Origin of the sequence: Alkalicoccus urumqiensis (assembly GCF_002993335.1) — a bacterium.
In the GTDB taxonomy this organism is placed as follows: domain Bacteria; phylum Bacillota; class Bacilli; order Bacillales; family Salisediminibacteriaceae; genus Alkalicoccus; species Alkalicoccus urumqiensis.
In genome coordinates, this window is record NZ_PVNS01000012.1 from 55,507 (window position 1) to 105,277 (window position 49,771).

The 49,771-nt window shown below is 47.8% G+C and carries 59 protein-coding genes and 1 pseudogene (1 of these 60 cut by a window edge); 12 read left to right on the forward strand and 48 right to left on the reverse strand.

Annotated features, from left to right (window positions below; translation table 11 throughout):
* The 8 genes from C6I21_RS12840 to C6I21_RS12870 all read right to left on the reverse strand — a co-directional run.
* Positions 1–989: the 5' portion of a DEAD/DEAH box helicase gene (locus C6I21_RS12840; protein ID WP_105959892.1), read on the reverse strand. 139 nt of this gene lie to the left of the window's left edge; only the first 989 of its 1,128 coding nucleotides appear in the window; its start codon is at positions 987–989; the stop codon falls past the left edge of the window.
* 153 nt (positions 990–1,142) lie between these two features.
* Positions 1,143–2,591, reverse strand: a complete 1,449-nt coding sequence (gene aldA / locus C6I21_RS12845; protein WP_105959893.1) for an aldehyde dehydrogenase — start codon at positions 2,589–2,591, stop codon at positions 1,143–1,145.
* Positions 2,592–2,777: 186 nt separating this feature from the next.
* Positions 2,778–2,909 carry a hypothetical protein gene (locus C6I21_RS16785; protein ID WP_280953454.1) on the reverse strand — a complete coding sequence of 44 codons (132 nt, stop codon included), beginning with the start codon at positions 2,907–2,909 and terminating at the stop codon, positions 2,778–2,780.
* 22 nt (positions 2,910–2,931) lie between these two features.
* Complete coding sequence (gene galE / locus C6I21_RS12850; RefSeq protein ID WP_105959894.1) at positions 2,932–3,945, reverse strand: UDP-glucose 4-epimerase GalE; 1,014 nt, start codon at positions 3,943–3,945, stop codon at positions 2,932–2,934.
* Positions 3,946–4,067: 122 nt separating this feature from the next.
* On the reverse strand, positions 4,068–4,268 hold the full coding sequence (locus tag C6I21_RS12855; protein WP_105959895.1) for a cold-shock protein: 201 nt from the start codon (positions 4,266–4,268) through the stop codon (positions 4,068–4,070).
* Between the two features lie 161 nt (positions 4,269–4,429).
* Positions 4,430–4,630 (reverse strand): cold-shock protein, encoded by a 201-nt coding sequence (locus tag C6I21_RS12860; protein WP_105959895.1) that lies wholly within the window; start codon positions 4,628–4,630, stop codon positions 4,430–4,432.
* Positions 4,631–4,805: 175 nt separating this feature from the next.
* A complete protein-coding gene (locus tag C6I21_RS12865) occupies positions 4,806–5,696 on the reverse strand; it encodes a DMT family transporter (RefSeq protein ID WP_105959896.1) in 891 nt (296 codons plus the stop codon).
* Positions 5,697–6,614, reverse strand: coding sequence for an aldo/keto reductase (locus C6I21_RS12870; protein WP_105959897.1), 918 nt, complete (start codon positions 6,612–6,614; stop codon positions 5,697–5,699).
* A 286-nt stretch (positions 6,615–6,900) separates the two neighbouring features.
* Here C6I21_RS12870 and C6I21_RS12875 point away from each other — a divergent pair, with 286 nt between their 5' ends.
* Together C6I21_RS12875 and C6I21_RS12880 are read left to right on the forward strand one after the other, a co-directional pair.
* Positions 6,901–7,206: a hypothetical protein gene (locus C6I21_RS12875; RefSeq protein WP_105959898.1), complete on the forward strand. Its 306-nt coding sequence runs from the start codon at positions 6,901–6,903 to the stop codon at positions 7,204–7,206.
* A gap of 237 nt (positions 7,207–7,443) precedes the next feature.
* The gene (locus C6I21_RS12880) at positions 7,444–8,676 is read left to right on the forward strand and encodes a DNA polymerase IV (RefSeq protein WP_105959899.1); all 1,233 of its coding nucleotides are present in this window, start codon (positions 7,444–7,446) and stop codon (positions 8,674–8,676) included.
* A 96-nt stretch (positions 8,677–8,772) separates the two neighbouring features.
* Here C6I21_RS12880 and C6I21_RS12885 read toward each other — a convergent pair whose 3' ends face one another.
* Complete coding sequence (locus C6I21_RS12885) at positions 8,773–9,426, reverse strand: P-loop NTPase family protein (protein WP_105959900.1); 654 nt, start codon at positions 9,424–9,426, stop codon at positions 8,773–8,775.
* 199 nt (positions 9,427–9,625) lie between these two features.
* Positions 9,626–10,630 carry a zinc-binding dehydrogenase gene (locus C6I21_RS12890; RefSeq protein WP_105959901.1) on the reverse strand — a complete coding sequence of 335 codons (1,005 nt, stop codon included), beginning with the start codon at positions 10,628–10,630 and terminating at the stop codon, positions 9,626–9,628.
* A gap of 201 nt (positions 10,631–10,831) precedes the next feature.
* Here C6I21_RS12890 and C6I21_RS12895 point away from each other — a divergent pair, with 201 nt between their 5' ends.
* From C6I21_RS12895 to C6I21_RS12905, 3 genes are read left to right on the forward strand one after another with little or no spacing between them, the layout of a single operon-like run.
* Positions 10,832–11,116, forward strand: a complete 285-nt coding sequence (locus C6I21_RS12895) for a hypothetical protein (protein WP_105959902.1) — start codon at positions 10,832–10,834, stop codon at positions 11,114–11,116.
* Positions 11,117–11,137: 21 nt separating this feature from the next.
* Positions 11,138–11,623, forward strand: coding sequence for a DUF456 domain-containing protein (locus tag C6I21_RS12900; protein ID WP_105959903.1), 486 nt, complete (start codon positions 11,138–11,140; stop codon positions 11,621–11,623).
* Positions 11,624–11,645: 22 nt separating this feature from the next.
* Positions 11,646–12,353, forward strand: coding sequence for an MmcB family DNA repair protein (locus C6I21_RS12905; protein WP_105959904.1), 708 nt, complete (start codon positions 11,646–11,648; stop codon positions 12,351–12,353).
* A 59-nt stretch (positions 12,354–12,412) separates the two neighbouring features.
* Here C6I21_RS12905 and C6I21_RS12910 read toward each other — a convergent pair whose 3' ends face one another.
* The 20 genes and pseudogenes from C6I21_RS12910 to C6I21_RS12995 all read right to left on the reverse strand — a co-directional run bounded on the left by C6I21_RS12910 (position 12,413) and on the right by C6I21_RS12995 (position 28,258).
* Positions 12,413–14,647, reverse strand: coding sequence for an alpha/beta hydrolase family protein (locus C6I21_RS12910; RefSeq protein WP_181186245.1), 2,235 nt, complete (start codon positions 14,645–14,647; stop codon positions 12,413–12,415).
* A gap of 33 nt (positions 14,648–14,680) precedes the next feature.
* Positions 14,681–15,226: pseudogene (locus C6I21_RS12915) on the reverse strand (peptide-methionine (S)-S-oxide reductase); the annotation flags it as partial.
* 184 nt (positions 15,227–15,410) lie between these two features.
* Complete coding sequence (locus C6I21_RS12920) at positions 15,411–15,968, reverse strand: DUF2179 domain-containing protein (RefSeq protein ID WP_105959907.1); 558 nt, start codon at positions 15,966–15,968, stop codon at positions 15,411–15,413.
* A gap of 381 nt (positions 15,969–16,349) precedes the next feature.
* On the reverse strand, positions 16,350–17,324 hold the full coding sequence (gene trhO / locus C6I21_RS12925; RefSeq protein WP_105959908.1) for an oxygen-dependent tRNA uridine(34) hydroxylase TrhO: 975 nt from the start codon (positions 17,322–17,324) through the stop codon (positions 16,350–16,352).
* 123 nt (positions 17,325–17,447) lie between these two features.
* Positions 17,448–18,185 carry a 7-carboxy-7-deazaguanine synthase QueE gene (gene queE / locus C6I21_RS12930; protein WP_105959909.1) on the reverse strand — a complete coding sequence of 246 codons (738 nt, stop codon included), beginning with the start codon at positions 18,183–18,185 and terminating at the stop codon, positions 17,448–17,450.
* Positions 18,178–18,648 carry a 6-carboxytetrahydropterin synthase QueD gene (queD, locus tag C6I21_RS12935; RefSeq protein WP_105959910.1) on the reverse strand — a complete coding sequence of 157 codons (471 nt, stop codon included), beginning with the start codon at positions 18,646–18,648 and terminating at the stop codon, positions 18,178–18,180. Before queD ends, queE begins: the two co-directional genes overlap by 8 nt.
* Positions 18,648–19,310: a 7-cyano-7-deazaguanine synthase QueC gene (gene queC, locus C6I21_RS12940; RefSeq protein ID WP_105959911.1), complete on the reverse strand. Its 663-nt coding sequence runs from the start codon at positions 19,308–19,310 to the stop codon at positions 18,648–18,650. The genes queD and queC overlap by 1 nt, the downstream gene beginning before the upstream one ends.
* Before the next feature lie 259 nt (positions 19,311–19,569).
* The gene (locus C6I21_RS12945) at positions 19,570–20,076 is read right to left on the reverse strand and encodes a metallophosphoesterase family protein (protein ID WP_105959912.1); all 507 of its coding nucleotides are present in this window, start codon (positions 20,074–20,076) and stop codon (positions 19,570–19,572) included.
* On the reverse strand, positions 20,073–20,243 hold the full coding sequence (locus C6I21_RS16590) for a hypothetical protein (RefSeq protein WP_181186246.1): 171 nt from the start codon (positions 20,241–20,243) through the stop codon (positions 20,073–20,075). Before C6I21_RS16590 ends, C6I21_RS12945 begins: the two co-directional genes overlap by 4 nt.
* 91 nt (positions 20,244–20,334) lie before the next feature.
* The gene (locus tag C6I21_RS12950) at positions 20,335–20,874 is read right to left on the reverse strand and encodes a hypothetical protein (RefSeq protein ID WP_105959913.1); all 540 of its coding nucleotides are present in this window, start codon (positions 20,872–20,874) and stop codon (positions 20,335–20,337) included.
* 395 nt (positions 20,875–21,269) lie between these two features.
* The gene (locus C6I21_RS16220; protein WP_181186247.1) at positions 21,270–21,497 is read right to left on the reverse strand and encodes a hypothetical protein; all 228 of its coding nucleotides are present in this window, start codon (positions 21,495–21,497) and stop codon (positions 21,270–21,272) included.
* Positions 21,498–21,684: 187 nt separating this feature from the next.
* A complete protein-coding gene (locus C6I21_RS12955; RefSeq protein ID WP_105959914.1) occupies positions 21,685–21,912 on the reverse strand; it encodes a sulfurtransferase TusA family protein in 228 nt (75 codons plus the stop codon).
* A gap of 69 nt (positions 21,913–21,981) precedes the next feature.
* Entirely contained in the window at positions 21,982–23,109 is a 1,128-nt protein-coding gene (locus tag C6I21_RS12960) for an MBL fold metallo-hydrolase (protein WP_105959915.1), read from the reverse strand.
* Positions 23,110–23,124: 15 nt separating this feature from the next.
* Positions 23,125–23,691 carry a sulfurtransferase TusA family protein gene (locus tag C6I21_RS12965; RefSeq protein ID WP_105959916.1) on the reverse strand — a complete coding sequence of 189 codons (567 nt, stop codon included), beginning with the start codon at positions 23,689–23,691 and terminating at the stop codon, positions 23,125–23,127.
* 24 nt (positions 23,692–23,715) lie between these two features.
* Positions 23,716–24,003, reverse strand: coding sequence for a rhodanese-like domain-containing protein (locus tag C6I21_RS12970; RefSeq protein ID WP_105959917.1), 288 nt, complete (start codon positions 24,001–24,003; stop codon positions 23,716–23,718).
* A gap of 18 nt (positions 24,004–24,021) precedes the next feature.
* A complete protein-coding gene (locus C6I21_RS12975) occupies positions 24,022–24,501 on the reverse strand; it encodes a DsrE/DsrF/DrsH-like family protein (RefSeq protein WP_105959918.1) in 480 nt (159 codons plus the stop codon).
* Positions 24,502–24,652: 151 nt separating this feature from the next.
* Complete coding sequence (locus C6I21_RS12980) at positions 24,653–24,913, reverse strand: metal-sensitive transcriptional regulator (RefSeq protein ID WP_105959919.1); 261 nt, start codon at positions 24,911–24,913, stop codon at positions 24,653–24,655.
* A 13-nt stretch (positions 24,914–24,926) separates the two neighbouring features.
* Positions 24,927–25,319 carry a DUF302 domain-containing protein gene (locus C6I21_RS12985; RefSeq protein ID WP_105959920.1) on the reverse strand — a complete coding sequence of 131 codons (393 nt, stop codon included), beginning with the start codon at positions 25,317–25,319 and terminating at the stop codon, positions 24,927–24,929.
* A 36-nt stretch (positions 25,320–25,355) separates the two neighbouring features.
* Positions 25,356–27,014 (reverse strand): SulP family inorganic anion transporter, encoded by a 1,659-nt coding sequence (locus C6I21_RS12990; RefSeq protein ID WP_105959921.1) that lies wholly within the window; start codon positions 27,012–27,014, stop codon positions 25,356–25,358.
* A 266-nt stretch (positions 27,015–27,280) separates the two neighbouring features.
* Positions 27,281–28,258, reverse strand: coding sequence for a zinc-binding dehydrogenase (locus C6I21_RS12995; RefSeq protein WP_105959922.1), 978 nt, complete (start codon positions 28,256–28,258; stop codon positions 27,281–27,283).
* 215 nt (positions 28,259–28,473) lie between these two features.
* Here C6I21_RS12995 and rarD point away from each other — a divergent pair, with 215 nt between their 5' ends.
* Positions 28,474–29,370 carry an EamA family transporter RarD gene (rarD, locus tag C6I21_RS13000; protein ID WP_105959923.1) on the forward strand — a complete coding sequence of 299 codons (897 nt, stop codon included), beginning with the start codon at positions 28,474–28,476 and terminating at the stop codon, positions 29,368–29,370.
* Between the two features lie 33 nt (positions 29,371–29,403).
* Here rarD and C6I21_RS13005 read toward each other — a convergent pair whose 3' ends face one another.
* Genes C6I21_RS13005 through C6I21_RS13040 form a run of 8 tightly spaced genes read right to left on the reverse strand, consistent with a single transcriptional unit; the run spans position 29,404 to position 35,160 of the window.
* Entirely contained in the window at positions 29,404–29,892 is a 489-nt protein-coding gene (locus C6I21_RS13005) for a GNAT family N-acetyltransferase (protein ID WP_181186248.1), read from the reverse strand.
* A gap of 16 nt (positions 29,893–29,908) precedes the next feature.
* Complete coding sequence (locus C6I21_RS13010; protein WP_105959925.1) at positions 29,909–31,522, reverse strand: HD domain-containing phosphohydrolase; 1,614 nt, start codon at positions 31,520–31,522, stop codon at positions 29,909–29,911.
* 29 nt (positions 31,523–31,551) lie between these two features.
* Positions 31,552–32,304, reverse strand: coding sequence for a phosphonate ABC transporter ATP-binding protein (gene phnC, locus C6I21_RS13015; protein ID WP_105959926.1), 753 nt, complete (start codon positions 32,302–32,304; stop codon positions 31,552–31,554).
* Positions 32,304–33,065, reverse strand: coding sequence for a phosphonate ABC transporter, permease protein PhnE (phnE, locus tag C6I21_RS13020; RefSeq protein WP_105959927.1), 762 nt, complete (start codon positions 33,063–33,065; stop codon positions 32,304–32,306). Before phnE ends, phnC begins: the two co-directional genes overlap by 1 nt.
* 29 nt (positions 33,066–33,094) lie before the next feature.
* The gene (gene phnD / locus C6I21_RS13025) at positions 33,095–34,042 is read right to left on the reverse strand and encodes a phosphate/phosphite/phosphonate ABC transporter substrate-binding protein (RefSeq protein WP_105959928.1); all 948 of its coding nucleotides are present in this window, start codon (positions 34,040–34,042) and stop codon (positions 33,095–33,097) included.
* Entirely contained in the window at positions 34,039–34,356 is a 318-nt protein-coding gene (locus tag C6I21_RS13030) for a hypothetical protein (protein ID WP_105959929.1), read from the reverse strand. Before C6I21_RS13030 ends, phnD begins: the two co-directional genes overlap by 4 nt.
* Complete coding sequence (locus tag C6I21_RS13035; RefSeq protein ID WP_181186249.1) at positions 34,349–34,615, reverse strand: hypothetical protein; 267 nt, start codon at positions 34,613–34,615, stop codon at positions 34,349–34,351. Before C6I21_RS13035 ends, C6I21_RS13030 begins: the two co-directional genes overlap by 8 nt.
* 11 nt (positions 34,616–34,626) lie before the next feature.
* Entirely contained in the window at positions 34,627–35,160 is a 534-nt protein-coding gene (locus C6I21_RS13040) for an NADPH-dependent FMN reductase (RefSeq protein WP_105959930.1), read from the reverse strand.
* A 182-nt stretch (positions 35,161–35,342) separates the two neighbouring features.
* Between C6I21_RS13040 and C6I21_RS13045 the strand changes: the two genes are divergently transcribed.
* A complete protein-coding gene (locus C6I21_RS13045; RefSeq protein ID WP_105959931.1) occupies positions 35,343–36,752 on the forward strand; it encodes an MFS transporter in 1,410 nt (469 codons plus the stop codon).
* Positions 36,753–36,836: 84 nt separating this feature from the next.
* Here C6I21_RS13045 and C6I21_RS13050 read toward each other — a convergent pair whose 3' ends face one another.
* Both C6I21_RS13050 and fabI read right to left on the reverse strand, forming a co-directional pair.
* Entirely contained in the window at positions 36,837–37,166 is a 330-nt protein-coding gene (locus tag C6I21_RS13050) for a hypothetical protein (RefSeq protein ID WP_105959932.1), read from the reverse strand.
* Between the two features lie 55 nt (positions 37,167–37,221).
* Entirely contained in the window at positions 37,222–37,998 is a 777-nt protein-coding gene (fabI, locus tag C6I21_RS13055) for an enoyl-ACP reductase FabI (protein WP_105959933.1), read from the reverse strand.
* A 112-nt stretch (positions 37,999–38,110) separates the two neighbouring features.
* Here fabI and prpE point away from each other — a divergent pair, with 112 nt between their 5' ends.
* Positions 38,111–38,863, forward strand: a complete 753-nt coding sequence (prpE, locus tag C6I21_RS13060; protein ID WP_105959934.1) for a bis(5'-nucleosyl)-tetraphosphatase PrpE — start codon at positions 38,111–38,113, stop codon at positions 38,861–38,863.
* Here the strand turns inward: prpE and C6I21_RS13065 are convergent.
* The 4 genes from C6I21_RS13065 to C6I21_RS13080 are packed head-to-tail and all read right to left on the reverse strand — an operon-like array spanning position 38,833 to position 41,508.
* On the reverse strand, positions 38,833–39,669 hold the full coding sequence (locus C6I21_RS13065) for an RluA family pseudouridine synthase (RefSeq protein ID WP_181186250.1): 837 nt from the start codon (positions 39,667–39,669) through the stop codon (positions 38,833–38,835). The genes prpE and C6I21_RS13065 overlap by 31 nt on opposite strands.
* 17 nt (positions 39,670–39,686) lie before the next feature.
* The gene (locus C6I21_RS13070) at positions 39,687–40,475 is read right to left on the reverse strand and encodes an NAD kinase (RefSeq protein WP_105959936.1); all 789 of its coding nucleotides are present in this window, start codon (positions 40,473–40,475) and stop codon (positions 39,687–39,689) included.
* 14 nt (positions 40,476–40,489) lie between these two features.
* Positions 40,490–41,125, reverse strand: a complete 636-nt coding sequence (yjbM, locus tag C6I21_RS13075; protein WP_105959937.1) for a GTP diphosphokinase — start codon at positions 41,123–41,125, stop codon at positions 40,490–40,492.
* 5 nt (positions 41,126–41,130) lie between these two features.
* Positions 41,131–41,508 (reverse strand): UPF0738 family protein, encoded by a 378-nt coding sequence (locus C6I21_RS13080; RefSeq protein WP_105959938.1) that lies wholly within the window; start codon positions 41,506–41,508, stop codon positions 41,131–41,133.
* A 184-nt stretch (positions 41,509–41,692) separates the two neighbouring features.
* On the opposite strand from C6I21_RS13080, the gene C6I21_RS13085 reads away from it, so the two are divergent.
* From C6I21_RS13085 to C6I21_RS13100, 4 genes are all read left to right on the forward strand, one after another.
* Positions 41,693–42,277: a CYTH domain-containing protein gene (locus C6I21_RS13085; protein ID WP_105959939.1), complete on the forward strand. Its 585-nt coding sequence runs from the start codon at positions 41,693–41,695 to the stop codon at positions 42,275–42,277.
* Between the two features lie 17 nt (positions 42,278–42,294).
* Positions 42,295–42,900, forward strand: a complete 606-nt coding sequence (locus C6I21_RS13090) for a lytic transglycosylase domain-containing protein (RefSeq protein WP_105959940.1) — start codon at positions 42,295–42,297, stop codon at positions 42,898–42,900.
* Positions 42,901–43,288: 388 nt separating this feature from the next.
* Positions 43,289–43,690: a globin domain-containing protein gene (locus C6I21_RS13095; protein ID WP_181186251.1), complete on the forward strand. Its 402-nt coding sequence runs from the start codon at positions 43,289–43,291 to the stop codon at positions 43,688–43,690.
* A 2-nt stretch (positions 43,691–43,692) separates the two neighbouring features.
* Positions 43,693–44,646 carry a ClpXP adapter SpxH family protein gene (locus tag C6I21_RS13100; RefSeq protein ID WP_425352506.1) on the forward strand — a complete coding sequence of 318 codons (954 nt, stop codon included), beginning with the start codon at positions 43,693–43,695 and terminating at the stop codon, positions 44,644–44,646.
* Positions 44,647–44,742: 96 nt separating this feature from the next.
* On the opposite strand, the gene pepF is transcribed toward C6I21_RS13100, so the two are convergent.
* The 4 genes from pepF to spxA form a co-directional block, all read right to left on the reverse strand.
* Positions 44,743–46,557 carry an oligoendopeptidase F gene (gene pepF, locus C6I21_RS13105; protein WP_105959943.1) on the reverse strand — a complete coding sequence of 605 codons (1,815 nt, stop codon included), beginning with the start codon at positions 46,555–46,557 and terminating at the stop codon, positions 44,743–44,745.
* 63 nt (positions 46,558–46,620) lie between these two features.
* Positions 46,621–47,784 carry a competence protein CoiA gene (locus C6I21_RS13110; protein ID WP_105959944.1) on the reverse strand — a complete coding sequence of 388 codons (1,164 nt, stop codon included), beginning with the start codon at positions 47,782–47,784 and terminating at the stop codon, positions 46,621–46,623.
* A gap of 27 nt (positions 47,785–47,811) precedes the next feature.
* Positions 47,812–48,462, reverse strand: a complete 651-nt coding sequence (gene mecA, locus C6I21_RS13115) for an adaptor protein MecA (RefSeq protein WP_105959945.1) — start codon at positions 48,460–48,462, stop codon at positions 47,812–47,814.
* A gap of 305 nt (positions 48,463–48,767) precedes the next feature.
* Positions 48,768–49,169, reverse strand: coding sequence for a transcriptional regulator SpxA (spxA, locus tag C6I21_RS13120; protein ID WP_105959946.1), 402 nt, complete (start codon positions 49,167–49,169; stop codon positions 48,768–48,770).
* Between the last annotated feature and the right edge of the window lie 602 nt (positions 49,170–49,771).

Genomic DNA, 49,771 nt, shown 5'->3' on the forward strand with positions numbered 1-49,771 from the left:
GTTCTGCCGGCCCGATGAACATACTGATGTACATCATTTGCCAGATCATACTGGATAATATGTGTCAGTGCCGGGATGTCGAGCCCCCTTGAAGCAACATCTGTAGCTGTCAGAATATCCGCTTTTCGTGATTTCAGCGCCTGTACCGCCTGCTCCCGGCTCTGCTTATTGTTGTCTCCTTCAAGTGAAACGACCTTCCGGTTATGATGTTCGAGTCTTTCCGACTGCATCCGCAGCTGGCTGCGGTCATTGCAGAAAATCATACCGTAAAAATCATCGAGTGCAGTCAGTTTCTGCAGGTACTCCGTTTTCTGCCGGCGGTCGCCGAGTAGATAGATATGATCCATCTGCTGCAGCAGTTCTTTATCTGCTTTAATCCGGATTTCTTTCATATCCCCAAACAGCTGAGCTGTTTCTTTACGGATGCGGGGCGGAATCGTGGCTGAAAAAGCTGCTTTGACTGCTTCGTTCGGGCAGGCTTTTACCATGTTCTCCACGGAGCTCTTATGCTCTTTCGCCATGAGCTGATCCGCCTCATCGAGAATCAGCATTTTTACTTGATGAAGCTTCAGTTTTTTCATCTGAGAGAGTTCATGAAGTCTTCCCGGTGTCCCTACGATCAACTGCGGCTTTTTTTTCAGTTTCTCGACCTGGCGCTTTACATTCGCGCCGCCGATCAGCATCAGCGCTTCAAGACCGGTTCCTTCTGTCCAATACTGCATTTCCTCATATATTTGTGAGGCAAGCTCCCTTGAGGAAACCATTACAACGATCTGCGCCTGTTTTACAGAAGCATCTGCAGCTTCTACTGCTGGAAGTAGAAACGCGAGCGTTTTTCCAGAGCCTGTCGGCGCTTCTGCCGTTACGTTATTTCCTTCTCTCAAGAGCGGAATGACGTGTTCCTGCACTTCAGTAAGTCCCGGGTAAGCCCGGGCTCTCCATTTCTCCTGTACGATGTCCGGAATGAAATCCGGAAGTGTATTTGACATGTATATTCTCCTTTAAAAAACCTGATTCACTGCGTTTCCTGCTTGAAAGGGCAGCGCTTCTCTCATTGTACACGAGCCGGAGACAATTGAGAAACACCCAATGCCAAAAGCAAAAAATCCGCTCTCCGAAAGAGAGCGGATTTCCGTATACGGTTACTGCTGGTCCTGCTTATACTGCATGTACACAACCTGTGTACTGAGAAATTCTCCAAAACCGTGTTTTCCGTCTGCGCCGCCGATACCAGACTGTCTGAAGCCAGCGTGATAGCCCTGTACGGCCTCGAAATTTTCGCGGTTCACAAACGTTTCACCAAAGCGAAGCCCATTGGACAGCTTCATTGCTTCATGATAATTTTCTGTGAAAATGGATGAAGAAAGGCCATAATCAGAATCATTTGCCATGTCAATCACTTCGTCCAGATTCTTATACGTGACGATAGGAAGAACCGGGCCGAAAATTTCTTCCTGGATAATTTCCATCGTCTGCGTTGCGCCTCCGATTACCGTCGGCTCGTAGAAATAGCCGGTCTGATCTGACTTTCTGCCTCCGGTAAGCACTTTCGCTCCTTCTTTTACTGCATTCTGCACCATTTCATCCACTTCATCTATCCGGTCCTCACTTACAAGAGGACCCATGTCCAGAGAATCATCCTTCAGCGGATCGCCGAAGCTTACATTCTTCATGGCTTCTGTAATTTTCTCCGTGAATGCCTCCGCTACATCTTCGTGCACGTATACCCGTTCGGCATTCGTACACGCCTGCCCGGCATTAATAATCCGGCTCTTCGTAATATTTTCCACTGCCGTATCAAGATCGGCATGTTTCGTTACAATTGCAGGAGCTTTTCCTCCCAGTTCCAGATTTACTTTCGTAATATTCTGGGCTGCAGCTTCCATAACTTTAATTCCTGCCGGCACACTTCCGGTCATCGTCACCATCGCTACTTTTTTATGCGATGCCAGAGCGTTTCCAAGCGTAGACCCTTTTCCGGTGATGAAGTTATATACCCCTTCCGGAAGGATATCCATGTCATGCACCATTTCCGTAAAGAAGGCTGCAGTATTCGGTGTCTGCTGGGATGGCTTCAGTACAATCGTACATCCGGCAACGAGGGAAGTAGCTACTTTCCTTGCCAGAATAAATACAGGGAAGTTCCAGGGTACAATACCGCCGATGACACCGATTGGTCTGCGGTGAATAAAAATGTTCTCATTCGGACGGTCACTCGGCATGATCTCGCCTTCTATCCGGCGAGCCCACTCGGACATGTATTGGAAGTAGTCAATCGCCAGATCGACTTCCCCTTCAGCCATTTCTCTGCTCTTACCTTGTTCTTCAATGAGCAGACGGACGAATGTTTCCCGGTTTTCACCCATCTTCAGACCGATTTGGCGGACAATTCTGCCCCGTTCAATCGCTGGACGTGCTCCCCACGACTGCTGTGCTTTGGATGCTGCTTCCACAGCTTTATTGACATCATCTTCATTTCCGCTTGTAATTCTGGAAATAACTTCTTCCGTAGCGGGGTTGACGATATCGATCCACTCTTCTGAACCAGAGGTGACGTATTGTCCGTTTATATACATTTCGTGCGTTTTCATTGTAATTCCTCCTCATTGTGGCAATATCTGCACTATTCCTTTATCCCTTGCTTCATAAACAGGACAATGAGGCAGTTTTAAATAATCCCTACTTTTTACTCACTTTTCATATGTAGTTTACATTTTGTTATAATATGTACATTTTCTCGATTACCTACAAAAAAAAACCGGCCGCAGCCGGTTTTATCAATGGACAAGTCTGTCTTCTTTTTCTTCATTATCTTCTTCTTTTTCAGGATAGGCAGGTCCGCCTTCACTGATCATGTTCTGGACAGCAGCTTCTTCCTCTTCCAGCATTGTCACTACTTTTTTCTTCACTGGAAGCCACCTCCTTTATATCCTATTCCCCCTTTTGCGTGTTCTTATGCATCTCCTCTTTCCATTTCCATGCATGCAGGCACATTTCTTCAAGCGTACAGGATGCTTTCCAGCCGAGCTCTCTTTCCGCCCGGGAGGCATCTGCCCAATTTTCTGCCGGGTCCCCCGGACGCCGCGCTTTTGCTTCCCACGCTATATGTTTTCCGCTTACCCGCTCGACCATATTTATTAATTCAAGGACCGTGGTTCCCCTGCCTGTTCCAAGATTATACACATGAAACCCATGTTTCTGTGACGCTGCAGCAGCAATATGCCCATCGGCCAGATCCATGACATGAATGTAATCCCTAATACCTGTACCATCTTTTGTGTCGTAGTCTGTTCCATAAACATCAACAGCATCCCGTTCACCGGCAGCCGCCTCCAATAGTATCGGCATAAGATTGGCTGGTGTACCTGCGGGATTTTCGCCGACGGCGATAGAAGGATGAGCTCCTACAGGATTGAAGTAGCGAAGCGCTGTAATCTGCCACGCTGGGTCTGCCTGCGCTATATCTTCAAGCATCTGTTCGATCATTGCTTTGGAATGTCCATACGGATTTATCGGATTTTTGGGCGTGCTTTCTGATACAGGCATCGATTCGCAGTTCCCATAAACAGCGGCTGACGAACTAAAGATCAGTTTTTTTACTTGATAGTCTTCCATTATTTCAAGCAGACATAGTGTCATCTGCAGATTTTCACGGTAGTACAACAGCGGTTTTTCGACAGATTCTCCTGCCGCTTTCAATCCCGCAAAATGAATCACTGCTTCTACGTTATATTTCTGGAACACCCGCTCCAGATCTTCTTTCGTTTTTACATCTCCATCCTCTACCTCAGGTGCTCTTCCTGCCGCAGCTGTGATACGGTTTATCTGTTCCGCGCTGCTTCTTGTGAAATTATCCATTACAATGACATCATTCTCTTTTTCCAGAAGTCTTACAGCGGTATGACTTCCGAGATAACCAGCTCCACCGGTAATTAAAATGGCCATTAAATTCCCTCGTTTCTGCACGTATCTGTCTACTGTATGTATACAGATTGTAAGTGAATTCCTCTTTAAAAAGCAAAAAAAGCTGCTTCCGCCCGATGCGGAAGCAGCTTTCATTGGTATAATTACTGCTTTTGAACGTTAGCAGCTTGTGGTCCGCGCTGACCCTGCTCGATTTCAAAAGATACTGTCTGGCCTTCTTCAAGGGACTTGAAGCCTTCTTCCTGAATAGCGGAGAAGTGAACGAATACGTCGTCCTGTCCTTCAACCTCGATGAAACCGAAACCTTTTTCTGCGTTGAACCATTTTACTGTACCTTGTGTCATACTAAATTCCTCCTGTTGGGTTTTACCCAGAATATATTACTTAATGAGCTGTTCTTTCCGATCGTACAGGAGGAAACATTTCCACCTTGCTGACGAGAAAATAGAACCTCAATAAGCAGTGAGATTTTTAAAAGCTGTCCAGTTCTGCAGGACAGAAACAATTACTGCTTCTGTACGTTAGCAGCCTGTGGCCCGCGCTGTCCCTGCTCGATTTCGAAAGAAACTGTCTGGCCTTCTTCAAGTGACTTGAAGCCTTCTTCCTGAATAGCGGAGAAGTGAACGAATACGTCGTCCTGACCTTCAACTTCGATGAAACCGAAACCTTTTTCTGCGTTGAACCACTTAACTGTACCTTGAGTCATGCTTAAATCCTCCTGCGCGGTTGTTTGAACCGCATGTTTATTACTTAATTGAGACGTTCTGTTAGTCGTGCAAGTGGAACTTGATTAAGTTCACCATCTTACCCTTACCTATCCGAACCTCAATAAGCTAGTTCCTAGTATAGTACAGCGAGCAGGAAAAAGAAACCCTTTTCGCTTAATTTGCCGTCTCTTTTTTCTTCCAGGTAGTCATAATCACACCGGAAATAACGATGAAAGCACCGATGATCTGCGGCAGCACAATCGTTTCACCAAGAAGCAGCCAGGCACCAGCAATCGTCGCTGGAGGGAGAAGATTTAAAAATACAGACGCTCTTCCGGCCCCGAGAATCCCGACCGCCCGGTTGAATAAAAGGAGTGCAACGACGGATGGAAAAATCCCCAGGTATAAGAGGCCGCCCCAGGACGCGCCCCAGTCTGCATCCGGCACGCCGCCGATCAGCCATTCGCCGGCAGCGAACGGGAAGAGAACGATGACGGAGAGAACATTCATAATGAAGAGTGCTGCAAACGCAGGAAACAAATACATGTACCTGCGGACGAGCAGCGAGTACACAGACCAGCAGACAATGGCGCCGATCATAATCAGATCTCCAGGATTCCAGTCCATCGCGAGAAGCCTCTCAACACTGCCTTCTGTTATGACATAAAGCGCCCCGGCTAAGGAAACTACTACACCGGCCCACTGACGGGGCTTCAGTGTTTCCTTAAGAATCAGCGCCGCTGCCGTAATCGTTACTGCTGGAATGACGGTTTCCAGGACAGATACATTCGCTGCGGACGTGTACTGCAGCGAACCGTAAATAAACGTATTAAAAAACGTTACTCCACTCAGTGTCATCCAGAAAAACGGCCATTTATAAGTGAGAAACAGCCTCCTCTCTCTCCATGCACGCCCTGCACCTAGCGGAATTAATAAAAGTGCTGCCAGAGAAAGCCGTATCCAGGCAATCGTAAAAGGGGGGAGATCATTTAATGCTTTCCCGGTGATAATATTTCCTGCATAAAACAAAACCACCAGAACCATAAAAATGGAGCCGCGTATCATTTACGGAAGGTCATTCCCTGCTGCCCGGTAAAGTTCATACCATTCTTCACGGGTCATTTTCACATTTGAAGCTTCCGCTGCTCCGGCGATGCGTTCTGTATTCATACTCCCGATCACGGGCTGCACACTCAGTGGGAGTCTTAAGATCCAGGCGAGTGCTGCAGCCGTATTGGTGACACCTTTCTTCTCCGCAAAAGAATCCAGCGCTTTATTCACTTCCGGAAACTGGTCATTATTGAGAAACGGTCCCTCGATCATGCCGTGCTGCAGCGGTGACCATGCCTGAAGTGTCATGCCGCGTTTACGCGTATATTCCAGCAGCCCGCCGTCGCGGTTGACAGCTGCATCATTACGCATATTCACATTGAAACCTGCATCGATCATCGGTGTGTGCATCAGACTTAGCTGAAGTTGATTAACGTGCAGTTTTTCATCAAACGCGTCTTCCAGAAGCTCCACCTGCCCCGGATGCTGATTGCTGACACCGAAGTGTGTTACTTTCCCTTCCCGGCGCAGTTGATGGAATGCTTCTGCTGTTTCTTCCGGCTCCATCAGTGCGTCCGGCCGGTGAAGCAGCAGTATATCCATGTAATCAGTGCCCAGACGCTTCAGGGATTCTTCTACGGAGCGCACGATATGCTCTTTTGAGAAGTCGAAGAAGCCTCCCCTGATTCCGCACTTTGATTGAATAATCATGTGCTGACGGTCCGGTCCGTTCAGATCGACTGCCTTTCCGAAAATTTCCTCTGATTCTCCTTTACCGTAGATATCTGCATGATCAAACAGTGTGATACCCGCTTCCATGGAGGTGCGGATCACTTTCTCTGCTTCGGCGGCGTTCAGCTGGTTCATCCTCATACAGCCAAGCGCAATTTCTCCTGTATGTACTCCTGAAGTTCCTATTTCTATCTGCTTCATTTTATTATTCACCCTTCCTTCTCTCTTAATCGAAAACACCTTTAGTTTAGCACATCTGCGCCAATTTATTTGCCTTAAATCGCTCTAATGGATCTCAATTATAAAAAATTACATTTAATGTATTTTTTATAGTTTTTAATTCGAATAATCCGGTGAAATTCTGAGGATGATGACAGATTTACCAAATAGATGGTTCCTATTATAGTTGGGGGAAGAAAAAGCGCTTTCGTTTTTTCTTTGAGATGTCGTTTTCACGTGATTATTTAACCCCCGGGAGGGATATCGTATGATTCGTATGAATCCAAAAACACAGCGTCGTATTACTGCTTCAGGAGGCAGTGTCATTGTCGATCCTTTTGTCTTTCCAGGTTTGATCCGCAGCCGCCGGATTCTGGTCGACCACGAAGTTTATTTTGCCGAGCCGGTGGACCCGTCCTCCTATCAGGTGTTTGAGCACGAAGGTGTCACCGTTTATGTGCATACGTCTCTGCGTGTAAAAAAGGAACTGCGCCTTTCATTCAGCGGCCAGCGTCCTTTTGAACAGCTTGAGGTACGCGGTGTCCGCCGTCTGATGGCTGAAAACGTCTGGTAACGGAAGCCGCCTGCTGCTGGATTTGGAAATACTGCCTGGCTTTACAGGATCGTGCCTTTCCTCCCGGCCGGCAGCAGCGCGCTTCTGTCAGCTTATACGTGCTAAAATCCATGATCATGCATCATGGATTTTTTTCGTGTGCGCTTTTCCTTTCAGACTTATAACAAGAACATTTGTTCTTGAAACGAAAGGCATTCCTACTTATAATGAAAGAAAACGGCAAGAGGAGGGAATCCTGTGGAGCATCCGATTATGCTGATCGATATGCAGTCTTTTTTTGCCTCTGTCGAACGGCTTTACCACGAAATTCCTTCCCACCGTGCGCTGATCGTCTCCGGAGCGCCGGACCGGCCGTCAGGTGTCGTGCTCGCTGTCTGTCCGAGAGCAAAGTCCCGCGGAATTCAAAACGGTATGAGACTTCATGAAGCCGTGGAACGCTGTCCGGAAGCTGCCATTGTCCCGCCGCGGATGCAGCGTTACCTGGAAACATCCCTCCATATAACGTCCATACTCGAGAAATGGACGAATCTCGTCGAACCTTACAGCATCGACGAACAGTTTGTGGACCTTCGTGCCTCGATATTCCCTTCGCTTCAGGAGAACCCGTCTGCTTCCGCCCGGGGAATTCAGCAGAACATCTTTGAAGAAACCGGACTCCATGCGCGCGTTGGTATAGCTGCCTCTAAAACAGCGGCAAAAACAGCGTGTGACCTTTTCGCCAAACAAGCACCCGGCGGTATTTTTCTTCTGAGCGAAGAAAAAATAAAACAGGAAGTATGGCCGCTTCCTGTAGATAAACTGTTCCGGGCCGGCAAAAAAATGACGGTCCACCTGCGGAACCGCGGCCTGCAGACCATCGGCGAATTTGCCTCTCTTTCACACCTGGAAGTACGGCGGCGCTGGGGAATTCACGGTCAGGTACTTTGGATGAATGCCCACGGCGTTGATTATTCACCGGTACAGAAACATTCGGCGCATGGAAAACGCTCGATCGGCAGCGGGATGACACTGCCCCGGCTGTATTCCCACCCAAGAGAACTCCGCACCGTCCTTCTCGAATTGACCGAAGAAGTCGGCTTCCGCAGCAGACGCAGGGGGCTGCGCGGTTCCACCGTGACGCTCGGCCTGCAGGGACCTTCCTGCGGATTTCACCGCCAGCGGAAATTGAGTGCCCCGACAGCAAATACTTCTCTTCTTTTTGAAGAAGTGCTTGAGCTTTTAGATGAATTCTGGGACCTTTCTCCTGTGCAGCGTGTTCACATATCACTCAGCAGCCTGGAGACGGACCTTGATTTTGCTCTGCACTTATTTGAACCGCCCGAAAAGCAGCTGCAGCGGCGTGAACTGGATTTTGTTCTTGATGCCCTGCGGGAGCAGTACGGAAAAACGGCTCTTCTCCGGGGCTCCTCCGCCGGTGCCGGAAGCCAGGCGCTTGACCGGGCGAAAAAACTCGGCGGCCACCTGCGGTAAGATAAAACAAAAGCAGCTCTCTCTGTAAAAAGGCTGTGCCGTACGCTGTTCATGCAAAAGAGCTGCTCCCTGAAGAGGAACAGCTCTGATAAGCAGTTAAGCCCGGAGAAGAACACGGGATAACAGGGAAGGCTTCTTTTTGTATACAGCAAAGAAGGGGCGGATACGTCCATCTTTCAACTGACGTGCGATGTGACGGTACCGCTGTCCATTTTCCTCTCCTGCAAATAAAGAGATGTCTTTCTCTTCAAATGGAAAGGAAGAATCGTAAAGCACGGATCCGAGAAAACAGCCGGGGTAGGCCGCCTCAAGAAAAAGCTCTTTTTCCCCATCTTCCTCCGAATCCAGTTTATTCAATAGAAGATACGGCTTTTTAAAAGATTCCCATGTTCCGTACTGACGGTCTGCCTCGGTAAGCGACGGATCGTCGGGTGCAGTAACAATTACTACATCGTCGAGTACTCCAGACCAGCCGCTTTCAAGTACCGGGTCCATATCAATGATGACAAATGACGCTTTCCGGCGCTCCGCCCAGCTCCGCACATAATGTGCGTCTCCGCAGGCGCCGAACAATGTAAGCAGAGGATGCTTCTGATCCCACTCCTGTATGGATACATCCACCGGAACAGGCGTTTCCCGGACAAGAAGCGTCCGATAGCCTGCGGAAGCAAGCGCAGAGGCAATATTCCGGGAGGCGGTGGAACCACCGGCACCTGAATGAGCAGAAGAAATACCTATCATTTGAATCATGATGAACTCCTTTCTAAGCTGAAGCCGCCAAACCGCGAACCATCGATCTACCTGGTGACGAGGGTGACTGTTTTTCGTTTCGTAAACCGGTAACCTCCATGTACCCGTTATAAAGAAAGACAAACAAAAAATCTGGAAATTTTCCCGAACGAAGGAGGCACACCTGCTGAAACTTCAGGTGTGCCTCGGATTCTTCTTTTTAGGACGGTTCTTCGGACGCCCGGAGAACAACTTTCCCGAACTGATTTCCCTGATCCAGGTAGGAGAGTGCTTCTTCTGCCCGCTGAAGCGGAAAAACACTGCTTACTACTGGATGTATATTGTTTTTGCTGATAAAGGAAAGCATCTGACGGAACTCTTCATGGCTTCCCATCGTAGAACCGAGGAGATTATACTGGCCATAAAAGAATTCCCGGAGATTAAATGTCACTTCATCACCGGCAGACGCTCCGAACAGGACAAGCGTCCCGCCTTTTTTCACCTGATCCAGCGTCTTCTGAAACGTAGCTGCACCGACTGTATCTACAGCGGCATCGACTTTTTCACCATTCAGCTGTTCATTCCAGTCACCATCGCTGTCCAGTGCTGCATCAGCACCCAGTTCCAGCGCTTTGTTCCGCTTCTCCTCAGACCTTGACGTAACGATAACACGGCAGCCGGTTTTTTTAGCGAACAGCAGCATCATCGTCACAGCACCACTGCCTGCGCCCGGCAGCAGAATTGTCTGACCCGGCTGAATCCGTGCTCTTGTCATCAGTGCCCGGTACCCGGTAAGAGCGGAAAGTGACAGGACTCCGGCTTCTTCCCAGGAAAGATGGGGCGGCTTCGGCTCGACGCAGGATGCCGGAACATTGACATATTCAGCGAACGTGCCGTTCCTTGGAAAACCGAGTATTTCAAATCCCTCCGGCGGAGCGGCACTCTCTTCCGGCCAGCCGAGACCCGGGTTGACGATCACTTCCATACCCGGTTCCAGTCCTTCCACGCTGCTCCCGCATGCAGACAGAATCCCTGCACAGTCCGACCCGGGCACGAGCGGCGGATCCTCCGGAGAGTGGCGGTGCAGAACGAAAAGATCCCGGTGGTTCAATCCGGCTGTCACTACTTTAATCTGTACTTCATCCGGTTTTGGCGGCTGAATGTTCATATCATCCATTCGTGTCCCGTCCAAGCCGGCTTTTCCTTCATGAATAAATGCTCTCAAATCCGAACGACCTCCTTCAGCTTCCTTCGTTTCCTAAGTGTTCCTCATCTATTATACTATGAGATAGGCTGCGGACCAAAACCATTTCCACTGACTGGGAAAACGACGTTTTTCTAAGCGGGTAAACAGGAAAAGAAAGGCATTCCTGCATCAGCCGGGCTGTATCATACAGCAGAGACAATGGAGAAAGGACGAACATATATGCATATTCGTCAATTTCTGCTTCCCGAAAAGGAGAAGCAGACTGCTGCACTGCTTCAATCACTTCCACTGGAGGAAAAGCGGGCGCTGTGGCGGCTGATTAAAGCAAGCGGCAAAGACCACACTTGTATTGTTACATCTCCCACTCCGGAGATCCGGTCGCTTGAAACGAAAAAAATTCTGGAACGTAATCCGTATTACCGCGGAAAGGGCTTCAGCTACTTTACGCTGAGACATGCTCCCTATTTAATGAAGCAGCTGCAGGAGCAGTCAAAATCAACCTAATCTCACACATGGAGGAAACTTGTGGACATTTTAATCTGGATTGTCATTTCATTATTATTTATACTCAGCTTTATCGGCCTGATCTACCCGATCATCCCCTCGGTTCTTGTCATCTGGGGAGCCGTGCTGTTATACACCTTTCTCATTGACGGTGCGGCTGTCAGCTGGTGGTTGTGGGGATCCTACATTCTGCTGACCATCGTGCTGTTCGCTGCCGACTATGCAGCCGGACTGTATTTTGTTAAAAAGTACGGATCCAGCCGCGCCGGCACCTGGGCATCCGCAGCCGGCATCATCATCGGCTGCTTTGTGCTGCCTCCCTTCGGCATATTAATCGTGCCGTTTGCGCTTGTATTTTTAACGGAGGCTGCACAGAACCGCGGACCGAAAGAAGCCGCCCGGACAGCCGTCGGAACACTCCTCGGATTCCTTGCGGGCACAGCAGCTAAAGCATTAATACAGCTGATGATGATTGCATTGTTTCTTCTTCAAGTATGGGTATTTTAGAACAAAGGAGTTTATCGAAATAATGGAAAAGCATACACATCAATTTTTAAAAAAACAGGCTGTTTACTGGCTGAAAAAGAAAATGACTGATTTATGTGCAGCAGAGGTGAAACTCTTTATAAAACGGAAAAAACGGACAGCGGATGCCGTGGGTATTAACATGAAGCGGAAAGAAGTGAGGATCATTGAAGTGAAAACGTCCCGGAGCGATTTCCTTCGCGATGACGTACTGTTTGATAAAAATGGATACCATACAGCCTGTCACTATGCGTACCTTCTGACACCGGAGGGAATGCTTCAAAAAGATGAACTTCCTGCTGGTTACGGGCTTTTGGAAGCAGACATTTCCGGAGAGATTACGGTCGTCCGTTCTCCTGTGAAGAACAAGGCGGCATCCCTCAAACTGGAAACATTGATAAAACGGACCGGCCGCGCTGCCACGAATGCCTATTTATTTCAGGAGGAAACCAGGCTTTCCAAAGACCGGACCGATAACATGTATGAGAAAGATCCTATCGCATTCCTGCAGCGGCTCACGTGCCAGCACTGCCGAAAAAGAGACACATACCTTTCAGCAGATGGGGCAGATACTGCAGTATGCCGTTTCTGCTCAAAAGAAATAGCCATCAAACACGCGCGCCCCTACACGATCAGTACGTATAACGAAGATTTTCTGGAAACGCTCCAAAAATGCCGTGAAGACGCACATCTTCCAGTGTCCCCCGGCTGAAAACGGTCATCCGAAGACTGAGCAGGACGATCCGGAGGCACACTGCCTCCGGATCGTTTTTACTCCTGCATAAAACCGAACTGATCAATCATGATCCGTCCGTTCTGTTCAAAGGCAACCGCAATCGACTCGAGGTTCTCAAGTGCTGTCCCCTCTCCCTCTTCCAGCTGATCCAGCGGCAGAAGGTACGCGGCCGATACCGGCTCTACTGCCTCCTCGTATTTACCGTCACGAAAGTCCTCTTCTAAAAACGGGAAGCGTGTATACTGGGTCCAGACAGAAGCAGCGATATCATAAAACTGCTCCACCGGCTGCTCTATGACAGCTCCGGACTCAAACGTATACAGAATCGTAAGCTCCGGATCCGTCTCCCCCGGAACTTCTTTATCCCGCTGTGCGATAGATAAAACAAAATAGTCCGGATCTGACTCAGCAAGTTCCTCAGCGTACGCTTCATCCAGCCCGACACGGAATTCAGACGAAGAATCCCATTCAAACAAAAGTCCATCCGGCGCTTTACGGTTATCCGACCGGTCTACTGCCGATCCACTCTCCCATTCTGTAAATCCTTCAGCTGAAACCTCGACCGGTTCTGAAAATTCATCCGGCTCCCGCTCCCGTGAAAAATCAAGAATCGATGTATACGAACTGTTTTCATACCGAGTAATATACTGTGTTTCCGGCAGCCACTCCGCGCCGTACCGCGCGTCACGGAAAAGCGTTTCATGGACGGCGGAATCTCTAAGCGAGGCCTCCAGAAAACTCGTTATATACACGTTTGCTGCCTTCCGCTGCTCTTCCGCTGCCATCATCTGCCGCGTGGTTAAAAACAGCGCTCCGGGCAGCCGGACATCTTTTCTTCCCCAGGAAGTGTTAAACTGGCTGTGATTTGCGTCTGCCATATAAACAGCACTTTTTATATAGCGGCGCGAATCATCCCAGGACGTTCTCGTATACAGTCTCTCTCCCCGGAAATTGTTCACGTCCCCGTCTCTTGCCCCGTGCAGCGTCAGAAAATCGACGTTTCTGGGTACAGCACGCTGGTCATCCACCTGCTGATCCGTCGGTGCCAGCGCAATCAGTGCTTCGATACCGATCTCTTCCATCCCGGCTAACGATGGGTCGTTTTCAAAAAAGCGGTCCCGGTCCGTGACCATTGCTATAGCCTGTCCACCGCGGGAATGCCCGATCAGTGACACCCGCTGCATGTCGAGCTTTTCAGCGAAAACAGTATTTTCTTCCCCGTCTGCCCATTTATGCAGCTGAAGCAGATGCTGCATAAACAGCCACGCCCGCAGGCGCATGTTTTCATCCGGACTTCCGGTCCAGTTGGAATAATTCACCATGTTCTGATCAAGCGACACTACGGCATATCCTCTCGAGGCCAGATGTTCGCCGAGGTACGCATATCCATCATCCGAAAAGTGCTCCATGCGGTGATTGCCATGAGCAATTAATACAACAGGAAAAGGTCCATCTCCTTCCGGCATCCACATCGAGCCGTTCAAAGGAAAGGAAGTTTCATCATACCCCCAGAATCTCGTCCGCCATGGCTCCCATTCCCCTTCTTCAAACCAGAGCGATGCATCGACAGAAGGCGAAGTAATATCCGTTTCGTCACCAAAGTGCGGACGGTGAAGATCTTCTCCACTTCCATAATGCAGCGTTTCCACAGCATATTCCCCAGGTTCACCCGGATCTTCCATTGAAAGCGGCTGAATATAATCATTGCCTTCAAAAGTGGATGGAGCCTGAAACTGAGGGATTTCCGGATGATATAAAAAGAGAGCCGCGAACCAGAGAATTGGTACAGCCGAAAACAGCAGTTTCTTTACAGGAGGCCTGTGCCCCATCCACACTTGAAATACTATGCCGAGCATGTACGCACTGATCATAAATGCTCCAGTGGAATAAACGATGAACGTTCCACCAAGACTCGCCTCTTCCTGGATATAGTAGGCGAGCCCCGCTGCAAAAAGGGAAGCACTGAACACCACCCGTGGAAGAGGGATGTACATAAACGATAACAGCACGGATACCACTGCTGTCACCAGAGCAAAAGCAGCTGTATGCGCACTTATGTAAAGCAGCAGATCAAGAAAAAGCCCGAGCCCGGTCGGTGTAGCAGATGCCGCAATAATACAGGCTGCGGTGGAAGCAGCAAACATGCCGAGCGTCATCCCGGCAAGACCACGGTCATTTTCCGCAGTACGTTTAACCCTCCGCTTCCACCAGCGGTCTCTCTTATGGGTTTCGAGCCTCGAGCCGATGACCGAAGAATCTGAATGGAACACCCGTCTGAACACCTCCATTTCTTTTTACCGTTATTACCATTTAATCTGCCGCACTATTTCCTGTTCTGGCGCAGACAGAAAGGCCAGGACCTCTGCCTTTGACAGCTCTCCTGCTGCCAGTGCGTTCAGGCGCATGGCCATTTCAGAGGCAGCGGCGGAAGGGGAGGATTCGAAATATTGTTCTACCGCAGACCATGCGTGCGGGAAGCGTTTCAGCTGGTATTTTTGATGATACTCCTCCGCACGGTGAAAGGAACCGGCAGACTCGATGCGTGTTTCGATGTCCCTGCCTCCCTGCTCCAGGTTTTGTTTCACAGAGAAAGCTGCTTCTTTCTGCTCTTCATCCAGATAAAGAAGCACAGATTGATACTGTGTACCGCCATATCCGTGCTGACGGCCGGAGTGCAGTCTCCAGAATTCCTCTACGATCTCCACGTCCGATATTTCTTTCGTCTCGTATACAACCCGGATACATTCTGTATGATCTTCCATCTGCCTGTACTCCGGAGAAGGAAACGTCCCACCCGCATATCCTGCTTCGATCGATTTTATACCTGTAAGACGCCCGAACTGGGCATCCGGTCCCCAGAATCAGCCAAGACCAAGAATAATTTCCTTCTTCACTGCCGTCACCTCACTTCCAATTATTATCTGTTTCCATTGTATCATTATCCCTGCCTGCAGACATGAATATTCCCTCCGCGTGAAAAAAGACGCTGAAAGCACGAAAGAGGTGCTTTCAGCGTCCCTGCAGATAGACTGCTTATGCAGATTGTCTTTCCTGCTTCTTTTTCAAAAACTTTTCTCTTCTCTTTTTCATTCCCTTCGTTATATAGCCGCCCCGGAAACTCCTTGGTTCATAAGAAGCGACAAATGCGCTTGGTTCGTGCGCTTCGATCAGCCGGTAGAATTCTTTTTCTCTGTCTCTTCTTGCTGTACAGTACAACAGATGACGCTCTGCTTGAATTCCTTGTACAGTCGACGTTGATACACTGAAACCGACTTCTCTTAAACGCTGTACAAGCTCTGTATTTTCTGAAGGAATGTTTGCTTCGATCGTGACATAGCCGATCGCAAGTTTCTCCTCAATATATGCTCCTATATAAAGTCCTGCGCCGAAACCGAGTGCGTATGCTGCCATATTCTGATAGTTGGACAAATCACTCAAAACAAGACCGACAGCTACGACATAAATAACTCCTTCAAGCACACCAAGACCGGCTGCCTGTGCTTTCTGCGATTTCACCATCATGATAGTACGGAGCGTCAGAATCGGGACGTAAAACAGCTGGGCAGTGAAAATAATAAGTGCTTCCATCATAGGGTATGACCCCTTTCTCTCTCTTGCGGAATAACGTTCTTGATTTATTCTAATCGCCCGATTTCCAAAAAGAAAGAAAATTGATTCGACAAATACCGACAATGTTACAGCCTTTGATTTCAGCTCTATCTTTTCTTTCTTAACGTGGGGCATCTCCGCTGTTTTTTCTCGGGTTACCGCTTTTTCTGGAAGCTGTATATTTTTGCAGAAAACTATTCTCAGCCTTCTCCAATTCGTTTTCATTCGGACCTTTACGGCGATTATTCTGCCTTATACCAATTTAGAGGCCCGGACGTACTGTTTCCATCCCATTCCCGAGATAAGTCCGGTATACAAAAAGACCTTAAACCCGCATCTGGTTTAAGGTCTTATTCCTGATTTTCAGCGGACAGCTTCGGACTGAGAGGCTTCGATCAGAGCAAGCTGAGATTCCACTTCTTCTATTGTCATGCCACTTTCTTCAACATAGCGGTTGCGCGGATGAACGCGGCATTCGTGTGTACAGCCGCCGAGATAAAATACTTCGTTTTCCTCGGAGGTGAGGATCTGCTTATTGCAGTCCGGATTTGCACAGTTAATATAACGCTCGCATGGCTCTCCTGTAAAATGATCTTTTCCGACGACCACGTGCTCGACACGATTGACCGGCACACTGATCCGCTCATCAAACACATAACAGCGGCCTTTCCACTTCCGGCCTTTTGCCTCGGGGTCCTGGCCGTACGTAATGATGCCGCCTTCCAGATGATTTACATCGTGAAAACCTTTTTCCACAAGCCAGCCGGAAAATTTCTCACAGCGGATACCGCCTGTGCAGTACGTTAAAATTTCTTTTCCTTCAAGAAGTTCCCGATTTTCTTCGACCCACTGCGGCAGCTCACGGAATGTATCAATTTCCGGACGTATCGCTCCCTCGAAATGACCGAGATCATATTCATATTTATTTCTGGCATCAAGAATAATCGTGTTGGGATCTTCCATTTTCTCGAGCCATTCTTTCGGTTTGAGATAGTTCCCGGTCGTTTCACGCGGATCTACATCTTCTTCATGCAGACGGAGTGTCACAAGTTCCGGGCGGGGACGTACGTGCATTTTCTTAAATGCATGACCCTCTGATTCTTCAATTTTAAACGTAATGTCCTTGAATATAGGATCATTTTCCATATCCTTCATGTACTGTTCGGTCTGCTCCACTGTGCCGGATACGGTACCATTGATTCCTTCTGAGGCAACGAGAATGCGTCCTTTCAGCCCAAGTTCACGGCAGTACTCAAGGTGTTCCGCTGCTTTTTCTTCCGGATCCGCGATATCGGTATACAAATAATAGAGCAGAACACGATAAGGTGCTTGTTCCATGAGAGCCACTGCTCCTTTCCCTGCGTCACGTTTCTTTTATTTTATCGTTCTTTTGCTGCTCGATGCAGTACGACAAATGCAAAAAATAGTATACCAAAGCTTCTGATGAAGCTCAATACTATTTTACACTCCCCGCTGATTCCCCCAGACGAGTGTATGAAGCTGAGGCAGGACATGAACAGCTGTCATTTCATTGTCTTCCATCGTTCGTTCCACAAGCTGATGATAACGGTCCAGCAGCTTTTCGACGAGACGCCCGGTTTCCTGGGATTCACCGGTATCTTCATTGCCTGTCTGAAGATAAAAGGCAAGATCCGGATACCGATGGTGAATCGATTTTGCAAACTGAAAATCTTCTTCATTAAATACAACGACCTTCAGACTTGTATGCTGTAACCTTCCTCCATTCCGCAGCTTTTCGACAATATCATCCAGCATGGAAAGCGACGGCTTCATCAGAGAACTCGGTGGTTTTGGAGAAATCGTTAAATCATCGATGTTCAAAAACCAGTCCTGCCATCGGCTCCCCTGCGTTTCCAGTGCAGTTTTAATTCCCCGGTCCCGGAGTATGGCACAAAGCGGCCCGACGGAAGCAAGAAGTGCCGGATTCCCTCCGGAGATCGTAACATGCTGGTAATTATCCGGAGCACATTGATCGAGTTCGTCGACTACTTCCTCCGGCGTAAGCATGCGGATATCCTCTTTCGCAGAACCGTCCCACGTAAACGCAGAATCGCACCAGCTGCATGAATAGTCGCATCCTGCCGTACGGACAAACATTGTCTTTTGGCCGATGACCATGCCTTCCCCCTGGAACGTAGGACCGAAAATTTCCAGTACAGGCAGCTTTGATTTACTCATTGATCATCCACTCCCGCCGGAACTCTGCGTAGCTGGTCGGTGTCTCATAAAGCCGGACAAACTCTGTCCTCATACTCTGCTCTCCGTTTTTTTCGAGTGCCTCATTCATCTGCTCGAAAATCCAGACGACCATATTTTCCGCCGTCGTATTCATCGGGGGAAGCATTTCGTTTAAATAGCGGTGGTCCAGATAAATTTCGATCTTCTCTTTCCAGATTTCTTTTATATCTCCGAAGTCCATCATAATGCCGGTTTCATCCACGAAGCCGCTGATGCCGAAAACGACCGTATACGTATGTCCGTGGAGATTTTTACATTTACCTTCGTAAGCATGAAGATGATGAGCGGCATCAAACGTAAATTCTTTGGATACCATGACTCTTTTCTGATGATAGCGGAGATCTTTTTTTTGAATATCTTCTCCGAGCTTCTGCAGCTTATCTACAATTCGAAATCCAAACATCAGGACTGCTCCTTTTCTTCTAAATACTGTTCCAGACCACGGCATCTCAGTACACAGGCCGGGCACTTGCCGCAGCCGTCCCCGACAATACCGTTGTAGCATGTAAGTGTTCTCGTGCGGATAAATTCCAGACCGCTCAGTTCGTCCGCAAGCTGCCACGTTTCTTTTTTATCGAGCCACATGAGCGGTGTATGAATAACAAAATCGGCGTCCATCGCAAGATTCAGTGTCACATTCAGCGATTTCACAAAAGAATCCCGGCAGTCCGGGTAGCCGCTGAAATCCGTTTCACATACACCTGTGATAATATGCCGGGCGCCGAGCTGCCTGCCGAGAACGGCGGCGAAAGAGAAGAACAGATGGTTTCTTCCTTCAACGAATGTCGAAGGTGGTCCGTCCTCTGACTCCTCAATCTCAATATCCTCGCGCGTAAGTGCATTAGGTGCCAGCTGATTCAGCAGAGACATATCAAGTACACGGTGGGAAACATTCAGTTCCTCAGCAATCGCTTCTGCCTGCTCGATTTCTTTACGGTGACGCTGTCCATAATCAAAGGTTACCGTGAAAACCTCATCAAACTGTTTCAACGCCCATAATAAACAAGTCGTACTATCCTGGCCGCCGCTGAAAACCACGATGGCTTTTTCTCCATTAAAGCTCATTTTAATACCTCCAGATTCCCGTGTTTCAAACCGACTTCTCATCCTTTTCATCAAAAACAACGGAACATCCCTGTCTCATTCTGTGCTGCTATCTTTATAACTAAAAAAGCGGCTCCGCTCTGCCGGAGGAATCCAGCAAAAAACGAAGCCGCCATTAACAATCAATAGGGACCTAGTTTTTTATAGAGGGTTTTTGCTAGAACCTCTTCTTCTGTCAGTCAGAATATGAAAATTATCCAACGGACAGCATATCACTTTTTCAACCGTGCGTCCAGCTGAAGTGATGGAAGTGTGTCTGAAAGCCAGTTGTTTGAAGGTCTACTTCCAGATAGGAACAGTATGGTACTTTTCGTCTGTAATAAAATGATCCCGGGTTCATGTAGCAGCAGGAATGATGCCAGCGGAGATAGGGGATATGGGAATGACCGAAGAAAACGAGATCCGGCGGCGTCGAAAAAGACGTCCGTACCCTTTCCTCCGTGGAACGCCCGGTTCCCTCGTGTCCATGTACAATCCCTATGTTCCATCCGGATACCGTTTCCAGACGAGTGGCGGGAAGCTTCTCTTGGAGGATGGAATCATCTGCGTTTCCATAAACACTGAATACGGGCAGCCGGAGATCCTCCAGCTGCCCCATTGTTTTCAGGCTGCACCAGTCCCCTGTATGAATAACGATATCCGCAGATTTCATTTTATTCAGAAACGATTCAGGAAGATATGGTTTCGCATCCGACCGATGTGTATCACCAAGTACGAAAAGTTTCATTCTTTTCTGCCACCTCCAGGATCAGGGGAGCGGAGAACTGCTGTAATACGGAAAAGTGCACCAATACTAAGTACGATCCCGACGAGAGCAAAAAGCCAGTTCCGATCTGTCTGAAGAAGCCCGCTTACAACGAGGGCGGTCAGAAGAATCCCGATGATTAAAAACAAAGATTCTACAGCAATAAATGCACGGCTCCGGTTTTTCAGAACAATCTCCCCCTTTCTGCAATCACTATAACACAGCTTAGAGGGCGTCCTGTTAGAACCTGCCTGTACGGCATTCACCGGAATGCCTGACTGCCTCTTCAGAAACGGTTACATACGCATTCACTTCCAGCTCCTGAAATAGTTGATCAGCCGGTCTTCCTGAGAACGTTTCTCCTAGGAGCGCCAGGTGGAACGATGGTCCGACGATCATCACTTTTTCATCTGCTTCTTCGGGAAAAATGCGATTATAAAATGTGTCAGCCAGTTCCTTCTGAAGCTCATCGGCCGTCAGGGGATACACAAACAGCTTCCGGCGGTTCCGGATGCTCTGAAGTATATCTTTTACTGATCCGGCATAAGCAGGCAGATGAGCGAGAGAACTTAACGGCATCCATTTAGAGAGTGTTTCGGAGGCTGTATAGTAAGTCGTTTCTACAGCACTGCGGCAGGGAAACGCATAAATATATGTATTTGGGTCCAGATTTTCCACACCTGTCTCCAGACGTCTTTTCACCGTTTCAGTAAGCATTGGCTCTTCACCAGTCTCCGATTTTTCCACTGTACCGGAGGAAAGCAAAATGAGTTCTGTCATAATATCCGCTCCCGTCCATTCTTCACTGCCCTTCTTATTCCCATTAAAATGAAAAGAGAAACATCTTTTGATTCAGACTGAAAGACTCAACTAACGGAATAGAAAGAATGTTTGAGTGTTTATTAAAGAAATCTTACATTCTTCTGTGATCATATGGTCCTAAGAAAAGTGTTCTGCATCTTTTTTTATTTTAATAAACCAGGCAGAAACCGCCTGGTCTTAAAAGAAAAGAGAGGTCTATTGAAGAGGTTCCCGCTTTCTGCCTGCACCTGCAGCCGTACGCGTTTTGGTGGGAACGGCTGCAGGTGCAGGCAGGTAGGAAGAAAACGCTTGATAGAAGCGGTCCCTTTTGCACAGTGAATACTGTCATTCAATCGAATTGGAAGAGACCATCATTACCTTATAAACATCGTTTCTGCTACAAATCCTTCGTATTTCATCTCTATTTTACTACGCTTCGAAGCGTTCGGCAGAGACGCCGGTGGGATTCGTTCTCCGCTTGAAGAAGCATGGCTCCGCGCGGCCGCGCCGCATGGCAGAAGTTCGCTGCCCTGCGGCTCAAACCATAGGCCGGCTCCGCTCATGCGCTGCAGCCGTGCAAACAGCGCCCGGCTGGAAGACAAGCCCACGGCAAGCTTCTGCCGAAAAGCGGAGAAGCTCCATTAACAAAAACAAACGGCACATAGATCAGAACGTTGAAATGCTATAACCCTTGGCATTCCTGCTCGGAAGAGGCTTTGGATTTTATACATTTTTATCAGTCAAAAGAAAAAGCAGCCGGCTTCCTGCTCCGGCTGCTCTTCCTATTCATTAACCTTTTTTAATCCAGAATTTCAGCACGCCGTCTTCTTCGTTCTGCTCCAGAATTTCGTGACCGCCGGACTTCGTCCATGCAGCAAGATCCGCTTTTGCACCGGCATCTGTCGCGTGAACTTCCAGTACCTCTCCGGAATCAATGTCATTCATTGCTTTCTTTGTCTTGACGATCGGCATCGGGCAGGCAAGTCCTTTGGCGTCCAGTACTTTTTGTGCATTCATTTGTCATTCCTCCAGTTAGATAATTATTAATTGATTTAAATTTTCCCTGTACAGAGAGCAGCAGCTTTATCAGCCGCGCACCGCACAGCGGTTTGGTCCAATTTCCATTTCGCGTTTACGCTCGGTATCCGGCGTTATTTTACCCATGTTCGTCTCCCGGATTTCCTGGTGGGAGTTTGGCTGCGGCGGTAGATTTTCTGTTACCATTCTGCGGAACTCATTCTCATCTTTCACATTCAGGCCATGGTTTTCCTCCAGAAGTTTACCAAGCTGACGCTTTACACTTCCATCTTCGTTTACTTCCTTCATATCCATAAAGTGTGCCGGGAGAACCATGAGATTGTCACTTAGTCCGCGGTAGCGGCTGTACAGTGTCTCCCGGAGATCTCCGACCCAGTCTTCTGCTTTTCCGGCAAGGTCCGGGCGGCCGATGGAGTCGATGAAGAGAATATCACCGGATAACAAATATTCGTCATTGATGATAAAGGATGTGGAGCCGATTGTATGACCCGGAGAATAGACAGCCTGGATATCCAGTTTGACACTCCCGATCTGCATTGTATCCTCATCTTTAAGAGGCTCGTAATCAAATACTACTTCTTCCGCATCTTTTGGAGGAAGGAAGTACTGAGCTCCGGTTTCTTCAGCGATCGTACGGCCTCCGGAAATATGATCGGCGTGAAGGTGCGTATCGAATACATACTTTATCTCTGCACCTTTCTCTTCAGCGAACTTTACAAATACATCGCTCATTCTGGTGGCATCAATCACGGCAGCTTCTCCGTCAGAGATGGCCATATACGAGAGGCATCCTTTTCCGAGGCGTACAAACTGATACAGGGCTCCGCCCGGCAGATCGCCGACTTTCACAGGTTCCAGATGCTCACTCCATGCCTTCATGCCGCCTTCAAGAACTGCAGCATCCACGCCTTCTTCTGAGAGCATATCCGCTACCATTTCCGATGATCCTTCTTTTGCGCAGACAACGAGAATTTCTTTATCTTTCGGCAGTTCCGTTACGAGCTCCTCTACGCCGTCGAGCAGATCGAAATAGGGAACATTTTTATATTCAAAGGATGGAGATTCAATTTTCCAGTCCGCAAATGCGTCTTCGTTCCGGACATCCAGAATAAATAGTGGTCTCTGGTTTACAACCCGCTCTGCTACGTCTGATGCGTTCCACATTGTTACTGTCATACTAATCCCTCCACATTACTCGTTGTTATTTTTGGTTTCGCCATCCCATTCGCTCATACCCGGAATGACGTTCGTTACATTTGTAAATCCATTATCTGTCAACTGGTGGCTTGCAAGGTCACTTCGTGAACCTGTCCGGCACACAACATACGTTTCTTTCGCCTGATCGAGTTCAGAAAGACGGCTCTCCAATTCTCCCAATGGAATGGATACTGCACCTGGGATGTGGGCGAACGCATACTCTGCCGGCTCTCTCACATCAACAACCTGAACATCTTCAGAAAGTTTCTGCTTCAGTTCTTCGTTTGATACCGTTCTTTCAAACGACGTATCCTGTTCTTCTTCTCCGGATGACTTGCGGACATAGTGAACGAGTACGCCGTCTTCGCGGTTGGTGCCGATATATTGATGACCTGCTTTTTTCGCCCACGCTTTCAGATCCGCAAGCGACCCTTCATCTGTAGCTTGAATTTCGATGACCTGTCCGGGCTCCATTGTTCCAATTGCTTTTTTTGTTTTTACAATCGGCATTGGGCACGCAAGTCCTTTTGCGTCGAGCTTTTCGTGTACTTGAATAGTCATAAAAATTCCTCCTGATGCGTTAGTTTAGCGGCTTATTTCTCCTGGCCACGATTTCATACCGCCGGTGACGTTGACTGTTTCGTAGCCGAATGATTCAAGGTATTCTGCTGCATGCGCACTTCTGTTACCAGAGCGGCAGATAATCGTTACCGGCATGCTCTTATCTAATTCCTGCATCCGTCCCGGTATCTCACCCAGCGGTATATGAATCGCACCGGGAATGATACCGGACCGGACTTCCGCGTTCTCTCTTACATCTACTAATTGTTCCGGCGGGTAGTTTAACAGTGCCGGAGCGGATATTTCTTTCACTGGGAACCCCCTCCTGTATTAAATGAATAAGTTAACCTGACCGTCTTCCGCTTCTGCAAGGTATGCTGCGACGCCGCCGTACTCCAGACCGTCAATCAGCTCTTCTTTCTGCAGACCGAGAAGATCCATTGTCATTGTGCAGGCAACCATGTTTACTTCCTGTTCCTGTGCCATTTCGATTAAGTCGGATAATGGCATTGCCTGGTGTTTTTTCATCACTTTTTTAATCATTTTCGGACCCATGCCTGCAAAGTTCATATTGGAAAGACCCATGTTTTCTGCTCCACGCGGCATCATCTTACCGAACATTTTTTCCATTTTTCCTTTTTCTACGTTCATCTTTTCATCTTTACGGAACGCATTCAGTCCCCAGAATGTTGCAAAAATCGTTACGTCGTGATCGTAGGCTGCTGCTCCATTTGCAATAATAAATGCAGCCATCGCTTTGTCGTAATCTCCACTGAATAAAATAATGTTCGTTTTTTTACGTTCTTCCATTGTTCATCCTCCCAGTGTACTTATACCCGTATGGGTATTAATATTGTTGTAAAAAATAGCCGCGTTAAACAGCAACGGCTGATCTGTTATTAATATACCATAGGGGGTATATAGCGTCAACCCCCATATGATATTTTTTAGTAATGCGCTGCTACCGGGTTTTGACGAGCATATTCACAGCTTCCTGGATAAGCTCATCACTGCTTTCCCCGTTTTCCATCTGTTCCCTGACACACTGTTCCAGGTTGGAGCTGACAACGAGTCCAATGGCACGGTCCATCGCATTTCTTGCTGCAGACATCTGACCGACCAGGTCTCTGCAGTCTTTTTCTTCTTCCATCATGCGGAGGACTGCTTTTACCTGTCCCTCCACACGTTTCACTCTATTTTTCATCTGTGGTGTATATTCCATAGTCGTTCTCTCCCTATTCAGATTTTACGGCTGCCTCCAGCGCACGTGACATTCGTTCTTCCACGTCCTCTGCCAGTTTCTCCGCCTCTTTATTGCCTGTCTGCTTCATGAGCACTGTCGGACGGGGCATCCCGATCTTCACTTCATTCTCTTCTTCATAGGCTACAACTTTACACGGCAGAAAGTAGCCCGCTTCTTTCGTTGCTGACAGTGCGTCTTTAGCAACTTTCGGACTGCACACTTCGAGAACACGGAAGCCTTCATCCAGCCCGACTCCTTTTTCATCCAGCTTTCCTTTCACATCGAAGTTCCAGAGAACACCAAACGACTCCTCCTGAAAAGCTTCTGCAGCACGGTCGACCGTCTGATCCAGTGTATATGGCGATGTGACAGTAAAATGAAACATTCTTCCACTCTCCTTCAATACGTGTATGGGTATAGTTTACCTTGCCTTCCTGGTTGAGTCAAAATATTGCTCTTCTGCATACCTAAGGGGTATGTGAAGATCTTTTTCCCTCCACCCGGCTCTCATAAACACATCTCTGACAGGGCCTCTCATTTCAACAATGACCAGCTCAAGACCTTTTTCCTCCCACTCTTTTTTCCAGCGGGTGACTTCTTCCACTGCTACAGCGTCGACAGAATTGACGCCGGAAAAATCAAGAACAATCCGCTTCAGCTCAGCTCTTTCATAAATAAGCGTTTCAAGTTTTTCCTCTGCAAAAGCAGCGTTCGCAAAATAGAGCGGGGCATCGATCCTCAGCATAAGTGTATCTTTTTTCACCACCGCATCCGGAAAGCGTTCAATATTCCGGAGAACTTCGTCTGATTCCACGTAGCCAAGCTCTGCGGTGTGCGGATACGCACTCTGCCAGATGAAGACAACCAGTGAGAAAATAATCCCGGCTATAATACCTGTTTCTACTCCCAGAATAAGCGTTCCTGCAAATGTAGCTGTCCAGACGATGCCATCGATCCGGCGGAGTTTAAATAACGTTTTTGCTTCTTTTATATCGACGAGTTTATATACTGCCACGATGATAATCGCTGCCAGAACTGCATTTGGAAGGTAATAAAACAAGCTGGTCAAAAATAACAGTGTCAGCATGATCGAAAATGCTGTAACTATAGAAGAAAGCGGCGTTTTAGCTCCGGATTCATAATTAACGGCTGACCGGGAAAATCCGCCCGTCACTGGAAATCCACCGAAAAACGCGCCTCCGGCATTTGCAGCGCCAAGCCCGGCCAGTTCACGGTTCGCATGTATCCGGTAATTCTCTTTTGCAGCAATGACTTTTGCCATCGCGAACGATTCCATAAAACCAATAAACGTGATTGTCAGCGCAGTAGGTGCGAGCTGTATCAAATGATCCACTGTTACTGCTGGAAAAGCAAACCCGGGAAGTCCGGATGGAACGTCTTCAATAATGGAAACCTGCTGGCCGAGTCCTGAAAAGTAAACGAACAGCGTTCCTGCTGCTACGACAAGCAGCGGTCCAGGAATCCATGGTATCCACTTTTTAGACACCAGCAGAAGCAGAATGCTTGCAGCGGCGATGAGAAACGCCCACCCGTTGACTTCTGTGAGTCTGGAAGCGGCTTCTACAACCATCGGCAGAAACTGCTCTTCTTCAAGCGGTACTCCGAGAACATGTTTCAGCTGACTAAACGCAATAATGATCGCTGCAGCTGATGTAAATGCACTGATGACGGCATGGGAGAAAAATTTAACGACAAATCCGAGTTTTAAAACACCCATGAGAAGCTGCAACAGCCCCACCATCATCATCAGCACAACCGCAAGTGTTATATATTCAGAACTTCCAGGCTCTGCCAACGGCGACACTCCGGCGTAAACGAGAAGCGAAACGACTGCTACCGGGCCGACGGCGAGCTGGCGGGAAGAGCCGATAAGTGCATAAATAAGAATTGGTACGATCGACGCGTAAAGCCCGGTTACCGGCGGCATACCGGCAAGCATTGCGTAGGCCATCCCCTGAGGTACGAGCATCACAGCAACGATGATGCCTGCTGTGACGTCATCTTTTATATATCCCTTTTCATACTGCCTCATCCATTCAGGCAGAAACGAACCTTTCATCCTGCATCCCTTCTTTCTTCTTTAAATACCTGTACCCCTATTCTATATACCCTAAGGGGTATAGTCAAGTGGCAATTTATCTTACTATTATCCAAGCGCCCAGCGTGTTAAAACCTGCCGGTACCGCTTTGAAGAAAAATGGCCCTCACCATTCACCGCCTGCAGAAATGCCGGCTGTCGATATATGTAGAAAAAAGAGGCGCCCCGGGTTGGGAGCACCTCTTCGTTATTTCAACTATTCTGCTTTCTGCATAAATCAGGATGACCTACCATTCTGCAACAATTTTCCCCCGAACATGTCTTTCTTCCAGCTGTTGAAGTGCCTTTGGAATATCCACCATCGGCACTTTCTGTGTCACATGAACAGACAGTTTTCCATTGGACAGCTTATCGAGCAGCGTACGCCCCATTTCAGCCAGCTTCTGTTCTTCGCGGACGTTCCCCGACTGATAGACGCTTCCCAGCGCGATATGATGAAAAGATTTGGGGTGGGAAAAATCAATGGATCCATTTATATCGGGAGCACCCGCCATAAATGCGATGCTTCCGTTAAATGAGAGGGCCCGGAGTGATTCCTCTGCATTCGATCCTCCGACGGTATCCAGTATGTGATCGACACCGGTTCCACCTGTTTCTGTCTGTACCCGGTCTACAAATGATTCTTCTTTGTAGTCGATGGCAATGTCGGCCCCGAGCTCTTTCACAAATGCATGATTTTCTTCGGAAGCTGTTGTATATACCGTAAGTCCGTGCTCTTTGGCAAGCTGAACCGCAAAACTTCCGACTCCTCCTGCACCTGCATGAATAAGAATGGACTCTCCCGGAGCGACACGCATACGGTGAAACAGCGCCTGATATGCCGTGAATGCAGCAACCGGAAGGGCAGCAGCATCCGCATAGACAACATTATAAGGAATTTTTACCGCTGTATGAGCCTTTGCTGTTGCAAATTCTGCAAACGCTCCGCGCGACGTCATATCCTGAAGAAACATAACCGGATCTCCAGGTTCAAAATCCGTCACATCTTCACCTGTACTTTCAACGGTGCCGGCTGCATCCAGACCGAGCACATGAGGATATTCCCAGGCAGGTATGCCATTTTCAGCCGATTTGTAATCTACAGGATTTAATCCCGCTGCATGTATGCGGACAAGAAGTTCTCCTTTTTGCGGAGCAGGAGTATCGACTTCACCGATCTCCATCTCTCTCCATTTTCCGGCTTCCTCTAATAAAAGTGCCTTCATTTTATCCGCCTCCTTTTAAGTTACCAACTGAAATTATACGGAGTGCACAAAGAAGAAAGCAACTAATCTGATTTAAATAGGAAGGTTCTTGTTTTCTTTCGTGTTTCGAGATATAGTGTAAGAAGTTTTGGTATAGCATAGAATACAGGGGGGCTGTCGGTATTCCAAGTGGAAACCGGCAGGCTTCTTTATGACAGAAAGGAGGCGGGTACAGTATGCTGCAGGATGAGCGTTCAAAAGGGATTGCCGCCGGCATTGGAGCCTATTCGCTCTGGGGGCTGCTGCCGATCTATTGGAAACTGTTAGGCGAAATATCCGCGGGTGAGGTGCTTGCCCACCGCATAGTGTGGTCCTTTCTCTTTCTCATTTTACTCTTTTGGGCACTGAGGAAACTTGGTACGCTGAAAGAAGACCTCCGGTACATAAAAGATCACCCGAAAATTTCTGCAGGTATTATGCTTTCCGCCTTTTTTATCAGCATTAACTGGATCTTATTTATTTGGGCAGTGGCAGCAGAGAGGGTGGTGGAGGTCAGTCTCGGCTACTACATCAACCCGTTGATAAATGTCGTTCTCGGAGTGCTTTTTTTCAAGGAAAGTTTATCCAACAGGCAGCGGACAGCTGTAGGACTAGCTGTGTGCGGAGTGCTTATACTGACTATATCCTTTGGCCAGATACCTTATGTCGCACTCGCACTTGCATTCAGCTTCGGAATGTATGGACTCGTTAAAAAGCAGACACAGATAGGAGCGATGACAGGACTCATATTAGAAACCATGTTTCTTCTGCCACCGGCCATTGTTTATCTGCTGATCATCCACCGGGATCTGTCCTCCATCTTATATCTGCCGGATCTATCTACGGCTCTGCTGCTGGCCGGAACGGGAGCTGCGACAGCTGTACCGCTTTTATTATTCGGCTCTGCGGCCAGACTGATCCCTCTGTCTCTGCTCGGTTTTCTCCAGTATATTGCGCCTACCTCCATGCTGTTTCTTGGAGTACTCGTTTATGGAGAACCATTCACTGCAGCGCATGGAGCAGCATTCGCCTTTATCTGGACAGCGCTCCTATTATACTCCATTCGACCAAAAAGAAAGCCGTCTGCAGCATAGCGCAGACGGCTTTCTATATGATGGATCAGGAATTCAGCTCTGCTCCTGGAGTTTCAGCCGGAAGCGTTTCGTCCGCAGGGGGTGGCCTTCAAAAACCTCATCGAACTCGGACTCTTCCCTGAACCCTCTCTGTTTATAAAAGGATTCCGCCTTTTCATTGCCAGCCTCTACATCAACGTGAACTTCATTCACGTTCTGCATATGAGCCCAGAGGTGCCTCATCAGCGCAGAGCCGACCCCTTCTCTCTGTGCTCCCGGCAGCACATAGATCGCCGAGACTTCTGCCGCGTTCGGTGTTTCCTGAAAGTAACCGGCAAACCCAATCACTCTGCCTGCTTTCTCACAGACGAAAATGTTGGAACGCTGAAGTCGTTTTTCAAGCTGCCTCACATTGTACGCTTTCTCCAGAAAAGCATCCTGTGTTTTTCTCGGAATCAATTCCTCATACGTATCGTGCCATGACTGAACCGCAATTTCACGAATATCTTCAATGTCTTCTTTTACTGCTCTTCTGCAGAACATTACGAATCCCTCCTTGTTAAGAATAAAGTTCTCCAGCTGTCCGGTCGAATTCTCTTTTCTCCTGAACGAAGAGTTCCAGGAAAGCATCTGCAAAAACAGGATCAAACTGCGTCCCACGGCCGTGCTCAATAATTCGGAGCGCCTCTTCTCTGGATCTCCCCTTCAAATAAGGGCGGTCCGAAGTCATAGCATCAAACGAATCCGCTACACAAAGAAGACGACCAAGCTCCGGAATATCCCGTCCGCTCAGCCCATCGGGATATCCGCCCCCGTCGAAACGTTCGTGGTGATGCCGGACCCCCGCAAGAACAGGCTTTAACTCCTCAGGAAGCTGTGCCTGCAGAAGCATTTTTTCGCCGATAACGGGATGTTCTTTCATAAGTTGAAATTCTTCATTGGTAAGACGCTCCCGTTTCAGCAGTACTTCATCGCGGATACCAATTTTACCGATATCGTGAAGCAGCGCTGCTTTACGGACAATGTCTTTATTCGTTTTTGTATACCCGACCTTTTCAGCAATTTTTACAGCATAATCCGCCACCCGCTCTGCGTGACCGGCCGTATACTCATCCCGGGCATCGAGCGTAACAGCGAAAATCGCAAAAACGCTGTTTAACAGGGCGTCATTTTTTTCATCCCGTTCCTGAATTCCTTCGACCATATTATTAAATCCGTGGACCAGGTCATCAAATTCATCGGAATACGATTTGTCCATCTGTTCAAATGTTCCTTCACTGACGAGCAGAAACTGCTGCTGAATAGCCTCCAACGGCTCCCGGATGTTTTTGTACAATAGATAGGCTCCCAGAAGCGACACCGCAATAACTACTGCCAGAATGACAACAGCCCATGTCCAGAAAGAGGCAGGGTCCACTTCACCGCCAGTTTCAAGGGATCGAATTTCGAGTGCCATAAGAAGAAGACTTACAGGAAAAACAGCGGTGAAAAACACACTGATAAACAGCTTCGTACGAAATCGGACATAAAAAGCCCGGTGAAGCGTGAGGGACTTCCCAAACCGGTCTCTATACAGCCTCATAATCTCTTCTGCAAATTTTCTGGAAGGGCCTGCTGTCAGGAAAAACTCCACCATGGCATGCATAACAGCAATCAGCAGCGCGCCGATCCATGCATACAAAAAATAAATCCATTCCAGCTGAACGAAACCGTTCGTGGCTGCCGCCCATGTTAACAGGGAGGCAGGAATACCAAGACCGAACAAATGCGGTCCGAGAATCCGCCTGACAGTAAGAAGCGGGAATCGATGAGCCTGAATGAAAGCACGCTGCAGCACGCTCTCTTCTTCATTCCCTGCGGAAACTTCTATTAATGGCCGTGCATGCTTTCTGTATAATGCGTACTCACTCAAAAGCATGACAACGACAGAAATCGAAATAATAATCAGGAAAACGACTATTTCATACGTATTCAGACGCAGCGTCTGAAAAAGCAGGACACCGCCAACCCCAAATACAGCCAAAAGCGATCCTGTCAGGTAGCTTTTCAGAATCTCCTTTTGAAAGCGATGAAACATGACGGTGTCCTTTCTGCCGGAAAAATGTTTCCAGCGGCTGAATTCAAATCCGGAAATTATATACTTCGACGCGGAGGACCGCATTTCCTGCTTCATATACCAGCACCTTCGAAAATACTGCAGTCCTATCTGTAAATGGACTGCAGTGTGCGCTGATTCATATCGCCGGGCTTCCCGTCAAAGACAAGTTCCCCCTCATACAGACCGATAATCCGGTCTGCGTAGGCAGATGCCAATTCCACATCGTGGACGTTGACGATGGTTGTTAAATCCCGATCTTCATGCAGCCTGCGCAGAAGTTGAAAAATATGATCCGATGTCGTCGGATCCAGACTGGCTACCGGTTCATCCCCAAGGAGGACCGCGGGTTCCTGAACCATCGCTCTCGCAATACCGACACGCTGCTTCTGGCCGCCGCTCAAACGCTCCACTCTCCGCCCGGCATATTCTAAGAGACCTACTTCACTTAAATAATGTTCTGCTGTTTCCTTTTCCTGATCGCTGAAAATACCGAGCAGGTTTTTCCACGATGGTCTGTGGCCGAACCGCCCCGTATATACATTCTGCAGCACGGAGAGACGCGGTATCAGATGGAAATGCTGAAAAATCATGCCGATATCCGCACGTACACTTCGTATCTGCTTTTCACTCAGGCCGGCCAGGTCTTTATTCAGTACCTGCACACTGCCTTCCTGCAGAGGCTGAAGCGCATTAATCGTTCGGATGAACGTAGATTTACCCGCACCACTTCTCCCCAGTACACAGATAAATTCACCCTGTTTTACAGTCAGATTAATATTTTTCAGCGCAGGGTCTGCACCTTCTTCATAAATTACTGACGCGTCGGCCAACTGAATAACTTTCTGCTCCTCTGTCATTAAATCACCCTCTTACGCACGATGCCGCCGGTTACATCCACGATAATGACCATCACCATAATAAGTACGATAGCTGTCGCCATAGACTCATAGGCAAAGCTGTTATAATAATTGATCAAGCTCTGTCCCAATCCACCGCCGCCGATCATACCTAGAACAAGTGATGTACGGATCGCCACTTCAAACCGGTAGAAATAGTGTGACAGCACATTCGGCCAAATCTGCGGCAGAATAGAGAAAATCTGGCCTGCCCTTCTCCCGGCTCCGACAGACATCATCGCCTCCTGCGGCCCTTTATCCGAGGATTCCACCAGTTCGGCAATCAATTTGCCGAGAACGGAAACATTGTGAAAGAAGATAGCCAGGAGTGCTGCAAACGGCCCAAGTCCCAGAGAAGCGACAAAAACGAGACCGAACACAATTTCCGGGATTGAGCGGACGAGACTGAGAAAAGAGCGGATTCCGTAAAATCCAGCTCTTGATCTCGATGTATTTTCAGCAGCGAGAAGACTGACAGGCAGGGCAATCAACAGCGCTGCAAATGTTCCCAGGAAAGCTACAGAGAGCGTAATAAGAGACTGCTCCAGCAGATAAGGCATTAAGTTCCACTGAAGACTTGCAAAATTTTCACGGATAAAATCAATCGTATTAGACTGATCCAGCAGTCCGCTCAGTGAAAATTCCGAACCTATACCGCTTAATACAAGGGCAGCGGCTATAAGTACTGCGTATACAATAAATCGTTTTCGGATCCAAACCATGCGCTGCTCCTTTTCCCCTTACATTAGTATCAGTCTTCCAAAGATTCCGGATCAAGCAGATCGAAGGATCTTGCTGCATCCATAATGCTCTCATATTCATCGTGGGATGCTTCCACAAAGGAGTCCGCACCGCCGAATATACTCAATATTTCCTCATCTTCAATGGACAAGAAAGCTTCACGTACAGCATCCTTCTCTTCATCGGACGTTCCTTCCGGGACAGCCCATGGATATTGATACAGCTGATCGGATTCCCAGATAATTTTGTAGTCGTCTTCGTTGATCATGCCTTCGTCGATCAACTGAGTGAAAATGGCAGAATCGATAGCGCCTGCATCGACGTCTCCTTCGGCTACGACGGTTGCCGTAATGTCATGGGAGCCGGTAAAGCGGACGCTGTTAAATTCATACTCCCCTTCATTTTCATAGACGCCCTGCTGCTTTAATTCATAACCCGGGATAACGAATCCGGATGTAGAGGACTGGCTTCCGAAAGCAAAGTCGATGTTTTCCGCATCATCAATGAGGCTGTCCAGGTCGTCCCACGGTGCATCCGGCTGTGTAATCATATAGGAGTAGTAGTAAGGCTCTCCGTTGACATTCTGAGTGATAACCGCTTCGGCACCGCTGGTTTCGTGTGCAATCAGGTATGTCGTCGGACCGAAGTAGGCAAGATCCACGTGGCCGTAGTTAATAGCCTCGACCACCGCGTTATAGCTTGGATAGTGTTCTACTTCCACTTCCTGATCCATTTCTGCTGCAAGGTGCTCTTCCAGTGCTGTCAGGCCATCCTGCATTTCACCAACGGACTGCGAAGGAATAACCGCCACCTCAAAAACATCGTCCGAGGAATTATTCCCGCCCGTGTTTTCCCCGGCGTTACTTCCTCCTGCTTCATTTTCTTCCGTATTGTCTGTGCCGCATCCGGCAAGTACCAGCATACCTCCTGCTGTTACTGCTGCTGTTTTCCAATTCATGATTCATCTCTTCCTTTCATATGTGCTTTTTTATAAACCACTTCACCAAGTGTATCATTTCCAAATAATGAAAGCACTTGTATCACTGTTTCCGAGGATACTTCCCCTGCTTCTTCTTTTGGTACGGCAAGTTTGACCGCTTCCTGAAGCACAGGATTTACAGCCGTACCGTAAGCTTCGCGGTATACAGATTCAGGATCCAGGCCATTGTTAATGCACCACTGCGAAAACACCATGGCCATCATCGTTTCATCCTGCCGGAAGCTGTCAATGACGCGCTGCTCCATTTCTTTTTTACTTTCGTTTTCATCCATTTCGTTCTGCCTCCTTTACTGATGCTCTCCGGGACAGACGCATTTCATAATTATCCAGCAGACCGAGCATATCATTAATCATTTTCTCCATTGTCACGAGGTCATCCCTTGTAACGACAGGATCTGCATCAGACCATTTCACGGTATAAATGAAATAATAGGAAGGAAAGGACCGGAAGATCACCGTGGAATTAGGAAAGGCAGAGAAAATGGCTTTAATCTGATACCTGCGCCCGTAGCTCCAATCTACCAGCTCCATGAAAAACCTCCTTACTCCTGCACCCAATTATCAAACGCCTGCAGAGCCTTATCGATCCGGGATAACGTGGCTTCATCATTCAGTTCTCCGTCATCGCTCAGTTTTTTCGGCGCTGCTCCAATAAACAGTTCCGGCTGCGGCAGTACCCATGCACCGCACGCCTGGAGAACCTGACGCAGGTGAGCCTGTGAAAATGCTGTTCCCTGTGCCATCGGGGAAGCACCCATTAACAGTATTTTTTTCGATTCCAATACGTTTCGTACGGACATACTGCCCGCCCAGTCCAGCGCATTTTTTAACACGCCTGGAATGCTGTGGGAATATTCCGGAGTAATAATGATAATCGCTTCCGCTCCTGCGAGGAGATCTTTAAATTGCTGTACAGCTTCCGGATCTCCGTTTTCTTCCAGATCTCCGTTAAACAATGGAAGATCGATGGATGCGTGCTTTAGTTTTCTGCTGGATGCTTTCTCTACATAACGTGCTACTGCTTTGTTTACGGAATTCGTCCGCAGACTTCCAGTTATTACGGCATAGTAGGCCATTCGTCCATCTCCTTTTATTCATGTCAGTATGTGCTCATTTGTTTTTTTGTATAGCAGCGGGTAGAATAATGATCGGGAGTATTTCAAGACTCGAAATAATGATTTTGATTCGCCCGGACTGCTTCCGTTTTTCGCCTATCAGATTCATGATACCTTCCGTCATTCTATCAGGAGGACATAAAATGAGCCAGAAAGATGCATTACTAACAAAAGCAGAGAAAAAGAAACTCGTTTTTTTAATCTGCATCATCCTTACGTTTACCGTTATGAACGGAACGATGTTTAATGTTGCGATCCCCGATATAGCTGCGGACTTTTCACTGGATCCCTCAGAAGTTACCTGGGTTATGACAAGCTATATTCTCGTTTTCGCTGTCGGAGCGCTTATCTATGGAAAACTCGCCGATATGTATGCGATACGAAGTCTTCTTACAATCGGCATTATTCTTTTCGCGGGCGGAGCGGCACTCGGTTTCTTCTCCCAATCTTATCCTCAGCTTCTCGCAGCCCGCATGATCCAGGCTGCCGGGGGTGCTACAATCCCGGCACTCGCGTTTATCATCCCGGCACGCTTTATGCCCGAATCAAGAGGACGTGTATTCGGCACCGTTTCCGCTACAGTCGCATTCGCTTCCGGGCTCGGTCCGATTACAGGCGGCCTGATCGGCGGCACATTCGACTGGCGGTATTTATTTATTCTCTCTATTCTTTCGGTTACTGCGATACCGTTTCTGCGGAGCTGGCTGCCGCATGAAGAAAGGCGCCCGGGAAAGCTTGATATTATCGGAGCCCTTCTGACAGCCGGAGCGGTGACCGGCCTGCTGTTTTTTATTACGATGCTCAGCCTGACCGGACTTGCTGTGTCTATCGGACTCGCTGTACTTTTCGTACTCCACATCCGGAATCACCCGGCACCTTTTATTGATCCCGGGATGCTTAAGGACAAATACTACACGACCGCTGTCCTGACCAGCTTTCTAGGTACGAGCGTCATGTTCGGTATGATCTTCATCGTACCGATCATTGCAAGGCAGCTTTACGGTCTGGATACAATGGAAATCGGGCTGCTCCTGTTTCCCGGCGCCATGGCTGCCGCAATCGTCGGACAGCGCGGCGGGCGGTTTGTAGAAACGTATGGCAGTGAGCCGGTATTAAAAACGGCTTTCATTCTGGCCATATCAGGAAGCTTTCTTCTTTCCATTTTTATCGGCGTTCCACCTCTGCTGCTGTCTCTGTGCATACTCGTTCAGTATGCTGCGTTTCCACTCATTCAGAGTTCTACGGCCAACCTGCTGACAGAACTGATACCATCCGAGAAAACGGGAATCGGGATCGGGATGTTTAACCTGATGAACTTTCTCTCGGGTGCGGTTTCCAGTGCCATATTCGGTGCATTTCTGGACCTGGAATCCACCTCCCTGCAGTTGAACCCTTTGACACTGCAGGAAAACGTGTTTCTCCAGTCAAATCTGTTTTTAGCCATCAGCCTGACAGCACTTGGAGCGCTGCTTCTGTTTTCCTTTATCTTCCGCAATCGGCAGCGGGAACAGAAAGAAGCCCGTGCTGCCGCAGCTGAAGAAAAAACGCTCTAAGCAGTCAGTTTGTTCCCAGGCAGAAGTCTTCTGCTGTCATACGATACGTAAAGAAGCTCCAGACGCCGGCGTCTGGAGCTTCGTTTATATGGAAGAATCGAAAAATTTCCCTTTATTTGAGTATGCTGCTTCGTGCTTTCTGGCAGAAGCCTGTTTCCGTTCAACTGCTTCCGCACCTTCTTCAGTGCCGGCTGCAGCCATTGGAAAAGAAGATTTCGGATGCTCTTTTTCCAGTTTCCTTTTCGCTATCTGTTCGAACCGCTGGAAGTGATTGGCATAAGGACGTTCTTCCAGAAGATCCGGATAGGCTGCCGGAAACGGGGCGGAAACCCGAAGTGGATGAGACCGGTTCATTTCCTGACGCTGAGCATACAGCATCGGCTGTTCATCGCGTACCGGTGGAATATAACCCATAAAAGATCCCTCCTTTACGGGTTATCTTCCCCATCCACTCTCCTTCAAACCTGTTTTATTTCAAACCGACAGCGTGATAGCCGCCATCCACGTGAATCATTTCTCCCGTAACACCACTTGCGAGATCGCTGAACAAAAACAACGCTGTTTTACCCACTTCTTCTTGGGTTACCGTGCGCTTTAACGGCGCCTGTTCCTCCATCTGCTTCAGTACATCATTAAATCCGCCGATTCCTTTCGCAGACAGCGTACGGATCGGTCCAGCAGAGATCGCGTTGACACGGATGTTTTCGGCGCCAAGATCATTTGCCAGATACTTAACACTCGCATCAAGTGAAGCTTTCGCTACACCCATGACATTATAATTTTTAACGATTCGTTCACCGCCAAGGTACGTCAGTGTGACAATACTTGCTCCTTCCGTCATAAGCGGACGGCACGCTTTCGCCACTGCTGTGAGCGAGTAGCTGCTGATGTTATGGGCGAGAAGGAAACCTTCCCTCGTTGTATTCATGTAGTCCCCTTCCAGTTCTTCGCGGTTGGCAAAGGCTACACAGTGAGCGATTCCGTGAATAACAGGGGAAATCTTTTTCACTTCTTCAAATGTCTGCTCAATTTCTTCGTCACTCGTAACATCACAGGATAGAACATGATGCTCTCCCTGCAGGCTGGATGCCAGTTCTCTAACATTCTTCTCCAGACGCTCTCCTGCATACGTAAAAATTAGCGAGGCTCCAGCCTCATCCAGTGCTTTTGCAATTCCCCAGGCAATACTACGTTTGTTTGCAACTCCCATAACTATGTACGTTCGGCTGGACAGATCCAGGTTCATTCTCGAACGCCTCCTTCACGAATTGGTATTATGATCTGGTGCTAATTTTACCCGACGCCCGGCAGTTCGTCAACTTCCCGTGCTACAATACGCTTGGAAAGGACGTGTTTTTATGTATGACATTATTGGCGATATTCACGGCTGCAGGGAAGAGCTCTATGAGCTGATAGCAAAACTCGGATATACACGAACAGAACGCGGACCCGTGCACCCCGACGGCCGCCTCCTCGTTTCTATCGGCGACCTCACCGACCGCGGACCCGACTCCACCGGCACGGCAGAAGATGTTGCTCGTTGGGTGAAAAACGGTCATGCCTTATACTGTCCCGGCAATCACTGTAACAAGCTCTACCGGTGGCTGAAAGGCAATAACGTTACTGTAAATCATGGCCTGGAAACAACGGTCCGCGAATACCAGCGGATGACAAAAACTGAAAAAGACGAATGGAAACACCTGTTCATGGAACTGTATGAGAATGCTCCGCTCTATCTGCAGCTGGACGATGGAAACCTTGTCTGCGCCCATGCCGGAATCAGGCACCGCGATATAGGCAGGCATGACCGGGATATCCGGCACTTCGTGTTGTATGGCGATACAGATGGCTTTGATGAATCCGGCCTTCCCATCCGGAAGGACTGGCCATTCATTTACCCACAGGGCAGCTCTTGGATTGTTTACGGTCATACGCCGACCACTGCTGCCAGAGTCGTCGGCAGAACGATCAATATCGATACCGGATGTGTATTCGGCGGTAAATTGACTGCACTGCGCTATCCGGAATTACAAACGGTCGCTTCTCTTTCCCGGCAGAAACTGAATCCGGAAAAATTTCGTTACGAAGGTGGAAACGAGGGCCTGGAGTAAAACTGAAGGCGCTCGTTTGTTATTGGATGGGTAAAGGAAAGTCCGGCAGCGTGAAGAAACTGCCCCCGGGTCGCCTGCTCTGATCCGCCGTAAAGCGTATCGCCTCTCAACGGGTGCCCGCACCAGGCCGCGTGCACCCGGATCTGGTGCGTCCGGCCGGTTTCAGGAAAAGCTGCAATCAACCCGTCCTTCCGCCTGTAGAACCTTGTTCTTGCATACTGCCCCTCCGCTGCACCTTCTCTTTCAATAATGCTGCCTTCTTTTCTCCGGATAGGCACTCTAACATCGCAGACCATCCACCAGGGGAGTGTATCCATTTCCAATACGTACTGTCTCTCCACTGATTTTTCCAGCTGCATTCGATGAAGCAGACTGTGTGTATGACGGTTTCTTGCAAATAAAAGAAGCCCGGACGTATGTCTGTCCAGGCGCTGCACAGGATGGATCCCGCCTCCTGTACGATTGGATTCCTCATAGAAGCGCACTGCTCCGCACACACTTGGTTCTTCAGGATCCGACGTCGGAATGACAGGCAGACCAGCAGGCTTCTCCAGGACGATGAGATGGTCATCCACGTAGTGAAAAGGCAGGGAAATCGATACCGGCAGAATCCCCGGTGAGATGGTTTCCGGCGGAAGGTATACCGTTATCTCATCTCCGGGGTATATCCATTCCCGCACCCCACTTTCCAGACCATTCACTTCAATACGGCCGCCGTTAAATTTTACTTCAGCAAGTGTTTTCCGGGAAAATAATGCCTCACAGCGCAGAAATTCGCGGAGCTGCTGTACGGATTGAGGTTTCATTTTTATTACAGCCGGCATTAAATAAAGGACTCCCGCACCCGTTTCCAGAATGGGAAAGGTCTGAATCGGGCGAAACGGACTTTCTCATCTGCGACACGGACCTGAATCGATTTCACTTTTTTCTGAACCAGTGTCAGGTGGTCGATGGTTACTTGAAAATCTCCTTCTGTCCTCGGTTTCAGAAGGCACGTATGATGTTCAGGAAGAACGACAGGCGAGCCGATCGTCCGGTAGACGCGGTTGTTGATCGATGCCATTTCAGAAAGCTGGATCGAAGACAGCGACGGATGAAGAATCGCTCCTCCAAGCGCTTTGTTATACGCTGTACTTCCGGAGGGAGTGCTCATGCAGAGGCCGTCTCCGCGGAACGTTTCAAACTGTTCCCCTTTAATCTCGATATCCATGACGAGTGAGCCTTCCATGCTTTTCACCGTACATTCATTTAATGCGAGGTACCGCTCTGCCTCCATATCATTCGTGTGGCGGATCAGCACTTCAAGCAGTGGATACTCCACGACTTTAAACGGCGTTTTAGCAATATGGATAACGAGCTTCTCTACTTCATCCGGCTGCCAGTCTGCATAAAATCCCAGATGTCCCGTATGCACCCCGACAAAACTCGTGTCATCAAGCCGGTGGGCATATTGATGAAACGCTTCAAGGAGCGTGCCATCCCCGCCAATGGAGATAACAATATCCGGCTCTGCTTCATTATATTCAAGATCAAATTCCTCAAGGTACGTTTTAACACGCTGCGTCAGTACGTTGGAATCATGGTCTCCCCGGGAACGGACATTAAACTTCATAGGCTTTCCTCCTTCTACGGCTTCCTTCTCGCATCTTCCTGCTTCCTCAGCATAATCTGCTGTGCTTCCTGTACTTCTCCGCGGATTTTAGACATCTCTTCATCCAGCTGAAAAGCAGCTTCAGCCGCTTTTTCCAGCCTCTTTTCAATCTCATCCGGGATCATACCGGAATATTTGTACTGCAGGGAGTGTTCAATTGTCGCCCAGAAATTCATGGCAAGCGTTCTTATCTGAAGTTCGACGAGAATCTGCTTTTCTCCGTCGATCGTCTGAACGGGATATTTTAATATCATATGGTACGAACGGTACCCGCTCCGCTTTTTATGCTTTATATAATCCCGCTCTTCTTCAACAGTAAAATCCGTTCGGGCTTTGATAAGCTCCGCAACCGTATCAATATCTCCGACAAACTGGCACATCACGCGGACGCCGGCCAGATCCTGCATATCTGTCTCCAGGCGGTTCAGCGGAATATTTTTTCTTTTTGCTTTCTCTAAAATGCTGGAAACCGGCTTCACCCGTCCGGTGACAAATTCAATAGGTGTGTGGCGGGACGTGAGCTGGTATTGATCCCTGATACCTTTCAGCTTGATCTTGAGTTCCTCTACTGCCTGCCGGTATGGCGTTAGCATTACGTCCCAATCCATCATAGCGCTTAATCCTCCTCTGTCTGAAGATGAAAAGTCCTCTCAACCGATTCCACAAATTCTTTGCCGTAATTGTGGTTTCCTACGATATTGTCCAGCAGAAAAGAGAGCTCCTCCCAGAAAGCGGTCAATTCTACTTCAGATAATCCGGTTTTTACAAAAACTGCAGGCTCCGACTCTCTGTATGTATTGAGCGTTTCCCACAAATGATCTTCAAAGCGGAGATGAATAAATTCTTCCTGATGGGCCAGAAGGTATACGAATGCCCCGCCGTCAGAGTCCACAAGCATATGTGACTCCGGTGTCAGTCCCTGAAAGGGAAGTGTTACATCCGGCTTGGCCGTCAGTTTATTTTCTTCTTCTTCAAATTTCGTAATTGTAATCATAGCTGCACCAACCTTTCTCTAACTTCCAGTCTACCATATTATCTATTATTCCCTTTCTTGTAAATGAAAAACCGAAGACGCATTGCTCTTCCTGGTCCGGTATGGAATAATAAAAGAAAGCCGTCCCTCCGGCTGTCTGCACGCTTCCTGTTCAGCCCGGGACGATCGGAGAAAGGAAGGTTCGATGCCTCAGGAAATAGAGATTGAATTTAAACAACTTTTAACCCGTGCCGCCTATGACCGTCTTTTGGAGCAGTTTACCGGGGTGCAGCCCTTCCACCAGGTCAATCACTACTTTGAAACCGACGATATGGCACTACGAAGGAAACATGCTGCCCTCCGGATCAGAGAAAAGGGAAGCACGTGGGAACTTACTTTAAAGCAGCCTCATGAAGAAGGGCTTCTCGAAACCAATCAGCCTATCGGAGAAAATTCGTTTGAAGCTGCAAAAATAAAAGGAATCCTGCCGGAAGGAGAAACGACGGCACAGCTGCGCCATTTTCTTGGCGGCATGCCAGCACTCGTTTATCTAGGCAGCCTGGAAACAACACGCCGGGAGATGGAAATCTCTGAAGGTATGCTCGTTCTGGATCATTCTTTCTATGCGGGAACCGAAGATTACGAACTTGAATTTGAATGCCGCTCTGCAGAAAAAGGAAAAGCCTACTTCCAATCACTCTTAGCGGATCTGGAGCTCGAATGGAATGAGCCTCCGAATAAAATCCAGCGGTTTTATCAAGCTGTATATGAGAACAAAGAAAACAATTAAAAGGAGATGAATCAGGGATGATCGATCCTACATTTCTTCATCAGTCCTATCAGATTAAAATGATGCAGCAGTGGAGCCGGATGCAGGAAGGGGCAATGAAGCAGAATAACGGTGACAACAAATTATATTCTTTTGCAGAGCTTCTCGCCGAGTCCAAAGGACAGCAGGCTGCCGCTTCCAGTTCACCGCTTCAGGCATCTCCCGCTGCAACGGCGGCCGCCTCTTCAACGCCTGCTCCATCGTCGGTCCACGACATGATCAACCAAACGGCGGATAAGCACGGCGTGGACCGGGCGTTGGTGCATGCCGTCATTAAACAGGAATCCAATTATAAAACAGATGCTGTCAGCCATGCCGGCGCCCGCGGATTAATGCAGCTCATGCCTGCGACAGCAAGAGGTCTTGGTGTGACAGACAGTTTTAATCCGGCACAGAATGTAGACGCAGGTACGAGATACTTAAAACAGATGCTGAACAAGTATAATGGAAACGTGTCACTGGCTCTGGCCGCTTATAATGCAGGCCCCGGCAATGTAGATAAACACGGCGGAATCCCTCCTTTTAAAGAAACGCAGGCCTATGTACCAAAAGTATTGGCAAACTATGATGCTGCACGAGTGTAGAGTTCCTGAGACAGCAGTCAGAAAACAGAGAAGCCCGGCTTCTCTGTTTTTTTTATGTTCCCGCAGCGATTCTAAAGATACGCAGACCGCCTTTCCAACAGGTAATATACCAACAAAATAGGATCAGATTGCTTTAGAATCTCCATTTCGATCTTCTTTTAAGAAGCCTTCTTCGTTGACCTCTCGTCCCTCAGCCCTTAATATAAGTCATCGGGATAAATAAATGTGCTTTCCAGCAGGCCATATAGTTTCTATCTAAGCCTATGCTAAAAAACAGAAAAGTCTGCCTGAGGAAAGCTGAAACTGAAATTGTCATAAATAGTTCACATTTGTTGCTCCAGGCATGACTAGTTGCTACAATTACGGTATGTAATAAAAGAGGGATATTATGATGAATGAAGAGAAATCAGTCTACGAACTGCTTGGAGAAAAGCGGCTTGAGAACGTCATTCACCGCTTTTATTCCCATGTAGAAGTTCATCCGGAACTGGCACCGATTTTTCCGGAGGATTTAACAGAAACGAAGCGTAAACAGATACAATTTCTAACCCAATTTTTCGGGGGGCCTGCTCTCTATACAGAAGAGCACGGTCATCCGATGCTGAGAGCAAGGCATATGCCTTTTCCTATTACTGCTGAACGCCGGGATGCCTGGCTTTCCTGTATGGGACAGGCACTCGTTGAAGAAGAGATTGAGGAACCACTGCGGAACCGGATGTTTGCCCGGCTGGCCAAAACAGCCGATCACATGGTAAATACGTCAACGGAAGCTGGGGGTGACCGGGATTGAACATGAAAGAAAAGAAATCTCAGACATTATACTGCGAAGATAATGGATCATGCACTTCTCAACACACCCCTGATTATTCAGCCAGACAGAATCAGGTAATCGAAATGTACGTTTTCCTGGATCCTTTATGCCCTGAATGCTGGGCGATGGAGCCAATGATGAAAAAGCTGAGAATGGAATACGGCGATTTTCTGCGGTTTCATGTTGTGCTGACACATGACCTGGAATCCTACAATTCTCCCTGTGGATCCCACTTTCGATCTTTAATGAAAGAAATGGCTCAATCGTATAATGAAACGGGCTGCCGCACCGGAATGCCGTGTGACGGCGATGTATGGTATGAGAATGACCTCGACCGCACCACCCCTTATACAGCCGTTATGGCAGTAAAAGCTGCTGAACTGCAGGGACGCGCAGTCGGTTCACGGTATTTGCGGAGGCTGAGAGAAGCACTGTTTATGTATAAAGAAAATATTGCAGATGATCATGTGCTGATCAACTGCGCTATCCGTACGGAAGGAATGGATGTAGACGAATTTGTAAAGGATCTTCATTCGCCCTCCACTGAAAAAGCATTAAGCGGTGATCAATGCACAGCCCGGGAAATGGACATTACTTCCACTCCTACGTTTGTATTTTTCGGAATGGATACTGATGAACCCGGACTGAAAGTGGAAGGCCTGTATCCTTACCATGTGTATGAGAGTATTCTGGAAGACCTCCATCCGGAAGAACTGAACAAAAGAAAACCAATTCCACTTCTGGATTTCGTGCAGTCCTACTCCATCGTCGCAACGAAGGAAATAGCAGTTGTGTATGATATGTCACTTGAAGAAGCCGGAAGAGAGATGCGTAAATTAAAACTCCAACAGAAAGTAGAGGAAGTCCCTGCTAAGCACGGCTCGTTCTGGAGGGCACTTCACACATCCTACGAGAATAAGAGCACAACCTTTTAATAGCCATATCAAAAAGCTGTCCGGATCGACAATCGATCCGGACAGCTTTTTCTATTAACCATTCATCGTTCTCAAATAACCTGAAGAAAGATTTGATCAGGCGTTAGTCTCATCAAGAAGTTTTTCGAACTGATCCAGTGTCTCTTCAAAAAGCCGGAGCGCCTGTTTGACCGGCTCAGGTGACGTCATATCAACCCCTGCATGCTTCAATGCATCAATTGGATACATGGAGTTTCCGGCCTGCAGAAATTCGATATACCGCTTAACAGCCGGTGCCCCTTCTTCCTGAATTTTTTTCGATAATGCAGCTGCCGCGCTGTAGCCGGTAGCATATTGATACACGTAAAAACTCATATAGAAGTGAGGAATTCTGGACCATTCATAAGCAATTTCCGGATCGATTTCAACATCTGGTCCAAAATACCGCTCATTTAAGGCGTAGTAAGTTTCATTTAATTTATCCGGTGTCAGTGGAACCCCGGTTTCTGCCATCTGATGAATATCCCGTTCAAACTCTGCAAACATCGTCTGCCGGAAAACCGTTCCACGGAACCCTTCAAGAAAATGGTTGAGAAGATAGAGCTGCTTTTTAGGATCTGTTTCATTCTCGTACAAGTAGGAATGCAGGAGCGCTTCATTCGTAGTGGAAGCTACTTCAGCAACAAAAATGGAATAGTCGGCATACGGAATCGGCTGGTGCTTCCGTGTATAGTAGCTGTGCGCGGAATGGCCGAATTCATGAGCCAGCGTAAATAAATTACTGATATCATCCTGCCAGTTCATCAAAATGTATGGCTTCGTTCCGTACGTTCCGGAAGAATAGGCGCCGCTCCGTTTTCCTGCTGTTTCTTCCACATCCACCCAGCGGTTTTCCAATCCTTCACGGATCACGCTTTGATAATCTTCTCCGAGCGCAGCAAGCCCTTTTTCCATCCAGACCTTTGCATCTTCGTACGTAACCGGGTAATCGACATTCTCGACCATCGGTGTATACATATCATACAGATGCAGGTTATCCAGACCGAGCGCCCTCTTTCTGAGTGCCGCATACCGGTGCAGGAGCGGGAGACCCTCATTAATCGTGTCGATCAGCTGATCGTACACAATTTCGGGTATATGGTTCTTAGCGAGAGCAGCCTGCCTCGCAGATTCATAATGGCGTACGTTAGCCTGAAAAATGTTTTTCTTTACACTTCCCTGAAGGGTTGATGCCAGCGTATTATGGTAAGACTGATACGTGTGATACATCGCTTCAAACGCATCTTTACGCACGCGCCGGTCAGTGCTCTTCATCAGCGAAATAAAGCGCCCCTGGGTAACTTCGACCTCTTCGCCGTTTTCATCTTTTATCACCGGAAATTTCATATCAGCGTTGTTGAGCATACTGAACGTATTGGCAGAAGATGCTGTCACGTCACCTGCCTGTGCCAGAAGAGCTTCCTCGGCCTCTGAAAGTACATGAGGCCGTCTTTTATTTAACCGGTCCAGTGCGTGCTCATACAGTTTCAATTCTTTTTTTTCTTCCAGAAAAGCGGAAATTTTTTCTTCCGGTATGGATAAAATCTCCGGCGTTACGAATGAAGCAGCCTGGGAAAAACGGGTTACAAGCTGTCGCGCCCGGTCATTCAATCCCTGATAGAACGAATTCGTTGTATCTTCATCGTATTTCATACGGGCATATACAAAAAGCTGAGACAGCTCAACAGATAGTGTATCCTCCAGCTGAAGGACCTCGTATAAAACATCAGCGGAATCTCCAAGTTTTCCATGGAACGCTTCAATTTCCGGAATCCTCGCAGTGAGCTTCTCATATGATTGTTCCCACTCTTCATCACTATTAAATATGTCTTCGACGTCCCACTTGTATTTCTCCGGTACATCCTGCCTTTTAGGAAGTGCAGTTTTCGTCATATTGGTGCCTCCTGAATGTCAGAATAATTGCACTTTCCATGGTACGTGAAGGAAATCAGGATTTCAATTATTTTTACTCTCGAAATAATTTTCTTCTGGAGTATGTTCTATTCGGGGAAGGTGGCTGAGCAGGTGGCTGCGCACATATTCATCATCCACACTGAGCTGCTCCGGCGACTTATACAGCGTAAGCACTCTCTTTTTTACATACACACCCGGATAAATTTTTGTTAACGCCCCAAGCGATGCAAGAAGCTGCAGGTAGATCGAAACAGCATTTCTCGCTTTGGAGAATGCAGATCCGAATTTATGATGCAGCCCCCGCCACACTTCCGTGACCTGGACTATATGGTGAGGACGGATCCACATAATATACAGATAGAACTGCCACCACCTCTCCGATTTCGAACGGATAAAAATGCCGGGCACAGGAAGTAGAAAAAGCGATGGTATGAAATTACGTGTGAGTTTTTCAGACCATAACAGAACGTCTTCTTCGGCAGATACAGCCGGAGCAGGAAGCTTTCTCAGTTCCTCCAGATGTTTACTCCACATCTGTACAAGCAGGCCGCAGGGCTTCCTCTCTTCTTTCCACACAACGTTTAACACCGGCTCAGTGAAAGTGAGTTCCGTTACGAGAGCAGAGCGGAGGGTCATTTGGTAGGCCGTTTTTTCACTGATTAATCGATCATGATGAAAATAATAAACGGAGGCTCTGCTCTGGTGTGCAGCGCATTCGTCCTGTCTGACAACCCTCTTTTCACGCAGAAATGGATGCGGCCTGGCGAAAATCCACACAACTTCTACGCCGGCTTTCTGATAATCCGATGTACGCTGAAACACTTCCCCTGCTGGCAGCGGTGAGTGCTGGATTTCAATTACCGTCTGCCTCCTTCCTTTAACAGCATATATATCAGCTCTCCGCGCCAGACGGGGAAAAGCTTTCTCCTCCTGCACCCGCCATCCTGAAAAACGGAGCCACTCTGCTATACGTTGTTTTGTTTTAATATGTACGCTGCTTTCAGGTACTCTGCTTTTACACACGACTGGATGGTAAAAGTGCGGCCGGCAGGAGCTGCCCGACCGCCATTTCACCTCTGATCCGCATTCCGGACAATAGAAAGGACCACTTTTACTCAGATTCACCGCACGGCTGTCCTGCAGCATCCCTTCTTTATTTCGTGCCGTAAACATGGCATCTCCTCCCAACAAAAAAGAGGAAGCCATCAGTGGCTTCCTCCCGTTACTCGTTCTTTAAGAAAAGTTGTTTTTAATTGTCGCCAGCGCATTTTCTTCCAAAATAGTGTTTCCGTACTCCTGAATGCGGTGAATCGTTATATCCGACTCATAGCCGTACTCCAGAATCCGACTGAGCATATTATCCTGCTCTTCATCCGTGTACATATCATCAATGGTTACGAAAAGGAAATACGTGTTTTCGAAATGATAAAGACTTGAATGAATATCCATGTCCACTGCGGAAGCAAGACGGATTGCATCTTCGAAATCATCAAAACCGACGACGACGCTGAGGGTGTGATCTTTCACGGCATTTTCTTTCTCATCGCCGCTGAACTGCTGATCAAGCATGTCCACAATGTTTTTGTCCACATTCTCTTCAGCATCTTCTTCAAGAGGTATTTCCAGTTTTACATTTCCATCGTTCATCTGTCCACGCGTTACAATTACTTCCAGGCCTTTTTCCAATGCATGAACCTGAACCCAGAGCGGGCCGTTCATTTCGAATTTTTCCTGATCGCTCACTTCATTCATCATTTCAAAAAACAATTCTTCACCGCGTTCCCGGCTGTACCAGATTTCTTCCTTATCGAAACCACGCCGTTCGATGTCATTGTACGTGATATAAAATTTGATGGTAGTGTCATTAATGCGCTCGATTTCCATGGTGCATTCACCCTTTCACGAGGTAAACTCTGGAGCATACCGGAGAAGCTTAGTTACATGTTCCCCGGGGAAAAGAAGTTTAACCTTGTTTTGCTTATTCTTTATTCTAAGGGATAAGGAACGGAAATGAAATAATTTTGCCTGAATTTATTTATCAATGATTCAGAATTATTTACGTTTCCATAGGTTCATCCATTATATATTGTAGAATACTTACAATTTATGCTTAATACAGTTTAAAAAAGGAACAAGGGTGAACGCTGTCTGCATCCACCCTGGAACTGCTATGAATCTGTCTCAGTCCATTACTCGTTAACCAGTTTTTTTGCAGCTTCCTGCAGCTGGAACGTCCGCACTTTACGCGGAAGGAAACGACGGATTTCCGCTTCGTTGTAACCCACCTGGATCCGCTTGTCATCCAGAATAATCGGACGGCGCAGAAGACCTGGATGGTCACTGATTAATTGAAACAGTTCCTGAAGAGGCATTGCATCAAGCTCAACTTCCAGCTCCTGATACACTTTGGAGCGGGTGGAGATAATTTCATCTGTTCCATCCTCTGTCATACGGACTACCTGCTTCACTTCATCAATAGAAAGTGGTTCCGAAAAAATGTTCCGCTCTTCAAATGGAATTTCGTGTTCTTCCAGCCATGCCTTCGCTTTCCGGCAGGACGTGCAGCTTGGAGAGGTAAATAAAGTGACCATAGATGGTGACTCCCTTCCCTATTTTAATATAATACGCGTGTGTTGTATTGTTATTTATAATTATTATTATAACATAAACGATGTAGAAAATCGATATGTTAAACAAATGCGTTAAATAGGTTGTACACAACTCATACGTTTTTACTCATATTGTCTATATAACCGTATTGGCTTCAAATTAAACATTCTTTTTTCTTTTTTTCATTAAAAAACGTTTTCTTTCCTCTCCGACTAACTTCAGAGGGTGCCTTTTTTATTTATCAGGACGAATACGTGTACGTTCATTATATCACATTAACTATCCATTGAGAATAGAGCGTATTCATTGAGAATTAAAGCCAGTTCTTCCATAAGCCTTCGGATTCCCTTTCCTCATTTACAACTCCCCTCCTATGCTCTTATCCAGCTGTAAGATAGAACTTACTCAAAGTTTCTACTGCTGAATTCGTTTCAACGGGCAGCCCGGGAATTAAAAAGAGGCTGAGACAAAAGCCTTCTAAACATGTAAAAAGGAGAATCGATGCGCGAATCGATTCTCCTTTTCTTATCATAGGGACCAAAATAACCTGAGGAAGCCTGGTACTTCCTCAGGTTAACGGCCA

What these genes read in the sequence shown, in the direction of transcription:
- phnD (WP_105959928.1), bottom strand. Translation starts at nt 34,042, where the DNA reads ATGAATTGGAAAACAGCAGCAGTAACAGCAGGAGGTATGCTGGTACTT.
- C6I21_RS12955 (WP_105959914.1), bottom strand. Translation starts at nt 21,912, where the DNA reads ATGAATGCACAAAAAGTACTGGACGCCAAAGGACTTGCCTGCCCGATG.
- C6I21_RS13100 (WP_425352506.1), top strand. Translation starts at nt 43,693, where the DNA reads ATGAAAGAAAAGAAATCTCAGACATTATACTGCGAAGATAATGGATCA.
- phnE (WP_105959927.1), bottom strand. Translation starts at nt 33,065, where the DNA reads ATGGTTTGGATCCGAAAACGATTTATTGTATACGCAGTACTTATAGCC.
- fabI (WP_105959933.1), bottom strand. Translation starts at nt 37,998, where the DNA reads ATGAACCTGGATCTGTCCAGCCGAACGTACATAGTTATGGGAGTTGCA.
- C6I21_RS12920 (WP_105959907.1), bottom strand. Translation starts at nt 15,968, where the DNA reads ATGATGGAAGCACTTATTATTTTCACTGCCCAGCTGTTTTACGTCCCG.
- yjbM (WP_105959937.1), bottom strand. Translation starts at nt 41,125, where the DNA reads ATGATGGATTGGGACGTAATGCTAACGCCATACCGGCAGGCAGTAGAG.
- aldA (WP_105959893.1), bottom strand. Translation starts at nt 2,591, where the DNA reads ATGAAAACGCACGAAATGTATATAAACGGACAATACGTCACCTCTGGT.
- spxA (WP_105959946.1), bottom strand. Translation starts at nt 49,169, where the DNA reads ATGGTCACTTTATTTACCTCTCCAAGCTGCACGTCCTGCCGGAAAGCG.
- C6I21_RS13085 (WP_105959939.1), top strand. Translation starts at nt 41,693, where the DNA reads ATGCCTCAGGAAATAGAGATTGAATTTAAACAACTTTTAACCCGTGCC.
- C6I21_RS12960 (WP_105959915.1), bottom strand. Translation starts at nt 23,109, where the DNA reads ATGACAGTAACAATGTGGAACGCATCAGACGTAGCAGAGCGGGTTGTA.
- queC (WP_105959911.1), bottom strand. Translation starts at nt 19,310, where the DNA reads ATGAGCTTTAATGGAGAAAAAGCCATCGTGGTTTTCAGCGGCGGCCAG.
- C6I21_RS13005 (WP_181186248.1), bottom strand. Translation starts at nt 29,892, where the DNA reads ATGTTCTGCAGAAGAGCAGTAAAAGAAGACATTGAAGATATTCGTGAA.
- rarD (WP_105959923.1), top strand. Translation starts at nt 28,474, where the DNA reads ATGCTGCAGGATGAGCGTTCAAAAGGGATTGCCGCCGGCATTGGAGCC.
- C6I21_RS13110 (WP_105959944.1), bottom strand. Translation starts at nt 47,784, where the DNA reads ATGGCTTCCTCTTTTTTGTTGGGAGGAGATGCCATGTTTACGGCACGA.
- C6I21_RS13050 (WP_105959932.1), bottom strand. Translation starts at nt 37,166, where the DNA reads ATGGGTTATATTCCACCGGTACGCGATGAACAGCCGATGCTGTATGCT.
- C6I21_RS12870 (WP_105959897.1), bottom strand. Translation starts at nt 6,614, where the DNA reads ATGAAGCAGATAGAAATAGGAACTTCAGGAGTACATACAGGAGAAATT.
- C6I21_RS12985 (WP_105959920.1), bottom strand. Translation starts at nt 25,319, where the DNA reads ATGTTTCATTTTACTGTCACATCGCCATATACACTGGATCAGACGGTC.
- C6I21_RS12885 (WP_105959900.1), bottom strand. Translation starts at nt 9,426, where the DNA reads ATGATTCAAATGATAGGTATTTCTTCTGCTCATTCAGGTGCCGGTGGT.
- mecA (WP_105959945.1), bottom strand. Translation starts at nt 48,462, where the DNA reads ATGGAAATCGAGCGCATTAATGACACTACCATCAAATTTTATATCACG.
- C6I21_RS12865 (WP_105959896.1), bottom strand. Translation starts at nt 5,696, where the DNA reads ATGATACGCGGCTCCATTTTTATGGTTCTGGTGGTTTTGTTTTATGCA.
- C6I21_RS12875 (WP_105959898.1), top strand. Translation starts at nt 6,901, where the DNA reads ATGATTCGTATGAATCCAAAAACACAGCGTCGTATTACTGCTTCAGGA.
- C6I21_RS12855 (WP_105959895.1), bottom strand. Translation starts at nt 4,268, where the DNA reads ATGACACAAGGTACAGTAAAATGGTTCAACGCAGAAAAAGGTTTCGGT.
- C6I21_RS12995 (WP_105959922.1), bottom strand. Translation starts at nt 28,258, where the DNA reads ATGAAGGCACTTTTATTAGAGGAAGCCGGAAAATGGAGAGAGATGGAG.
- C6I21_RS13080 (WP_105959938.1), bottom strand. Translation starts at nt 41,508, where the DNA reads ATGATTACAATTACGAAATTTGAAGAAGAAGAAAATAAACTGACGGCC.
- phnC (WP_105959926.1), bottom strand. Translation starts at nt 32,304, where the DNA reads ATGACAGAGGAGCAGAAAGTTATTCAGTTGGCCGACGCGTCAGTAATT.
- C6I21_RS12975 (WP_105959918.1), bottom strand. Translation starts at nt 24,501, where the DNA reads ATGGAAGAACGTAAAAAAACGAACATTATTTTATTCAGTGGAGATTAC.
- galE (WP_105959894.1), bottom strand. Translation starts at nt 3,945, where the DNA reads ATGGCCATTTTAATTACCGGTGGAGCTGGTTATCTCGGAAGTCATACC.
- C6I21_RS12905 (WP_105959904.1), top strand. Translation starts at nt 11,646, where the DNA reads ATGGAAAAGCATACACATCAATTTTTAAAAAAACAGGCTGTTTACTGG.
- C6I21_RS13035 (WP_181186249.1), bottom strand. Translation starts at nt 34,615, where the DNA reads ATGGAGCTGGTAGATTGGAGCTACGGGCGCAGGTATCAGATTAAAGCC.
- C6I21_RS12945 (WP_105959912.1), bottom strand. Translation starts at nt 20,076, where the DNA reads ATGAAACTTTTCGTACTTGGTGATACACATCGGTCGGATGCGAAACCA.
- C6I21_RS12860 (WP_105959895.1), bottom strand. Translation starts at nt 4,630, where the DNA reads ATGACTCAAGGTACAGTTAAGTGGTTCAACGCAGAAAAAGGTTTCGGT.
- C6I21_RS13045 (WP_105959931.1), top strand. Translation starts at nt 35,343, where the DNA reads ATGAGCCAGAAAGATGCATTACTAACAAAAGCAGAGAAAAAGAAACTC.
- C6I21_RS12990 (WP_105959921.1), bottom strand. Translation starts at nt 27,014, where the DNA reads ATGAAAGGTTCGTTTCTGCCTGAATGGATGAGGCAGTATGAAAAGGGA.
- C6I21_RS12950 (WP_105959913.1), bottom strand. Translation starts at nt 20,874, where the DNA reads ATGACAGAACTCATTTTGCTTTCCTCCGGTACAGTGGAAAAATCGGAG.
- prpE (WP_105959934.1), top strand. Translation starts at nt 38,111, where the DNA reads ATGTATGACATTATTGGCGATATTCACGGCTGCAGGGAAGAGCTCTAT.
- C6I21_RS13070 (WP_105959936.1), bottom strand. Translation starts at nt 40,475, where the DNA reads ATGAAGTTTAATGTCCGTTCCCGGGGAGACCATGATTCCAACGTACTG.
- C6I21_RS13010 (WP_105959925.1), bottom strand. Translation starts at nt 31,522, where the DNA reads ATGAAGCAGGAAATGCGGTCCTCCGCGTCGAAGTATATAATTTCCGGA.
- pepF (WP_105959943.1), bottom strand. Translation starts at nt 46,557, where the DNA reads ATGACGAAAACTGCACTTCCTAAAAGGCAGGATGTACCGGAGAAATAC.
- C6I21_RS13095 (WP_181186251.1), top strand. Translation starts at nt 43,289, where the DNA reads ATGATGAATGAAGAGAAATCAGTCTACGAACTGCTTGGAGAAAAGCGG.
- C6I21_RS12965 (WP_105959916.1), bottom strand. Translation starts at nt 23,691, where the DNA reads ATGACTATTCAAGTACACGAAAAGCTCGACGCAAAAGGACTTGCGTGC.
- queD (WP_105959910.1), bottom strand. Translation starts at nt 18,648, where the DNA reads ATGTTTGGATTTCGAATTGTAGATAAGCTGCAGAAGCTCGGAGAAGAT.
- C6I21_RS12980 (WP_105959919.1), bottom strand. Translation starts at nt 24,913, where the DNA reads ATGGAATATACACCACAGATGAAAAATAGAGTGAAACGTGTGGAGGGA.
- C6I21_RS13065 (WP_181186250.1), bottom strand. Translation starts at nt 39,669, where the DNA reads ATGAAACCTCAATCCGTACAGCAGCTCCGCGAATTTCTGCGCTGTGAG.
- trhO (WP_105959908.1), bottom strand. Translation starts at nt 17,324, where the DNA reads ATGGAACAAGCACCTTATCGTGTTCTGCTCTATTATTTGTATACCGAT.
- C6I21_RS13040 (WP_105959930.1), bottom strand. Translation starts at nt 35,160, where the DNA reads ATGGCCTACTATGCCGTAATAACTGGAAGTCTGCGGACGAATTCCGTA.
- C6I21_RS13030 (WP_105959929.1), bottom strand. Translation starts at nt 34,356, where the DNA reads ATGGATGAAAACGAAAGTAAAAAAGAAATGGAGCAGCGCGTCATTGAC.
- queE (WP_105959909.1), bottom strand. Translation starts at nt 18,185, where the DNA reads ATGAGTAAATCAAAGCTGCCTGTACTGGAAATTTTCGGTCCTACGTTC.
- C6I21_RS13090 (WP_105959940.1), top strand. Translation starts at nt 42,295, where the DNA reads ATGATCGATCCTACATTTCTTCATCAGTCCTATCAGATTAAAATGATG.
- C6I21_RS12895 (WP_105959902.1), top strand. Translation starts at nt 10,832, where the DNA reads ATGCATATTCGTCAATTTCTGCTTCCCGAAAAGGAGAAGCAGACTGCT.